We start from the raw sequence: 57,671 nt of genomic DNA on the forward strand, positions 1-57,671 counted from the left end.
GCGGCGGATGTAATCCTTGGCCCCGAGCTTGTCCGACAGCGTGACGAAGAGCGGATTGTGGTCGATCACTTTTCGCCACAGCATGCGCTCGTTGTAGCGTTCTGGCGCGGCGGGATTGGGCATATAGCCAAGCCGCTTGAAAAACCGGATGACGAGAACCGGATGGCGGATCGTGATCAGCAGCCGCGCCACCGCCAGAACGAGGCGGTGCCTTGACGAAAGCTCGGCATTCGTCCTCATCTCAAGCGTTCACGCCCCGACGAGAGTTCCGCCGCAGCCGATCCGATCGCTTCACCATGATTGTGCACCCCTGCCCTGTCCCAGCTAAACACCAACCTCGCGCGGCCGGCAAGGTCGCGAGGCGCGGACGAGCGCAGCGCGGGGCCGGCTTGCTCCCTCGGCGACGGTCGATCCAGGCCATTGTGTGACGAGTGGGCTTTCACTAGTCTTTCGGCCGGGTCGAGGATCGCACGCATGACGCCGAAACTGAACCGCTGGAAGCGCTTCGCCGACTGGGATGAGCGGCCGTTGCGGCTGGACAAGTTCGCGGCGGAAGACCCCGCCAACGGCTTCTCCGCCTTCTCCAGCCCGGCCGATCCCAAACCTGGCATCGGCATCAAGGACGGGCGCGTCGTATCCCTCGATGGCGTGCTCGAACACGACTACGACATGATCGACCGTTTCATTGCCCGCCATCATATCGATCCGGAGGTGGCGCCCGAGGCGATGGCGCTGGACTCGGCAACGGTCGCGCGCTGGCTGGTCGACATGAACGTGCCGCGCGAGACTCTGGTGCGGCTCGCGCATGGCATGACACCGGCGAAACTCGCCGAGGTGGTGTCGCAGCTCAACGCGCTGGAGATCGCCTTCGCCTACTCGAAGATGCGGGCACGCAAGACGCCGGGCAACCAGGCCCATGTCACCAACGCCAAGGACGACCCGCTGCAGCTCGCCGCCGACGCCGCGACCGCCGTCGCCTTTGGCTTCGACGAGATCGAAACGACGATGCGTGTGTCTCGCAACGCCTGGTCCAACGCGGTGGCGTGTGCGGTGGGCGGTGCGGTCGGCCGTTGGGGAACGCTGTTCCAGTGCTCCAGCGAGGAGGCCGAAGAGCTGCGCATCGCCATGGCCGGCTTTACGTCCTACGCAGAGACCGTTTCCGTGTACGGCACCGAGAAATCGTTCACCGATGGCGACGACACGCCATGGTCCAAGGCATTCCTCGCCGCCGCCTATGCCTCGCGCGGCGTCAAGATGCGCTGCACGTCGGGTGCCGGCTCCGAGTTGCTGATGGGCTTCCATGAAGCGAAATCGCTGCTCTACCTGGAGGCGCGATGCCTGTGCCTGCAGCGCGGCATGGGGGTGCAGGGCACCCAGAATGGCGGCATCGACGGGGCGCCCTTGACCGCCACTATACCCGGTGGCGTCCGCGAACTGATGGCCGAGAACCTCATCGCCGTCTGGCTCGATCTCGAATGCGCATCGGGCAATGACGCGCGCTCCACCGAATCGGAAATACGCGTCGGCGCCAAAATCCTTCCCTACCTGATTGCCGGCTCGGACCTGATCTGCTCCGGGATGGGCTCGATCCTGAAATACGACAATTCGTTCAACCCGTCGCTGATCAACGGCGAGGAGCTGGAAGACTATCTGGTGCTGCAGCGGGATTTCGAGGCTGATGGCGGGCTGACGCCGCTGCCCGAATCGCGCGCGATCGAACTGCGCGAGCGGGCGGTGGAGGCGATCGCCGCCGTGTTCGAGGAGCTCGGCCTGTCAACGCCGACCGAGGACATGAAGACCAGCGTGGTCTACGCCTCCGGCTCCGACGATACGCGCAGCCTGATGCCGCGCGACGTGTCCTTCATCAGCGAGGCCATCAAGGAGCGCGGCATCACCGTGATCGACGTGGTCAAGGCGCTGGCCAACCGCGGTTTCCGGGAAGAGGCCGAGAACCTCCTGAACGTGGTGAAGCTGCGCCTTTCCGGCGACTATCTGCAGACCTCGGCGATGATCCGCAACGGGCGGATCGTCAGCGCGGTGAACGATCCCAACGACTATCTCGGGCCCGGCTCCGGCTATCGGGTGTCCGAGGAACGGCGCCTGCAGCTCAACGACATCCGCGACGTGCTGGATCAGAAGGAGGTGCTGCGCTCGGAGGCCCTGCACGAGAAGGACGAGGCAAGGCACATCCGCTATCGCAACCTTGGGCCGGCGACCAACGGGTCGACAAACGACGACGTGGTCATCGGCATCAGCCCGGCCTTCGGGTTGAAGCTCTACCGGACGACGGCCGGGCATCGGCTGTCCGAAGTGCTGGGTGCGATGCTGGATGCGATCCGCGCGCGCGGGCTCAAGGCGCGCGTCGTTCGCTTCCGCCATACGGCCGACACCTCCTTCCTCGGCCTGTCCGCCGCGCGGCTTGCCGGCAGCGGCATCGGCATCGGAATCCAGGCCAAGGGCACGGCCGTCATCCATCAGCGTGACCGCCAGCCGCACAACAATCTGGAACTGTTTTCCAATGCGCCGATCACCAGGCTCGAGCACTATCGCGCGCTCGGCGCCAATGCGGCGGCCTATGCGCTTGGCGAAATGCCGGAGCCCATCGTCGTGCCGCAGCGAGGCGAGGCCATGGGGTCGCGCTACCATGCCCGCGTCGCTCTCATCTACGCCATCGAAACCGGACTGACCGAGGCCGGTGCGGCTCCCGAAGAGGTCGACGTCACCCTGACGGGAGCGAAATCATGACCCATACGCGCGCCGACTATCCGCTCGTCGAAACCCAGCCCGGCGCCGTGACCGGCAAGCATGGCAAGGCGCTGCCGGACATAACGCTGGATGCGGTGCTTGCCGGCGAGGTGACGATGGAAGACCTTCGCATCACGCCGCAAGCACTGCAGGCCCAGGCCGACGTGGCGCGCGATGTCGGCCGGCCGACTCTCGCCCTCAATTTCGAGCGGGGGGCGGAGCTTGTCGAGGTGCCGCAGGATTTCATCATGCAGGTCTACGAACTGCTGCGCCCCGGCCGCGCCAAGTCCAAGGAAGAATTGCTCGAGGCCGCCGCCACGATGCGCGACACCTTTCAGGCCGAACGCATCGCCCGTTTCATCGAAGAAGCCGCCGAGACCTATGCGGCGCGCGGCCTTTTCACGTTCCGCTTCTGAAAGGACCGCATGAGCTGGAAAACCGGATTCCGTTCGCTCTACTATCTCGGTGCGCCCGAGCCGGATGATCCGGTGCTGGTGCCGGCGCAAACCGCCATCCTGGTCATCGACGTCCAGAACACCTACCTGGAGCGGCCGGATCGGGCGTCGCTTTCGCCGCAGGAACAGCAACGCTACGATCTGTGGACGCCGTTCCACGAGCGCATGCACGGCACGGTCGTACCGAACACGGCAAGATTGCTGGCGTTGGCACGGCAAAATGGCATCGAATGCCTTTTCGCCCGCATCGCCTGCCACACCAAGGACGGGCGCGACCGCTCGCTCTCCCAGAAAATGCCGGGCTGGAACAATTTGCTGCTACCCAAGAACGACGCGCCGTCGCAGCTCGTTGCCGAACTTCAGCCAGTCGGCGACGAAATCGTGGTGACCAAGACCACCGATTCGGCGCTGACAGGGACAAATCTGCGCCTGATCCTTCACAATCTCGGCATCAGGAATGTCATCTGCTGCGGTATCTTCACGGACCAGTGCGTATCCTCGACGGTGCGCAGCCTGGCGGATGAGAGCTATGCTGTCATCGTGCTCGAGGATTGCTGCGCGGCGGCGACCGAGGAGCTCCATCGCAAGGAGCTCGAAATCATCAACATGATCTACTGCCACGTGATGTCGAGCGGCGAGCTATGCAAAATCATGGCCTTGGCAAAGTGACGCAGCGTCCGTAGTGTCATGGCTGCACTCGCAGGCCGGGAGACATCGGCCGCCATGTGCGGGGACCAAAATACAGCTGTCACCAATGGAGAGGGCTTCATGGCCATAGAAACTGCACGCGGGACGATCGACGTCTCGAAGAGTAACAGCATCAACCTTTTGCACTCGAAGGCCGTGGGGCTCGCGGGAGTGCTCTTTCTGGCCGTCACCGGCGCGGCGCCAATGTCGGCGATGCTGGGCAATGTCCCGTTCGCGGCAGGCTACGGCATCGGCAAATACACGCCGGCCGCCTTCCTGATGGCGACGATCGTGCTGACCATCTTCTCGGTCGGCTATGCCGCGATGGCATCGCGCGTCTCGTCCGTCGGCGGCTTCTACTCCTTCATCAGCCAGGGGCTTGGCCGTGAGATCGGCATGTCGGCGGGCATAGGCTCGCTCGCCTGCTATTCGCTGTTCGAGGCATCGCTGACCGGCTTGTTTGCATTTTTCGGCAATCTTTGGATCTCCCAGCACTTCGGCATCAACGTGCCGTGGATCGTGCTTGCGCTCGGCATGATCGTAGTCATCGCAGCGCTCGCCTACCGCGATGTGAAGGTGTCGGCACGGCTGCTCGGGATAGCCCTCATTCTCGAAGTGATCATGCTGGTGATCTTCTCGCTGGGCGTCCTTTTCGCCCATGGCGGGACGAACTTTTCCGGCGATTCGCTGAATGTGTTCAAGGTGTTCACGCCTGTCGCCGAGCAGACCGTCGGAACCGTGGCCATACCCGCGGGCGCGGCCGCCGTCGGCATCTTCATGGCGTTCTGGTCGTGGGTCGGCTTCGAGATGGCGCCGAACTATGCCGAGGAATCCCGCGATCCGAAGCGCATCATTCCGCAGTCGCTGCTGATTTCGGTGATTGGCCTCGGGCTGTTCTACACCTTCGTCAGCTGGTGCGCGGTTGCGGCCTATCCCACCGAGGCCGACATGGTGGCCAAGGCATTCTCCGACGGGGTGAATTTCTTCCTGACACCCATCCAGACTTTTGTCGGCGGCTGGGGGTACCAGCTGATGTCGCTTCTCATCCTGACCAGTTCCTTCGCCTGCGGCATGGCTTTCCACAACACCGCTTCCCGGTATCTGTACTCGCTGGCACGCGAAGGCGTCCTGCCACAGGCGATCGCGGAGACGCATGACCACCACAAGAGCCCCCACAAGGCCTCGGCGCTGCAGTCGGTGCTGGCGGCAGTCTGGGTCCTGCTCTACGGTCTGGCCTACGGCTTCGACGATCCGTCGGGACAGGCCTGGCTTGGCGTCTATACGCTGTTTGCGGTGCTTGGCACCGGACTGCTGCTGGTGCTGCAGGCCGTTGTCTCGCTGGCGATCTTCATGTGGTTCAAGAAGAATGGCGGCGGCAACATGCTGACGACGGTCATCGCGCCGTTGATCTCGCTGGTTGTCCAGTTGGTCCTCGTCTACACGCTGGTGGCCAATCTCGCGACGCTCGGCGGCACCAATGGTTTCGCCGAGGAGCATCCCCTATGTCGGGCTTGCGATCCTTATCGTCGGCCTGATCTGGGGCTTCGTGCTGAAGTCCGCCAACCCCAAGGCGTATGGGAACATCGGTCACATGGTGAACGAAGGCTAGGGCGTCCATCGCCCTGGATTTCTTGCGGCAACGGGGACGGAGGATCACTCTGTCCCCGTCTCATTTTGGAGCTTCAAGTCATGACCCAGTCTTTGAAGGGTCGGTCCGTCGTCGTTACCGGCGGATCGAAAGGCATCGGCAAGGGCATAGCGCGGGTGTTCGCGCTCTCGGGTGCCAAGGTCGCCATCATCGCGCGCCATCTCGACCAAGCTGAAGCGGCTGCCGCCGAGATCGGCCACGGCGCCTTCGGCGTGGCTGGCGACGTCACTTCACTCGCCGGCATCGAGGCCGCGTTCGCGGCGGCAGTCGCAAGAAACGGTGGCATCGACGTGTTGTGCGCCAATGCCGGTATTTTCCCGCAGGCGCGGCTGGAGGACATGACCTCAGAACAATGGGACGAGGTCGTCGACACCAACCTCAAGGGCACCTTTCACGCGGTCAAGGCGGCGGTTCCCTATCTCAAGAAGTCCGACCAGGGCCGCATCGTACTGACGTCGTCGATCACCGGCCCGATCACCGGTTTCCCCGGCTGGTCGCACTACGGCGCCACCAAGGCGGGGCAGCTCGGCTTCATGCGCACGGCCTGCATCGAACTGGCGAAATACGGTATCACCGTAAACGCCGTCATGCCGGGCAACATCATCACCGAGGGCCTTGTCGGCCTGGGCGAGGACTACCAGAAGACCATGGCCGCCTCGATCCCGCTCAAGCGACTCGGAACCGTGGAGGACATCGGCCACGCAGCGCTCTACTTTGCGTCGAAGGAAGCGGGCTACGTGACCGGGCAGACGATCATCGTCGATGGCGGCCAGATCCTGCCGGAAAGCCTGGAAGCACTGGCGTAGAGCGGTTCCCCAACCGCTCTGTCTCCTTGTCTTGACGCAATTCCCATGGGAAAGCGCTACGCGCTTTTCCCGGGAAAACCGTCTCACACCTCCTGCAATCGCTGTCAGGAAAACTTGCTCAGATAGGCCTCGCACAGCCCGACGGTTCCCTCGGTGTAGGGAAGGCCCATCGACTTGGCGAGGTCCGTCTCCGCGTGCGAGCCGATCCACGCAACCAAGAGCAGGCGGCGCAGCATCACGAAGGTCGGGATCTCGTCCTCGTCCGCTTTGGGCAGGTCAAGCACGCGGCGATAGCCGGTCGTCCACGACTGGATAAGATCGGCGGCCTGCGGCTCGTGCTCGTAGAAGGAGATGGGCGTCGCCGCGTCGTACATATACCAGCCGAAGCCGCAATCGTCGAAGTCGATGACCTTCACCGTCTTGCCGTCGATCAACAGATTGGCCAGCCGCAGGTCGCAATGAATGAGGCCGAAGCGGTCATGGCCCTTGCCGAAGACGGCCAGCCTGCGGCCGATCAGCTCCGCGGTACGGCCAAAGAGTTTGGCCTTCGCGGCGTCGACGCCCATGCCGTCACGCCAGCGTCCCCAATGAGGGTTCTCCTCGCCAAGGCTTGTCTCGAAATCCCACACGTGGCGGGTGAACCAGGACGGGCGCCGCCACTGCCGGGCGTGGATGTGCATGCGGGCCGTCACCTCGCCAAGCACCTCGAAGGGTTCGCCAAGCGCTTCGCCTATGCCCGGCTCCGAACCGGTCTCCCACTGCGAAAGCACGACATTGCGGGGTTGCGCCAGCACGGCATGGCCGACACGTTGAATCTGCTCGCCGTCCTTGCCCGCGACCGGCACGGGTGTGGAGACGATCCCGGTCTGGCGCAGGTCGGTCAGCCAGGCCAGTTCGGATTGGATGGCCGTCCTTGTATGGTAGCCGTCGCGATGGATGCGGAGTGCCCAGCGCCGGCCGTCGGGAGCCGCGATCCTGTAGGTCGCGTTTTCCGACAGGTTGATCATCTCGACGGAAACGTCCGCCGGCAGATCGTAGTTGGCGGTGGCCGCCTCCGCCGTCTCCTGCAGGATGCCGAGTTGCTGGTCGTGGGTGAGCGCGTCGAAATCCGTCACTGTCCGTCCTGCCCGATCATTGTGCCCTTGCCCCTGCCAGCGCGATCCCGGCAAGTCCAGCCGCCGGCTCGAGCTGGACGCCGGGCAGTTTCAACCAGGTTCGGGACATGTCAACTCGCCTTGCCTGCCTGATGCAGCAGTTCCCGGGCGCGCGGCATTGCCGCATCGAAACGATCCATGATGTCCCGGCAGGTTTCGTGATCCAGAAGCACGCCGGGCTTCCATTGCAGCACCCGCTTGTCGAGCGACGAGAAAATCGCCCAGACGCCCTGCTCGTAGAGTGCGCGCGACACGAAGACGGCACCCTCCGGGTGGTTGCTGAATTCCAGGCCGAGGATCACGCCTTTCTGGCGCACCCCGGTGAAGATGTCGCCGTGACGTGCCAGCATCTCGCGCATGGCCTGTGCCATGAACTCGGTCACGGTGCCGACATTGGCAACCAGGTCAGGCCGCTGCAGCATCTCGATGACCTTGTGGGCGACGACACAGCCGAGCTCGGCCCCACCCGTGGTCGAGATGTGCGCCGCCCCGTCCTCGTTGAGCCAGCCGCCGGCCTTGTCGTTCACCAGCGCCGCGCTGATCGGATAGAGCCCGCCGGACAGGCCCTTTGCCGTCACCATGATGTCCGGCTGGACGCCATAAGCCTGCCAGCCCCACATGCTGCCGGTCCTCATCAGGCCGGTCTGGACCTCGTCGGCGATATACATCGCGCCATGCTTTTCGCACAACGCCTTGCAGGCGTTGAGATAACCGTCCTTCGGCATCGGGAAACCGTAAGTGGCGGGGATCGTCTCCATGATCAGCGCCGCGACATCTTCGCCCTTGAGCGCCTGCTCCATGGCGTCGATATCGTTGAAGGGAACCTGGATGAACGTCTCCGGCTGGTCGGAGAGAAAGATCTTGGTGAAGCGATCGTCGCCGGTCGCCACCGCGAGCCCCGAATGCCCGTGATACCCCTTGATGATCGACACGATCTTGCGCCGCTTGGTGGCATAGCGGGCGCTCTTGATGGCGATGTCCACCGCCTCCGCGCCGCCCGGCGCGAAGACCGCGTATTTCATTCCCGGCGAGACATTGACGAGGGATTCGGCCAGCGCCGTGCGCGCCACGGAGGGGAACCAGTGATTGCCGATGTCGAAATAATCGAGCGCGCTCTTCAGCGTCTCGACCAGCTCCGGATTGCGGTGACCGAGATTGTAGGTGCCGCCGTTCAGGTGCAGGTCGATCAGGCGGCGTCCCGACATGTCGTAGAGGAAATAACCCTCCCGCCTGCCGATCACCAGATCGATCCCGGCCTTCTGCCAGAACCTCGTCTTGTCGGGGTTCCAGAAACGGATTGCCTTGTCGAAAAAATCCTGCTTCGACTCGAACTTGAAGGGACCGAAGTCGTACATGCCTGTCTTTTTCCTCGGAGGTTGATCGGCGCGCAACGGAGCCGGCGAGGCTCGCGCGCTGGATGATGCAGGATTACGAGGCGGGGAGAAAGGGTGGAGAGGGATGATCCTGAAGGACAGAGCCGCGATCGTGACCGGCGCGGGATCGGGCATCGGCAGGGCGGCGGCGCTGATCATCGCGCGCGAGGGCGCGGTGGTCGGGGTGGCGGACCTCAGCGCCGACGGCGCGAACGCGACCGTCGAACAGATCCTTGCTGCCGGTGGCCGGGCGAAAGCGCTCGTGTTCGACCTGACCGACGATCAGGCGCTTGAAGCCGGTTTCCGCGATTTCGTCGACACGCAAGGCCGGATCGACATCCTCCACAACCATGCCGGCGTGCAGGTCGAAGGTGACGTGCTGGGTGTGAGCGTCAAGGGCTTCGACACGTCCTGGACGCTCAACGTGCGGGCTCACTTCCTCGGCGCCCGCATCGTCATGCCGTTCATGAAGAAGGCGGGCCGCGGGGTCATTCTCAACACGTCGTCGAGCTCCGGCGTGCTCTACGACCGTGAGATGATCGCCTGTACGACGACCAAGCACGCGGTGATCGCGATGACCAGGCAGATGGCGGGCGACTATGGCCGCTTCGGCATTCGCGTCAACGCGCTGTGCCCCGGTTGGGTCGACACGCCCTTCAATGGTCCTTTCATCGCCCAGATGGGGGGCCGGGACGCCATCGAAGCCTACATCCGCGAAAAGGTGCCGCTCGGCCGCTGGGCAAGCGTCGAGGAAATCGCCGAGTCCGTGCTGTTTCTCGTATCCGACCGGTCCTCGTACATGACGGGCCAGATTCTGGTCGTCGATGGCGGAGAAACGGTGGTCTAGCGCGGATCACGGTCTCACGGAAACGCAGAACCGCTCTATCGGCATGCTTGCCGGGTCATTCGTCGATGCAAGGGGCCGACGGCCAAGTTTGCCAGGGACTGTTTGGTGGAGCCAATCGGAATCGAACCGACGACCTCTTGAATGCCATTCAAGCGCTCTCCCAACTGAGCTATGGCCCCACTTCCGGCAGTCAACCGGCGCCGTTTCCGGCGAAGAGATCCGGCGCGGGTTGGAGACCGCGCCGTTAGTGCAGGCGGCTTCTAACCCCGCCCTTCATCAATATCAAGCCTTGAATGCCGGCTTTTTGTTCACAGGCCGAGAAAGCCTGCAAACGCTTGCGTCCCAGGCCGATCAGACCTCGTCGTCGTCATCGCCAACGCCGATCATGTCGGCGACGTCGTCGTCTTCTTCCTCTTCGTCGGCCAGGAAGGTGTCATCCTCATCGTCGCCGAGGTCGACATCATCCTCGTCATCGCCGAGATCGGGCAGATCATCGGCCTTGACGTCCTCGTCGGCCTCTTCGAGCGAGACGACCTCAACGCCCTCTTCGTCCTCGGCGTCCACTTCCTTCTCGGCCACTTCCTCTTCCTCCTCGAGGGCGGCGATCTTGCCTTCCTCGAAATAGGAACGCGGATAGGTCTTGCCGGTGTAGGGCGAGACGATCGGGTCCTTGTTCAGGTCGTAGAATTTTCGGCCCGTTTCCGGGTCGATGCGTTTTGTGCCAAGTTCGGTTTTTGCCACGGCAAGCCTCGTCAATAAAAGAGTGGTCCCCTTAACCACAGTTTGCAGCGCTGTCAAAGCGAAAAGCCGGCGTCACAAAACCATGCATTGAAAGGCCTCGCGGCAAGTGGCGACCATGGGGATGACCATTTCGCCCCGCCGTGATACGAGACCGCCGCAACAAATGAAAAGCGCCGGGCCGCCGGCGTTCCGTCCAGGGAAATTCCATGTCTCACGCTGCCGCCCCAAAGCCGGCCACCGCCCGCAGATCATCAGCCCTTTCCGGCACGGCGCGTGTGCCGGGCGACAAGTCAATCTCGCACCGCTCCTTCATGTTCGGTGGCCTCGCCTCCGGCGAGACCCGCATCACCGGCCTGCTGGAGGGCGAGGACGTGATGCGCACGGGTGCGGCCATGAAGGCGATGGGCGCGCATATCGAGAAGCGCGGTGCCGAATGGGTGATCCGCGGCACCGGCAACGGCGCGCTGCTGCAGCCGGAAGGCCCGCTCGATTTCGGCAATGCCGGCACCGGCTCGCGGCTCACCATGGGCCTGGTCGGCACCTATGACATGGAAACGACCTTCATCGGCGACGCCTCGCTGTCGGGCCGACCGATGGGCCGCGTGCTGGAACCCTTGCGCCAAATGGGCGTGCAGGTGCTGAAGGCGACGCCCGGCGACCGCATGCCGATCACGCTGCATGGGCCCAAGCATGCCGCGCCGATCACCTACCGGGTGCCGATGGCCTCGGCGCAGGTGAAATCGGCGGTGCTGCTGGCCGGCCTCAACACGCCGGGCATCACCACCGTCATCGAACCGGTGATGACGCGCGACCACACCGAAAAGATGCTGAAGGGCTTTGGCGCCAATTTGTCGGTCGAGACCGACGAGCGCGGCGTGCGCCACATCTTCATCGAAGGCCAGGGCAAGCTCACCGGCCAGACCATCGCAGTGCCGGGCGACCCGTCCTCGGCCGGCTTCCCGCTGGTGGCGGCGCTGATCGTGCCGGGCTCGGACATTGTCATCGAGAACGTGCTGATGAACCCGACCCGCACCGGACTGCTTTTGACGCTGCAGGAAATGGGCGGCAAGATCGACATCCTCAACCCGCGCAATGCCGGCGGCGAGGATGTCGCCGACCTGCGCGTGCGCTACTCCGAACTGAAAGGCGTCGCCGTGCCGCCCGAGCGGGCGCCGTCGATGATCGACGAGTATCCGGTGCTCGCCGTCGCCGCCAGCTTCGCCGAGGGCGAAACGCTGATGCAGGGACTGGAAGAGTTGCGGGTCAAGGAATCCGACCGGCTGTCGGCCGTCGCCAACGGGCTGAAGCTCAACGGCGTCGACTGCACCGAGGGCGAAGCAACGCTCGCGGTGCGCGGCAGGCCGGGCGGCAAGGGGCTGGGCGGCCATCCAAACGGCCAGGACACGACTGTGCAGACCCATCTCGACCACCGCATCGCCATGAGCTTTCTGGTGATGGGACTGGCCACGGAGAAGCCGGTGACCATCGACGACCAGGCGATGATCGCGACCAGCTTTCCCGAGTTCATGGGGCTGATGAAGGGGCTCGGGGCGGAGATCGGGTGACAGTCGTGGCTATCACAGACCGTGGAGATTGGGCGCCAGCGTACCTCCCTTCGTCATCCTGGGGTCTCCGCGACGGGGCTTCGCTCCTGCTACGCCTTGGGATGACGACGGGGCGAAGGCCGGTTCCCCGCCAATGACACACGTCTTCACCATCGCCATCGACGGTCCCGCCGGCGCCGGAAAGGGCACCCTTGCCCGGCGGCTCGCCGACCATTACCGGCTGAACCTGCTCGACACCGGCCTCACCTATCGCGCGGTGGCCCATGCGCTGATCCAGCATGCGCTGCCGCTTGACAATGTCTCGGCGGCGGAAACCGCGGCTCGCCAGGTCGATCTGGCAAGGCTCGACCGGGCAGTCCTGTCGGCGCATGCCATCGGCGAGGCCGCCTCGAAGGTCGCCGTTTTCCCGACGGTGCGGCGCATCCTCGTCGAAAAGCAGCGCGAGTTCGCCAAGACACCGCCGGGCGCGGTGCTCGACGGCCGCGACATCGGCACTGTCGTCTGCCCCGACGCCGACATAAAACTCTATGTGACGGCGAGCGCCGAGGTGCGGGCAAGGCGGCGGCTGGCTGAGATCGAAAGCATCGGCGGGACCGCCAATTTTGACGAAATCCTCGCCGATATCGTGCGCCGCGACGAGCGCGACATGGGCCGTGCCGACTCGCCGTTGAAGCCCGCGGCCGACGCGCACTTGCTTGATACCAGCGAAATGGCTATAGAAGCCGCGTTTCTCGCAGCCAGAGCTGTTATCGACGACGCGCTGGCCAAGAGAGACAAGGCCTGAGTTGGGTTTTCCTGCTGTTTCCGATTGCCGGAGGCGAAGAAAATACCCATATCGGGCACGAACCAGCCTGCCAGCATTCTTCATGCGCCGGAATTGCCGCTTAAAGAGCGGCCCAGGGCTTTTGTAGCCCGGAACGCCGGCAGGCCCACGCAACGCTAACCCACGGCGCCCGTCCCGCTTGAGATGCGGGACATTCCAGGAGAAACAATGTCAGCTGCAAATCCCACTCGCGATGATTTCGCGAGCCTGCTCGAAGAATCATTTACCGCCGGCCATTCCGGCGAAGGCCAGGTCGTCAAGGGCATCATCACCGCCATTGAAAAAGACATGGCGATCATCGATGTCGGCCTCAAGGTCGAAGGCCGCGTGCCGCTGAAGGAATTCGGCGTCAAGGGCAAGGACACGACGCTGAAGGTCGGCGACACGGTCGAGGTCTATGTCGAGCGCATCGAGAACGCGCTTGGCGAAGCGATGCTTTCGCGTGAGAAGGCCCGCCGCGAAGAGAGCTGGGTCCGTCTCGAAGAGAAGTTCACCAAGGGTGAGCGCGTCGAAGGCGTCATCTTCAACCAGGTCAAGGGCGGCTTCACCGTCGACCTCGACGGCGCCGTGGCCTTCCTGCCGCGCAGCCAGGTCGATATCCGCCCGATCCGCGACGTCTCCCCGCTGATGCACAACCCGCAGCCCTTCGAGATCCTCAAGATGGATCGCCGCCGCGGCAACATCGTGGTGTCGCGCCGCACCGTGCTCGAGGAGAGCCGCGCCGAACAGCGTTCGGAAATCGTGCAGAACCTCGAAGAAGGCCAGGTTGTCGAAGGCGTCGTCAAGAACATCACCGACTACGGTGCGTTCGTCGACCTCGGCGGCATCGACGGTCTGCTGCACGTCACCGACATGGCATGGCGCCGCGTCAACCATCCGACCGAAATCCTCAACATCGGTCAGACGGTCAAGGTGCAGATCATCCGCATCAACCAGGAAACCCACCGCATCTCGCTCGGCATGAAGCAGCTCGAGAGCGATCCGTGGTCCGAGATCGGCACCAAGTTCCCGATCGGCAAGAAGATCAAGGGCACCGTCACCAACATCACCGACTACGGCGCGTTCGTCGAGCTGGAGCCGGGCATTGAAGGCCTTATCCACGTTTCGGAAATGTCGTGGACGAAGAAGAACGTGCATCCCGGCAAGATCCTGTCGACGACGCAGGAAGTCGACGTGGTGGTGCTCGAGGTCGATCCGGCCAAGCGCCGCATCTCGCTCGGCCTCAAGCAGACGCTGGAAAACCCATGGGAAGCCTTCGCGCGTACCCATCCGGTCGGCAGCCAGGTCGAGGGCGAGGTCAAGAACAAGACCGAGTTCGGCCTGTTCATTGGCCTCGAAGGCGACGTGGACGGCATGGTGCACCTCTCCGACCTCGACTGGACCCGTCCGGGCGAGCAGGTCATCGAAGAGTACAATCGCGGCGACATGGTCAAGGCGCAGGTGCTCGACGTCGACATCGAGAAGGAGCGCATCTCGCTCGGCATCAAGCAGTTGGCCAAGGATACGGTCGGCGAAGCAGCAACTTCGGGCGAACTGCGCAAGAACGCGGTCGTCACCTGCGAAGTCATCGGCGTCAAGGATGGTGGTCTGGAAGTGCGGCTGGTCGACAGCGGCATCGAGACCTTCATCAAGCGCTCCGATCTGAGCCGCGACCGCGACGAGCAGCGCCCCGAGCGCTTCACCGTCGGCCAGAAGGTCGATGCCCGCGTCATCGCCTTCGACAAGAAGACCCGCAAGCTGCAGGTCTCGATCAAGGCGCTGGAAATCGCCGAAGAGAAGGAAGCGGTCGCCCAGTACGGCTCGACCGACTCCGGCGCTTCGCTGGGCGATATCCTGGGCGCCGCGCTGAAGAAGCAGGGCAGCTAAGCATCGGCTGCCGCCGCGCACGCGCGGCCATCAACAAAAACCCCGCCGGATCGCTCCGGCGGGGTTTTTCTTTACGGTAAGATAAACTTCCTCGCGTATTTGCCTGTGGTCCGCGAGGGAGGCTTTTCATGCGCAATGGTGACGATCGCTCCACCAAGGGATCGTCGTGGTTGATGCGTCTTTACACCAGCTCGCCGGCCTTTTTCTGCTATTGCGCAATGGCGATCTTGATGATCGTTCTGTGGTCCCTGGACTTCCGGCTCAATGGCGACGCGGACGACCTCCTGAAACTGCATGAAGTCCGCACCTTGCTTGAAACGGGCAACATCTTCGACCGGACGCTGCCCGGCATTGTCCAGCCAGAGCCCTATATCTCGCATTGGCCATGGATCGTGGACCTGCCCTATGCCGCCTTCGCGCGCCTGCTCGCGCCGTTTGCCGGCGTCGAGCCGGCGCTGATGCTGGCGAGCTTCGCGGTTCCGCTGTTGCTGCTCGCGCCGGCGCTGTATTTCTACAATCGACTGGTGATCGCCACCGGCTTTGCCTATCCGGCCGTTGCATTGCCGCTGGCCTTGATCTTTGCCGTGCGCACCTTTTTCGAATACGCCCCGGGACGGATCGACTATCACAATCTGCAGATATTGCTGCTGCTTGCGGCCCTGGTGTTGATGATGTCGCCGAACCGCTTTTCAGCCTTCGTCAACGGGCTGCTGGCGGCCCTGGCAATTGCCGTCAGCGCCGAGTTCGCGCCGTTCTATGCTCTTGTGATGGGAGTCTACGCCGTTGACTGGATCTTTGGCCGCGAAGGCGGTGAAGACAGGATCGTCGGTTTCGGGCTGGCCTTGGCCATGGGCGCGATCGGTCTGTTCGCCGCGATCGTGCCGCCTTCAGCCTATGCCGCGGTCAGATGCGACACCTATTCGGCGCCCCATGTGACAGCACTCGCCGCGGCCGGGCTTTCATTTGCCATCGTGCCTTTGCTTGTCGACCGGCGCGGCGGATGGGCAACGCGCGCGGCAATTCTGCTGGTGTTCGCGGCCGCCAGCCTGGCGGCGCTGGTGATGTTGTTCCCGCAATGCCTGGCCGGCCCTTATGGCTCGCTCGACGCCTATGTTCGCGACAACATGCTCAACAGAATTCTCCAGGAATTGAGCCTGTTTCGGCGCCCTGATTTCGTTCTGTCGGCAAGCTTTCCGAGCATGGCGCTGCTCTTTGTCGGCGCACTTGCCCCGGCTGTCATCTGCCTCGATCCGCATGGCCGAAGCCGGCCCAACGTCATACTGGCGCTGTTCTCGCTGCTCGCGCTGGTGCTGGCGATCGACTATCTCCGCTACTTCCGCTATCTGCCGGTTTTTTCCGGCATCGGCCTGGTCTTCGTGCTGGCGAGTTTCCTGCCACGCGACGGCAGACTGGCCCGCTACCTGGAATCTCCCGCGCCGGTGGCATCGCGCAGATACGCGTTGATCATCCCCGGTCTCGTCTTGTCTGGAGCAATGGTTCTATACCACCTGTCGGTGAGACCATCCCAGGCAGCGGTTCCCGCCGCAGAGTTCGCCGACAGTTGCTATTTCAGTCATTTCGACCCGCAACGGGGTTGGCCGGCAGGCGCCGTCGTTCTTGCGCCACCATTGATCGGATCACATTTCGTCGCTCTTGCCGAAGGTCCCAAGGTCGTGACGATCCCCAACCACCCTTCGGCTAAGGGCATCGAACGGAGCTATCGTTTCCTCGACCCTTCGACCGCCGACCCGCGCGCGATCCTCGATGCCTCCAAGGCGACGCATGTTGCGATTTGCGCGTGGCGAGGCCCGCCATCCCCAGATCTCGAAACCGCCTACCCATTCGCGGCGGCGCTGATGGAGGGCCACCCGCCGGCATGGCTGAGGGAATGCCCTACGGATGCTTCATCGTCACTGCGAATCTACAGTTACCGCAATCCCGATGGATCGGCCGCCGGCTGCCCCGCTTCGACGCTCTCTGCTCAGGCCCTGCCGTAAAGCGGTACCAGCGTGCCGCTCATCGCCTGATTGGCCGGCGAGGCGAGATAGGCGATGGCTTCGGCCGCCGCCTCGAGGCTGACCCATTTGGTGACATCGGCGTCCGGCATGTCGGCGCGGTTCGCCGGCGTGTCGAGCGTCGACGGCGCCACGGCATTGACCAGGATGCCCTTGCCCTTGAGTTCCTCGGCCATTGCCACGGTCATTGCAGCCACCGCCGCCTTGCTGGCGGCGTAGGCAACCATGCCGCCACCGCGCCGTGGGTCGAGCCCGGCGCGCGCCGTGACGTTGACGATACGGCCCGCGGTGCCCGACACCAGCATCGAGCGCACCGCCGCGCGGCAGCACAGGAACGCGGTGCGCGCATTGGTGTCCATCATCTCGGCGAAGGATGCCGACTCGATCTTTTCCACCGGCGCCGCGGCAAAGCCGCCGGCCAGGTGGATCGAGCCCCACAGGCCTGGAACCTGGCTGTAGAACGCCTCGACCTTGGCGGAGTCCGAGAGATCGACATTGTGCACCAGCCTGACACGATCATGCGCGGTAAAGGGAAAATGCGCGGGCGCGGCGGCATGGGCATTGGGTACATGGCAGATCGCGCCCTCACCCAGCAATTTGCCGACAACCGCACCGCCGAGCGCGCCGGTGCCGCCGGTCACGACGATATGCCTGCCTTCAAGTGTTTCCGTCATCCTGGACCGCTCCTGTCATTTTCTTCTTATGTTTACGCCGCGCCGGCGCAGAAAATCGCGCCTTTCGAGCAATCACTCAACTGAAATCTCGTCATGGCAGTCGTCGCGTCTTTGCATGCATCCACCCGCCGGCCGGCAGGGTCCATGCAAGGCCGAGGCATGAGGTAAGTTGCGCCGCCAATGCTCAATCGACTGTGATTTCGATGACGCGCGGCAGTCCGGTTGCCCGCGCGCGTTTTAGCGCGCCCGCCAGGGCGTCGATGTCGGCAATGCGTTCGGCGCTGATGCCATAGGCTTCCGCCAGCTTGCAGAAATCCGGCGGCGCCGGCGACACACCGACGGGCTCGACACCGACGTCGAGCATCGAGGTTTCGATCTCGCGGTAGCCGCGATTGTTCCAGACGACGAAGATGACCGGCGCCCGGGCATCGAGTGCCGCGCCCAGTTCCGGCAAGGTGAACTGGAAACCACCGTCGCCGGTCAGGCAGACCACCGGCGCATCAGGCACGGCAAGGACGGCACCGATCGCCGCCGGCGGGCCATAGCCAAGTGCGCCGAAGCCGGTGGCGGCATTGAACCAGCCACCCGGCCGGTCATGATCATAGTAAAGGTTGGCGGCATAGATCGGTTGCGTGGAATCGCCGACGATGATCGCGCCCGGCAGCGCGTCGCGGATCGTCTCGACGGCGCGCACCTGTGCCTGCAACGTCGGATTGATCTCGGCAAAGGCCGCTTCCCGCGCAGCGGCGGCGCGCGCCGGGCCGGCTTCGTTTGCACGGACATGGCTGGTTTCCAGGAGCAGCGCTTCGAGCGCCTCGGCGCAATCGGCCTGGATTGCAACCGTCACCGGGCGGCGGGCAAGCTGGTCGGCGCCAATATCGATGCGGATCAGGTTGGCGGGCAGGATAAAACCGCCATCGCTGTAGCCGTCATAGTCGGTCGGGCCGAATTCGGTGCCGGCGGCGATGACGAGGTCGGCTTCGGCCATCAGCGCGCGCACCGCCTTCAGGCTGGGACTGGCCGGCACGCAAAGCGGATGGCCGTGCAAGAGGCCGCGCGCATTGGCGGTCTGCACGACCGGCGCTCCGAGCCGCTCGGCAAGGTGCCGCATTGGCGCTTCGGCGCGCTTGGCGCCGCCGCCGGCGAGGATCAGCGGACGGCGCGCGGCGGTGATGAGTTTGGCCGCGCTGGCAATTGCAGCGCGCTCCGGCACGGGCGGCGCGGCATTGCTCAGGACGGCAGCGATGCCGTCCGCCGGCTTGACCATGACGTCGGTCGGGATCTCGATATGCACCGGGCCTGGCCGCGACGATGAAAACAGCGCGAAGGCACGGGCAAGCGCGCCGGGCAGTTCGCCGGCTTCAGTAACGCGCTCAGAAAACAGCGCCACCTTTTCCATCATGCCGCGCTGGTCGGGCAGTTCATGCAGATAGCCCAGCCCCTTGCCGAGCGTCGGCGTGGCGTTGACGCCGGAGATCACCAGCATCGGCACCGAGTCGGCGCGCGCCTGACCCATGGCGGTGATGGTGTTGGTCAGCCCAGGTCCGGTGATGACGAAGGCGACGCCCGGCCTGCCGCTGGCGCGTGCATAGCCGTCGGCCATGAAGCCGGCACCCTGTTCGTGGCGCGGCGTGACATGGCGAATCTTCGAGCGGGCAAGTCCCCGATAAAGCTCGACCGTGTGCACGCCGGGAATGCCGAAGACCGTATCGACGCCATGGGCTTCGAGCAGCGAAATGAGCGCCTCGCCGACAGTCGTCCCAATGGCCGTCATTGGCGCAGCACCGGCCGTGTCAGGCAGGTCGGGCCGCCCTCGCACGCTATGCAGAGCGCATCCGCCTCGAAGGTGGAAACCGCGCAGCCGGCCGCCTGCATGGCAGCCGCAGTCCTTGGAAAGCCGGCGACAGCGATCACCTGGCGCGGCGCCGTCGGCAGCACGTTGAGGCTGAGCCCGTTGGACGCGGAGAATTCATCGGCATCGCCCTCGACCAGCTTGATGCCGCGCGCGCGCAGCAACTGGTAGAAGGCGGCCGGCAGCAAAGGGGCGTAGACCAGCGCCAGGTCGTCGGCAAGCGGACTTATCACCGACATCAGGTGCAGGCAGGCTTCCTCGCCGTGCCAGAGCGGCAGGTCGAAGCCAAAAACCGAAATGCCCTTGGGCGAGAGCATGTTTGACAGCTGCTGGATACCGTCCTGGTTGGTGCGCACGCCACGGCCGACGGCCAGCGTGTTTGCATCCACCCAGACGCAGTCGCCACCTTCCACCTGGCCCGGACCATCGATGCGGCCGAGAAGGGGAATGCCCATGCGCCTGTAGGCTGTCTCATGCAGACCGGGCTCGGGCTGGCGCAGCGCCTTGCCCATCGAGAGAATGATCGCGCCATGATCGGTCATCAGCGACGGATCATGGGTGAAGACGGAATCGGCCAGCCCGTCATCGGCGTCCGTCAGCCATTCGATTTCGGCGCCGGAGGCGGCGACCAGGCTGGTCAGTTGCTCATGCTGGGCAGCGGCTTTTTGCGCATCGAAGCCGGGGCCGTAGTGCCATTCCTGCGCCCTGGCGTGGCGCATGGCGCTCTTGGCGGAGCGCATAAGCACGCGCTTCAGCGGCCCGGCCATCGACTGCGACCCGTATGTTTTGCCCACTCAATTCTCCCGAAGCGTCCGTTGCCGCCACTAACCACTACAGCAAGCCGTGATCAATAGTCCAAAAACCATGGTTGACGGAGGCAAGCGGAACGGTCCATCTTGAGAATGGGAACTCTGTCAGTGACGGGTAATGGGTAAAAGAATCCAGCAGCGACGAGCTCGACCGCTCCGCGGAGCGTCGAAGGGATGATGGCTCAAGGCGCCGCACCCGTACTGAAATACACGGCGCAGGACGGCGCCGCCGAAGCCATCCATGTCGAGAACCTGCACAAGAAGTTTGGTGAGCTGCATGTGCTGAAGGGCGTCTCACTGTCGGCGCGCGACGGCGAGGTCATCGCCATCATCGGCGGCAGCGGCTCGGGCAAATCGACGCTGCTGCGCTGCATCAACTGCCTGGAAAACCCGACCAGCGGCATCATCCGCGTCAATGGCGAGGAGATCAAGCTGAAGGCCGACAGCCACGGCCATACGGTTCCGGCCGACCGCAGGCAGATCGAGCGCATCCGCTCCAAGCTCGGCATGGTGTTCCAGAACTTCAACCTGTGGAGCCACATGACGCTGATCGAAAACGTCATCGAGGTTCCGGTGCATGTGCTTGGCGTCAAGCGCGAGGTGGCCATCGCCGAGGCCGAAAAGCTGCTTGCCCGCGTCGGCCTGGCCGAAAAGCGCGACGTCTATCCGGCCTATCTGTCGGGCGGCCAGCAGCAGCGCGCCGCGATCGCTCGCGCCTTGGCCATCAATCCGCGCGTCATGCTGTTCGACGAGCCGACCTCGGCGCTCGACCCCGAACTGGTCGGCGAGGTGCTGAGGGTCATCGGCGACCTGGCGCGCGAAGGCCGGACCATGGTGCTGGTCACACACGAGATGAAGTTCGCCCGCGAGGTCGCGACACACGTCGTCTATCTCTACAACGGGCTGGTCGAGGAAGAAGGACCGCCGGAGCAGATCTTCGGCGCGCCCAGATCCGAGAGGCTCAAGCAGTTCATCCGCAACATCGGCTAGGAACAGGCCGCGACGGAAGAAAACCGGGAACCAACAACAAACTGGGAGTCGTTAAAATGAAGACTATTCTGAAGACATTCGCCGCAGCGCTGCTGCTGGGCGTCGCGGCCATGGGCGTGGCCAAGGCCGATCCGATCAAGATCGGCGTCGCCGCCGAACCCTATCCGCCCTTCACTTCGCCGGACGCGTCCGGCAAATGGGTCGGCTGGGAGATAGATTTCATCGACGCCGTCTGCGCCGAAGAAAAGCTCGACTGCGTTATCACCCCCGTCGCCTGGGACGGCATCATTCCGGCGCTGACGACCAAGAAGATCGACGTCATCGCCAGTTCGATGTCGATCACCGAGGAGCGCAAGAAGACGATCGACTTCTCCGACAAGTACTACAACACCCCGACGGCGATCATCGGACCAAAGGACCAGAAGTTCGGCTCCGCTCCGGACGACCTCAAGGGCAAGGTCATCGGGGTCCAGGTGTCGACGGTGCATGCCGTGTACGCCAAGAAGCACTTCACCGGGGCGCAGGAAATCAAGGAATACCAGACCCAGGACGAGGCCAACCAGGATCTCGCCGCCGGCCGTCTCGACGCGGTGCAGGCTGATTCCATCGCGCTTGGCGAGTTCCTCAAGTCGGACCAGGGCAAGGCCTGCTGCGACCTGAAGGGCATGGTGGCTCCTGACGATGAAGTACTTGGACCGGGCGTCGGCGCGGGCGTGCGCAAGGAAGACACCGACCTGAAGGAAAAGATCAACGCCGGCATCAAGGCCATTCGCGCCAACGGCAAATATGACGAGATCTCGAAGAAGTACTTCGATTTCGACATCTACGGCGGCGGCGGCGCGCAGTCGAACTGATCGGCAAGCCCGGGCTTGTGACCGCGCGGCGCGTTGAGCGCCGTGCGGTTTCGCCTGAACCTCTCCACGCACGCTTTCGCTGACGAAAATGGCCAGCGGCTGACGCCAGCAATCCGGGGGCGAAGCTGATCGACGCATTTCTTTCGGCCTCGGCGGCCGGCATCATCGAACTTCTCTCGCCCTACCCACCGGGCTGGGGCGGAACTCTTTGGTCGGACTGCTCCATTCGATCGAAATCGCGGTCGGCGCCACATGCCTCGGCCTGCTGATCGGCACCGGCGGGGCCTATGGCAAGCTCTATGGCGGTCCGGTGGTGCGCGACCTGCTGGGTGTCTACACGACCATCGTGCGCGCGGTGCCCGAACTGGTGCTGATCCTGCTGCTCTATTACGCCGGCACCGACCTGATCAACCAGGCGCTGACGGCAATGGGCTATCAGCGCATCGACATCAGCGGCCTAGCCGCCGGTATCGCCGTGCTCGGCTTTGTCCAGGGCGCCTATTCGACCGAGGTGATCCGCGGCGCGATCCTGGCCATTCCGCAAGGCCAGATCGAAGCCGCCCGCGCCTATGGAATGTCTCCCGGCCTTCTGCTGCGGCGCATCACCTTGCCGGCAATGCTGCCCTTCGCCATACCGGGCCTTGCCAATCTGTGGCTCATCGCCACCAAGGATACCGCCCTGCTGGCGGTCGTCGGTTTCTACGAACTGGCGCTGGCAACGCGGCAGGCCGCCGGCGTGACCAAGGCCTATTTCACCTTCTTTTTTGCCGCGGCCGTGCTCTACCTGCTGCTCTCGCTGATTTCCAATTTCCTTATCGGCCGCGTCGAGGCGTGGTCCCGGCGCGGCATGCCTTCGGTGAAGGAAGCACGCTGATGGCGAACGAAGCGGCCATCATCAACGTTGTCGCGCGGGCCTCGCTGTGGCTGCAGCCGCATCGCATCGTGCTGATCCTGATCGCGCTGGGGCTGGTTCTGGCGGCTGCCTTTTTCATGCGCTGGGACTGGCTGCCGCAATACTGGGAAATGGGGCTGGCCGGCATCTGGCGGGCACTGTGGATCCTGGCCGTCACCTGCATATTGGGCTTCCTGTTCGCCGTGCCGCTCGGGCTGGCGCAGGCCGCCGGTCCGTTCTGGTTCTCGGCACCCGCCAAGGCCTTCTGCACGGTCATCCGGGGGACACCTCTGCTGATCCAGCTGTGGCTGCTCTATTACGGCCTGGGTTCGCTGTTTCCGCAGTACCCGTGGGTCCGCGAATCCTGGATGTGGCCGTATCTGCGGCAGGCATGGCCTTACGGCGTGCTGGCGCTGACCTTGTCCTTCGCCGGCTATGAAGGCGAGGTGATGCGCGGTGCGTTTGCCGGCGTTCCCAAGGGGCAATTGGAAGCCGCGCGCGCCTTCGGCATGAGCCGCTGGAAGATCTTCCGTCGCATCTGGCTGCCGCAGGCGTTCTACCGGGCGCTGCCGACGCTGACCGGCGAGACCGTGCTGCAGTTGAAATCGACGCCGCTGGTGGCGACGATCAGCGTCATCGACATCTTCGCCGTTTCGTCGAAGGTGCGGCAGGACACCTACCTCACCTACGAACCCTTGCTGCTGCTGGCGCTGATCTACATGACGATCACCGGCATTCTGGTCTTCGCCTTCGGCAGGATCGAGGCGCGGATTCCCAACAAAATTGGGTAGAAGCGAATAGCCAATAGCGAGTAGTAATCGGGGACCGGGAACGCGCGATAGCCGACAGCTTGCCATTCCCCTATTCGCCATTCCCTATTCGCTACTCAGTCAGGAATTCATCGTGATGCAACTCAGTCTCGACCAGGCCAAAGGACTGTGCCGGATGGCGGCGCTTGGCGCCGGTGCCAACGAAGAAGCGGCGCAATCGCTCACCGCCTCGATCATATCAGCCGAGGCGGAAGGGCTTTCGACCGTCGGACTGTCGCATTTCATCGATTACCTCGAGGCGCTGGAAGCCGGACGCATCGACGGCAATGCCGATCCGGTGATCACCCGGCCGGCACTGGCGATCTATCTCTCCGACGCGCGCGGCGGTCTGGCGCATACCGGTTTCGACCGCACCATCGACGACCTCGCCAAGGCCGCGCGGTTGTTCGGCGTCGCCATCTTCTCGCAGAAGAACGCCTATACATGCGGCGCGCTCGGCTATTTCACCGGAAGGCTGGCAGCACAGGGGCTGGTGTCGTTCGCCGCCACCAACGGCCCGGCGGTTCTCGCCGGCTCGGGCTCGGTCAAGCCGGTCTACTGCACCAACCCGATGTCGTTTGCCGCCCCTGCCGCCGACGGCGCGCCTCTGGTCATCGACCAATCGTCGAGCGCCACCGCTTTCGTCAACATCCGCAAGGCGGCGGAAGACGGCAAGAAGATCCCCGAAGGCTGGGCGCTCGACGCCAGCGGCAACCCGACCACCGATCCGGCCGCCGCCATGAAAGGCGCCATGCTCGCCTTCGGCGGCCAGCGCGGCGCCAACATCGCCCTGATGGTCGAAGTGCTGGCGGCCGGCCTGTCAGGCGCCAACTGGTCGCTCGACGCGCCATGGTTCACCGGCGGAGCGGAGAGCCCCGGCACCGGACTGTTCGTGCTTGCGGTGGAGCCCAAGCTGCTCGATCCGGACTTCGAGCAGCGGATGAAGGACCAACTCGACCGGCTGCGCCGGCGCTATGGCGTACATGTGCCCGGCCGCGCCCGCGCCGAGGCCGCCGAGAGAGCGCAGGCGCGCGGCATCACCGCGTCCAAGGCGGTGGTGCAGCGCATCTCCGAGTTCGCCGCCCGCTATTCTTCCTGAATGAAGTCAACGGATTTTTCCGCGCCTCGCTGAACCTTCTGGTGCGTTGCGACGACCAATAGCTGTCCGGGTTGGGTTTGCCCGGTCGGTGCCATCCGGTCGAATGTGTCCAGGGCTGGGGCGGGCGTGCTTGCTTCGCGCCCACTTGATACCGTCTCAGGTCAGGCAGCCTCGTTGGACCCTGGTTTCGTCGTGTGAGTCACCCGGAAAACCCCGCTTCGGCGGGGTTTTCTGCGTTTGAATTTGCCTGTGGGTGCGTCAATAAAACATGCATCCTTTCGGCGCCGAGAAATCGCTTCCGTGGGCCGCGATCCTGCTCTTCCTCGTCATTCGCGGCGGCAACCCGCCACTCGGTCGACGCCCGCACCGGCAAGGCATTCTGACACGGTCGAAACAAGGGCGGCAGCGACGACGCGTCGCCCTTTGCCTTTGACGCAAAACCGACTATGAAACGGCTTCAGCCAAGCCATCTGGAACGTGCGCCGGAGCCAGCCATGACAGAAATCCTGCAGACCCCAAAGCTCGTCGTCGTCTTTGGCGGGTCAGGCTTTGTCGGCCGCCATGTCGTGCGCGCGCTGGCCAAGCGCGGCTATCGCATCCGGGTCGCCTGCCGGCGGCCCGATCTTGCCGGCCATTTGCAGCCGCTCGGTAATGTCGGCCAGATCCAGCCGGTGCAGGCCAATGTGCGCATGCGCTGGTCGGTCGACCGCGCCGTGCAGGGCGCCGACCATGTCGTCAATCTGGTCGCCATCCTGCATGAGACCGGCCGCCAGAAATTCGCCTCGGTGCACGAGTTCGGTTCCCGCGCCGTGGCCGAAGCGGCGCGCGCCGTCGGCGCCGGCCTGACCCATGTTTCCGCGCTTGGCGCCGATCTGGAGTCCAGGTCGGACTACGCGCGCACCAAGGCACTTGGCGAAAAGGCGGTCCTCGAGACGATCAAGGACGCCGTGATCTTCCGGCCATCGATCAATTTCGGGCCCGAGGACGAATTCTTCAACCGCTTCGCCAACATGGCGCGCTATTCGCCGGTGCTGCCGCTGATCGGCGGCGGCCAGACCAAGTTCCAACCGGTCTATGTCGGCGACGTTGCCGAAGCGGTGGCGCGCTCGGTCGACGGCAAGGTCGGCGGCGGCCAGATCTACGAACTTGGCGGGCCGAAGGTGCTGACCTTCAAGGAGTGCATGGAAGAGCTCCTCGAAGTGATCGAGCGCAAGCGCCTGCTGGTGCCGGTGCCGTGGTGGGTGGCCAACATCCAGGCCTCGATCCTCGGCCTGTTGCCCAACCCGCTGCTGACCAAGGACCAGGTGATGCAGCTGCGCGAGCACAACATCGTTTCCGACGCGGCGACCAAGGCCAACCGGACATTGACTGGGCTCGGCATCCAGCCGCAATCGATCGGCTCGATCCTGCCGAGCTACCTCTGGCGGTTCCGCGCCGCCGGCCAGTTCCAGCAGCGCAAGCCCGCGGCATAATTTCCAGAAGGGTCTTGCCCCTCAACGATGGCGAGGCGTGACCTGCATGGGCAGGCCGCCTTGCGGCTGCGTGGTCAATTTCTGCACCGGCCAGGGCTTGGTCTCGGCCGTCGTGTCGAAGCGGAAGCGCGACAGCATGATGGCGAGCGCGATGATCGCTTCCTGCATGGCGAAGCTGGCGCCGATGCAGACGCGCGGGCCCGCGCCGAACGGCAGATACTGGAAGCGGTCGATCTTTTCACGGTTTCCCGGGTGGAAGCGTTCCGGCAGGAAGGCGTCGGGCCTGTCCCAAAGCTTCCGGTGGCGGTGGACGACCCACGGCATCACCAGGACGGCCGCGTGCTTCGGGATATAAAGATCCTTCCACATCTCCGGCACGATCGGCTCGCGGTTGATCGATGGCGCCGGCGGATAGAGCCTGAGCGCCTCGTCGAAAGCGGCGCGGGTCAACGGCATGGCGTCCAGCCACTTCGTCGGATCGGGCTCGCGCGCCAGCACCTGGTCGATCTCACGTTCGATCCTGTCGCGCTCCCACGGTGATTCCGCGAGACAATAGAGCGTCCAGCCGAGTGCGCGCGCCGTCGTCTCATGGCCGGCACCGATGAAGGTGATGATGTTGTCCTCGACCTCGGCCCGCGTCAGTCCCTCCGGCCCCTCCGCCTTGAGCAGCAGCGTCAGGAAATCCTGCGGCACGCCATCGGGATCGCGCTTCAATCTGTCTTCGCGCATCTTGACCGTGTCCGTCACGATCTTGCGGAAATAGGCCATGGTCTTGCGGCCGCGGATGCGGGTCAGCCGCGGCAGCCAGTCAGGGGCACGCAACAGGTCGAGCGGATCGACGCGGCCCATGGTCTCGAACAGGCGGTCGATTTCTTTGGCAAAACTGCCCGGCTCGCCAGCGATCTCGCCGGAGAACAGCGTCTCGGCCAGGATGTCGTAGGTGAGCAGGGTCATGTCATGGGCGATGTCGGACGTGTCGCCATCTTCGTAGCGGGTGACGAACTCCTGCGTGCGCTTGAGCATCGGCTGGGCAAAGCTGAAAATATGGCGCGGCGTGAACACCGGCGCCATCGCCTTGCGCGACCGTCTCCAGACCTCGCCCTCGGCGGTCAGCAGGCCGTCGCGCAGGATCGGCCGCAGGATTTTCTGGCGCACCGTCGCCATCTTGTAGTTCTTGGCGTTGTCGACCAGCACATGACGGATGAGGCCGGGATCATTGGCGACGATCAGATGTCCGCCAACGCCATTCGCCGAAATCCAGGGCTCGTTGTAGGTGTGCTCGCCCCACAGTTCGAGCGGGTTGCGGTAGACGATGCGGATCATCTCCAGCGTCGAAGGCGGCGACGTGCGCGGCTTCGGTGCCGGGGGAACAAAGGGGGCGGGCTGGATGTCCATCATGTGCTCCGCTGATACATCAATGTAGTGGCTGGCAATCCAGGCGTCCATGTGGCCGAACAGCAAGGCGCAATCCACGCGACCGGCACGTCGCGGCAGACAGCCTGTTCATCCGATCGTGACCGCCGCGCGCAAGGTCCCGCCTTGTCCACCAGGACGCTCTGCCGTAGTGACAGTTACCAACAGATACCGCTAAACGAAGGAGCCGTCCGTGAAGCACCAGTTGAACATCATCCTCGGCAGCACGCGGCCCGGCCGCGCCGGACCGGTATTCGCGCATTGGCTGGAGACATTCGCGCGCGAGCACGGGAAATTCGAACCGGTGCTGACCGACATCGCCGCGTTCAACCTGCCGGTGCTGGACGAACCGCATCACCCGAAGCTCGGCAACTACCAGAACGATCATACCAAGGCCTGGTCGAAGGCGATCGATGCCGCCGACGCCTTTGTGTTCGTGGCGCCGGAATACAATTATTTCGTGGCGCCGGCGATCGTCAACGCGATCGACTACCTGGCGCGCGAGTGGAAATACAAACCCGCCGCCATTCTCAGCTATGGCGGCGTCTCCGGTGGCCTGCGCGCGGCGCAGGCCCTCAAGCCGCTGCTGACTTCGGTCGGCATCATGCCTATCCCCGAGGGCGTTTCGTTGCCGCTCTATCAGAAACTGCTCGAGAACGACGGCTCCTTCCGGCCGAGCGAACATGTGCAGAGCGGAGCCAAAGCCATGCTGGACGAGCTGTTGCGCTGGAGCGAGGCGTTGAAGCCGATGCGCGCCTCCTGAACGAGCCGGTTTCGGCCAAAAGCCCGGCTTGCTCATGGCATAAAGAGGTGGAATGTTCGCGCAAATGAAGGAGCCGGGGGCGGTTCGACTTGCGTTTGCTGTTTGCCTTGCTGCTGATCTTGTCGGCGACCGCCACCGCGATGGCGGAGCGGCGCGTGGCGCTGGTGATTGCTGCTGACGACTACCGCCTGGTTCGGCCGCTCGCCAATCCCGTCCATGACGGCGAGGCCATGGACGCGGCGCTGAAGAAGCTCGGTTTCGAGGTCGTTCTCGAAACCAACCGCGATCTCAGGCGCATGCGTCGGGCGCTCGATGATTTTCGCCAGGACGCCAAGGGCGCCGACGTGGCGCTGATCTACTTCTCCGGCCACGGCGTCGAAATCTCTGGCGACAATCGTCTGCTGCCGATCGATGCCGATGCCTCTTCGCTCGATGCGCTGGAAAAGAGCAGCCTGCCGCTGGAGGAGGTGCGCGACGCGGTCGCCGCCACCGCCAAGGTCGGGCTGATCGTGCTCGATGCCTGCCGCAGCGATCCGTTCTCTGGCACGGCGGGCGAAGGGCGTGCCGCGACATCGCTGGCCAAGGATGTCGCCGACAAGGTCAAGCCGGGCCTCGGCCGCGTAGGCCGCGCCGAAAACATCCTGTTCGCTTTTTCAGCGGCACCCGGCGAGACGGCCGCCGACGGAACTGGCCAGAACTCGCCATTCACGACAGCGCTGGCCAAATATCTCGGCACCGATGGCCTCGAGATCCGTTCGGTGCTGACCTTGGTCCAGCAGGAGGTCTATGACCTCTCGCGTGGAAAGCAGCTGCCCTATGTCGAGAGCGGCCTGCCGAAACTGTTCTTTGCCGCCTCGGCCAGGGAGCAGTTGCCGGAGCGCGAACGCCTGCTGCTCGCCATGGCCGATGTCACACCGGAAATGCGCGGCGAAGTCGAACAGATCGCCAGCGATGCCGACATGCCGCTGGCGCCACTCTATGGCGCGTTGATCAGTTCAGATGCCAGCCATTTGTCGGCCGACAGCCTGAATGCCAGGCTGCGCGAGGCTGCCGACGCCTTCGTCAAGGTGCGCAGCGAAATGAAGACGCTCGCCTCCGACGATCCGCAGGTGACGGAACTGCGCCGGCAGGCCGAGGAACAGCTTTCGCTCGGCGCCTTCGATGGCGCGCGCGCGATCCTCGCCAGGGCGGCCGACATCGACAATGTTTCGCGCAATGCCTTGAAGGCCAATTTCGTCAGTCGCACGCTGTCCGAAGCCGCGACGCGTTTTCTTTCCGGTGGTGCGGCGCGCGCAGACCTCGACTACGCCACCGCCATCAAGGACTATGAATCAGTGCTGGCCCTCTACGGCGAAGCCGGGCAAACCTCGCTGGCGCTGGACGACGCCGACCGTCAGATCCGCACGCTGGATGAGCTCGGCAAGCTCTATACCCTTGTCGGCAACACCGATGCGGCAGGCCGCGCCTTTGCGGCGCTGGTCTCCAATCTCGAGCTGCGTTCCGGCCGCGAAACCGATCCGAGCGTCAAGCGCGATTTCGCCGTCAGCCATATCAAGCTCGGCAACATCAGGCTTGCGCAAGGCGATCTGTCGGCCGCGCTGCAAGGCTACCAGGCGGCGAAGGCGATCTTGCGGGACCTGACCGCGGCCCGGCCGGACAAGCTGCCATGGTTCGGCGATCTGGCCATGGCAGACGACAAGATCGGCAATGTGCTGGTGACGCAAGGCGATCTGGCTGGTGCCGCGCAGGTCTACCAGGAAAGCCTGTCCATCAAGAAGCAGCTCGCCGACAACGAGCCGGACCGCGCCGAACTGCAGCGCGATCTGACCATCAGCTATGACGAGATCGGCGACCTTGCCCACGTCATGGGCCAGCTGGACAATGCGCAGGTGGCTTATGAGGAGAGCCTGAAGATCCGCTTGGCACTGGCCGGCAAGAAACCGCAGGATGCCGAGCGGCAGCGCGATGTCTCGGTCAGCCATGAGACGATCGGCGATCTCAAGCGCGAGCGCGGCGATCCCGCAGGGGCGCTCGCGGCCTACCATGCAAGCCAGGCGATCGTCGAACGGCTGGCGAGCCGCGACCCGGACAATACCGAGCTGAAGCGCGACCTGTCGGTCGGCAACGCCAAGATCGGAAATGCGCTGAGCGATCAGGAGGACTGGCCGGCGGCGCTCGCCGCCTATCAGGATGCCCTCTCGATAGCCCGCGTGCTGGCGGCCAGTGACCCGAACAACACCGACTGGCAACGCGACCTTTCCGTGAGCCTTGAAAAGGTCGCCGGGGTTCTGGCCACACAGGACGACCAAAAAGGCGCGCTGAAAGCCTATATGGACAGTTTCGTCATCGCCGACCGGCTGGCCAAGCTCGATCCTGGAAATGCCGACTGGCAACGCGACCTGTCGATCACGCTGTCCGAAATCGGCATGCTCAAAGTCAAGCAGCGCGATATCAAGGGGGCGCGGCAGGCATTCCAGGATAGTCTCGACATCCGCCAGCAGCTTGCCCAGTCCGACCCGGACAATGCCACCTGGCAGCGCGACCTGGTGGTTGCCATGGTCGATTACGCTCAAGTCGCCAAGAACCCCAAGGCGGTGCTTTCCCAGGCGCTCGACATGACGCAGGAGCTCGACCGCAGCGGGCGGCTGGCGCCACGATACAAGTTCATGATCAAGTTTCTCAGGGACCGGTTGGCCAAGGTGAAATAAGGCCTGGCGGGAGCCCGGCATGGACAGCCGGCTCATTCCCCTGGAAATGGCCGCAAACCTTGGAAAAACCGCCTTTAGCGCCTATATCTAGGCAATAGCAGAGGCGCGATTCGGGGCCGATTTTTCGCGCTGTACAAGCGGCATCTAGACAACAGGTTTTCATGAGCGACCAGACCGAGAACGCCAACGGCGCCGAAGCCGAATACGGCGCCGATTCCATCAAGGTTTTGAAGGGGTTGGACGCTGTCCGCAAACGCCCCGGAATGTATATCGGCGACACCGACGACGGGTCGGGCCTGCATCACATGGTCTATGAGGTGGTCGACAACGCCATCGACGAGGCGCTGGCCGGCCACGCCGACCTCGTCACGGTGACGCTCAACCCCGACGGTTCGGTGACGGTTATCGACAATGGCCGTGGCATTCCGACCGATATCCACACCGGCGAAGGCATTTCCGCCGCCGAAGTGATCATGACGCAGCTGCATGCTGGCGGCAAGTTCGACCAGAACTCCTACAAAGTGTCCGGCGGTCTGCATGGCGTCGGCGTCTCGGTGGTCAACGCCCTTTCGGCATGGCTGAAGCTCAAGATCCGCCGCAACGGCCAGATCTTCGAGATGAGCTTCACGCATGGCAATGCCGATGCGCCGCTGAAGGCGACGGGCAGCTATGAGCAGAACAAGCAGCCGGGCACCTATGAAGGACGCAGCGGCAGCCAGATCACCTTCTTTCCGTCGGCCGAGACCTTCACCATGGTCGAATTCGACTTCGCCACACTGGAACACCGGCTGCGCGAACTCGCCTTCCTGAATTCCGGCGTGCGCATCGTTTTGACCGATGCCCGCCATGCCGACATCGTGCGCCATGAGCTGCACTATGATGGAGGCCTCGAAGAGTTCGTCAAATATCTCGACCGGGTCAAGAAACCGCTGATCGACAAGCCGATCGCCATCAAGGCCGAGCGCGACGGCATCACCGTCGAAGTGGCGATGTGGTGGAACGACAGCTACCACGAGAACGTGCTGGCCTTCACCAACAACATCCCGCAGCGCGACGGCGGCACCCATCTGGCCGGTTTCCGCGGCGCGCTGACCCGCCAGGTCACCGGCTATGGCGAATCTTCTGGCCTGACCAAGAAGGAAAAGGTCTCGCTGATCGGCGACGACTGCCGCGAGGGCCTGACGGCTGTGCTGTCGGTCAAGGTTCCCGATCCGAAATTCTCCTCGCAGACCAAGGACAAGCTGGTCTCGTCGGAAGTGCGCCCGGTCGTCGAAGGGTTGGTCAACGAAGCGCTCGGCACCTGGCTGGAAGAACACCCGAGCGAGGGCAAGGTGGTCATCGAGAAGGTGATCCAGGCCGCGGCGGCGCGCGAGGCCGCGCGCAAGGCGCGTGACATCACCCGCAAGAGCTCGCTCGGCGTCACCTCGCTGCCCGGCAAGCTGGCCGACTGCCGAGAACGCGACCCGGCGAAATCCGAAATCTTCATCGTCGAGGGTGACTCGGCCGGCGGCTCGGCCAAGGGCGGCCGTTCGCGCCAGAACCAGGCGATCCTGCCTTTGCGCGGCAAGATCCTCAATGTCGAGCGGGCACGCTTCGACCGCATGCTCGGCTCCGACATGATCGGCACGCTGATCACCGCGCTCGGCACCTCGATCGGCAAGGACGAGTTCAACGCCGACAAGCTGCGCTATCACAAGATCATCCTGATGACCGACGCCGACGTCGACGGCGCCCATATCAGAACCTTGCTGCTCACCTTCTTCTTCCGGCAGATGCCGGAACTGATCGAGCGCGGCCATCTCTACATCGCCCAGCCGCCGCTCTACAAAGTGACGCGCGGCAAGAGCTCGCAATACATCAAGGACGAGAGCGCCTTCGAGGAATTCCTGATCGGTTCGGGGCTGGAAGAGGCGTCGCTTGCGCTCGGCTCGGGCGAAGTTCGCGCCGGGCAGGACCTGCGCAGCGCCATCGACGATGCGCTGGCCGTGCGCCAGCTCATCAACGGCCTGCACACGCGCTACAACAGAGGCGTGGTCGAGCAGGCGGCGATCGCCGGCGGCCTTAACCCGGACGTGTTTACCGACCTCGGCCGCGCCAATGCCATGGCCGAACGCGTCGCCAAGCGCCTCGACATCATTGCCGAGGACACCGAGCGCGGCTGGACCGGCCGCATGTCGACCTCGAATGAAGGTACTGGCGGCTATGTGTTCGAGCGCACGGTGCGCAGCGTCAAGGAATACGCGCATCTCGATCTCGCGCTGATCAATTCGGCCGATGCGCGCCAGCTCGACCGCTACGCACAGCGCCTCAGCGACGTCTACGGAACGCCACCGGTGCTGCGCCGCAAGGAAGTCTCCGAAACCATCTCGGGACCGCTGGCGCTGCTCAACGCGGTCTTTGCGACCGGTCGCAAGGGCCTGACCATGCAACGCTACAAGGGTCTCGGCGAGATGAATGCCGAGCAGCTCTGGGAAACCACGCTCGACCCGAATGTGCGCTCGCTGCTGCAGGTCAAGGTCAACGACGCGACCGACGCGGACAGCCTGTTCTCGCGGCTGATGGGCGACGAGGTCGAGCCGAGGCGTGAATTCATCCAGGACAACGCGCTTTCGGTCGCCAATCTGGATATCTGATCTCTGGTGTTGGCGCGCCACGGCGCGCCAATTGTTCCGCCCGTGGCAAGCAAAATCATTTTATAACCCGCCGGAACAGAAGCCCCCTCGGGACATTGTGACAACATCGATCACAATTTCTCACAGGAGGCCTTCATGGGACGTGGCATTTTGCTCTGGTTGCTCGGAATTCCGATTCCAATCATTATTCTGATCATGCTGTTCGTACGGTAGGGGGCATTGATGCAGTCCACCCTATCGGCCGTCGACGTATCCTCATCCACCGAATCCTCCGCCACGGCCGTCAGCTGGGGACCGATCATCGCCGGTGCCTTCGCGGCCTCGACCTTGACCTTCATCCTCATGCTGCTCGGCTCCGGGCTTGGGCTGAGCATGGTTTCACCATGGTCGGGCTCGGGCGCTTCGGTCACCACCTTCGCGGTGTCCACCGCCATCTGGCTCGTCATCGTGCAATGGCTGTCCTCCGGTGTCGGCGGCTACCTTGCAGGACGCCTGCGCACCAAATGGGTCGGCGTCCATACCGACGAGGTCTATTTCCGTGACACCGCCCACGGCTTCCTCGCCTGGGCATTGGCCACCTTGCTCGTCGTCGGCGTGCTCGGCTCGGCCCTGTCCGCAGCGCTGGGTTCAGGCGTGCAGGCTGTGTCCACCGTCGCGTCGGGTGCGGCCATGGGTGCATCGGCCGGGGCCTCCGCCAATGCCGGCAACGCATCGATCGACAATGCGACCTCCTACCTGGTGGATTCGCTGTTTCGTCCGGCCGATCCGAGCAAGCTCGCGGCCGCCGGTCCGGACGGCGATGCCGCCGCGGTAGGGCAGGCCTCGCGCATCCTGATCGCCAGTGCAGCCGCAGGCGAAATCTCGGCCGACGACAAGACCTACCTGTCGCAATTGGTCGCCGCCCGCACCGGTCTTTCCGAAGCCGATGCCAAGGCACGGGTCGATGCGCTGGTTGCCAAGGTGCAGGATGCCAAAGTCAAGGCGCAGCAGGCGGCCGATACCGCCAGGAAGGCAAGTGCGACCTTCGCGCTGCTCGGGGCATTGTCGCTTGTCATCGGCGCCTTCATCGCCTCCGCCGCTGCTGCCCTCGGCGGCAGGCAGCGCGATGACGAGGAAGCGCTTTTCATCACCAGCCGCTGAACCGGCCACACCGTTGAAACGCAAAAGCCCGGCCGCGAGGCCGGGCTTTTGTTTGGCTCAATCTCGCTGTCGCCGGCTCAGTGATCCATGGCCTTGACGATCTCCTCGGTCATCTTCTTGGCGTCGCCGAGCAGCATCATGGTGCCATCCTTGTAGAACAGCGTGTTGTCGATGCCGGCATAGCCGGAGCCGAGCGAGCGCTTGACGAACAGGCAGGTGCGGGCCTTGTCGACATCGAGGATCGGCATGCCGTAGATCGGTGACGACTTGTCGTCACGGGCCGAAGGGTTGGTGACATCGTTGGCGCCGATGACATAGGCGACGTCGGCCTGCGCGAACTCGGAGTTGATGTCCTCGAGCTCGAACACCTCGTCATAGGGCACGTTGGCTTCAGCGAGCAGCACGTTCATGTGGCCGGGCATGCGGCCGGCGACCGGATGGATGGCGTATTTGACGTCGACGCCGTTGGCCTTGAGCTTGTCGGCCATCTCACGCAGCGCATGCTGCGCCTGGGCGACCGCCATGCCGTAGCCGGGCACGATGATGACCTTCTGCGCGTTCATCATCAGGTAGGCGGCATCGTCGGCCGAACCCTGCTTGACCGTGCGCTCGATGCCATCATCGGCGGCGGCCGCCGTCTCGCCGCCGAAACCGCCGAGAATGACCGAGATGAAGCTGCGGTTCATGCCCTTGCACATGATGTAGGACAGGATCGCGCCGGACGAGCCGACCAGCGCACCGGTGATGATCAGCGCCAGATTGCCGAGCGTGAAGCCCAGTGCCGCCGCCGCCCAGCCTGAATAGGAATTCAGCATCGAGACGACGACCGGCATGTCGGCGCCGCCGATCGGGATGATCAAGAGGATGCCGAGCACCAGCGACGCCGCGACGATCAGCCAGAACACCAGCTTCGATTCGGTGCCGACCAGCAGCACGATCAACACGATCAGCGCGATGCCGAGCGCGGCGTTGATGAAGTGGCGGCCGCCGATCATGATCGGCTTGCCCGACATGCGGCCATCGAGCTTGAGGAAGGCGATGACCGAGCCGGTGAAGGTGATGGCGCCGATAGCGACGCCCAGGCTCATCTCGATCAGCGCCTGGGCATGGATGTCGCCCGCCGTGCCGATGCCAAAGCTTTCCGGCGCGTAGATGGCCGCGGCCGCGACCATGACAGCGGCGAGGCCGACCAGCGAGTGGAAGGCGGCGACCAGTTGCGGCATCGAGGTCATGGCAATGCGGCGCGCGGTGATGGCGCCGACGCCACCGCCAATGGCAAGACCGAGCACGATCAGGCCGAAGCGGCCGGCCGACGGGGTTGCCAGCGCCAGCGTGGTGGCGATGGCGATGGCCATGCCGATCATGCCGTAGAGGTTGCCCTGGCGGCTGGTCGTCGGGTGCGACAGGCCGCGCAGCGCCATGATGAACAGGACGCCGGAAACCAGATAGAGGAAGGACGCGAAGTTGGCGTTCATGGCGCTCTACTTGTCCTTCTTCTTGTACATGGCCAGCATGCGCTGGGTGACGAGGAAGCCGCCGAAGATGTTGACCGACACCAGCATCAGCGCGACGAAGCCGAAGCCGGCGGCGATGCCGGAGGCCGCGATGCCGACGGCAAGCAGCGCGCCGACGACGATGACGGACGAGATGGCGTTGGTGACAGCCATCAACGGCGTGTGCAGCGCCGGAGTCACCGACCAGACGACATAATAGCCGACGAAGATCGCCAGCACGAAGATGGCAAAGCGGAACACGAAGGGATCGATGGAGCCGCCGGAAAGCGCGTGCGCGGCATCGCCGGCCGCCTCGGCGCCGCCGGGTGCGGTCGCCATGTTTTGTACCGCCAGCCGAACGGCGGCGGAGGCCTGGTCGAGCTGGTCGAGGGCTTTCTGCAGGGTCTGATCCATCACGCAATGCCTTTCGACTTCGACGAGGGCGACTTGGATGCGGCCGGTTTCCTGGGCGCGGCTTTCTTCGCGGCAGCAGGTTTGCCCGAAGCATCGGCGACCATGGTCTTGGCCGGGATCGCGGCCGGCTCGACATGAGGCTGCTGGTCGGCCTTTACGAAGGCCGGATGCACGATCTTGCCGCCGTCGGTCAGCATCGTCGCCTTGACCAGATCGTCATCGCGGTTGATGGCAAGCGTCTTCGTCGTCTTGTCGACCAGCGTCTCGACGAAAGCAAACAGGTTCCTGGCATAGAGCAGCGAAGCCGATGCGGCGATGCGGCCGGGCACATTGAGATGGCCGACGATCTTGACGTTGTTGGCCGTGGTGACGACCTGACCGGCTACGGCACCCTCGACATTGCCGCCGCGTTCGACCGCAAGGTCGACGAGCACCGAGCCCGGCTTCATCGAAGCCACCATCGCCGCCGAAACCAGCTTCGGCGCGGGCCGGCCGGGGATCAGCGCCGTGGTGATGACGATGTCCTGCTTGGCGATATGCTCGGCGGTAAGCGCCGCCTGCTTGGCCTGGTATTCCTTCGACATTTCCTTGGCGTAGCCGCCCGCCGTTTCGGCCGCCTTGAACTCGTCGTCCTCGACCGCGAGGAACTTCGCGCCCAGCGAGGCAACCTGTTCCTTGGCCGCCGGGCGCACGTCCGTGGCGGTGACGACCGCGCCAAGCCGCCTTGCCGTGGCGATCGCCTGCAGGCCGGCGACGCCCACGCCCATGATGAAGACCTTTGCCGCCGGCACCGTGCCGGCCGCCGTCATCATCATCGGCAACGCCCGGTCATATTCCGAAGCGCCGTCGATCACGGCCTGGTAGCCGGCAAGATTGGCTTGCGAGGACAGAACGTCCATCGATTGCGCCCGGGTGATGCGCGGCATGAACTCCATCGAGAAGGCGGTGACGCCGGCTTTGGCCAGAGCCGCGACGGCGGCATCATTGCCATAGGGATCCATGATGGCGATGACCGCCGCACCAGGCTTGTAGCTCTTCAGCTCGGCATCACCAGGCCGGCGCACTTTCAGCACCACATCGGCCCTGGCGACATCGGAAGCCTTGCCGATCGTGGCTCCGGCCTTGGAAAACTCCTCGTCGGGGATGCGCGACCTTGTGCCGGCGCCGGTCTCGACGACAACGTCGAACCCCAATCCCGCCAGCCGTTTCACAGTGTCGGGCGAGGCCGCGACACGTGGCTCGTTGGCATCGAGCTCACGAGGGATGAAAACCGTCTGTCCCACCGCATGATCCTTTCGGCTGGAACCTGTTTCCGCAAGACGTCGGCCGGACTTCCGGCGGCGCCCCCGGGCAAAGGGTCTGAAAAGTCTATCGGAGAATAAAGCCGCCGACGGCCAGGATCAGGACGAACAGGATGGTCGCCGAGAAGAAGCCGCCTGCAAAGAAGCCAAAAGCCATCGCCAACAAAAGGGCGCCGCAAAACAGCGAGCCGTATTTGGCGAGCATGAGGAAGCCCGCATAGGTGCGGTCATGCTCGGCGTAGTCCATCTTCGCGCCCAGTTCGACAGGACCGGTCGGCGTGTGCTCAGCCATAGGAATTTCCCTTCGAAGACATCTTTGAGGCACATAGCGAAAAGCCGGGCCGAGGGCAATGGTGCTATTGCCGCATCGCCGGCGACAACTGCCTCAAGGGAAAGTTGAAGCCGGCTGCCGACGCGGCGCTGGATCTCGGCGACAAACGGCATCAGCGGCTTTGAACATGCGGTGACAATTTCGCGATTCCTTGGCGACGTAAGGAGAGGCTATTGTCGCCGACAACATCGGCCGAACGGTGAAGCGCCATGATCTCGCCGACACAGAAATTTGACTGGAACGGCACCAGCATCGCATGGGGCACGGCCGGCTCCGGTCCACCGATTGTGCTCGTCCACGGAACCCCGTTCTCCTCGCATGTCTGGCATCGGGTCGCTCCTGAACTGGCGCGCGACCATACGCTGTATTTCTACGATCTTCCCGGATATGGGCGATCTGACAAACGGGAAGGCCAGGATGTTTCGCTGGGCATCCAGAATGGGGCGCTGGCGGCAATACTGGGTTTCTGGAAGCTCGAGCGGCCTAAAGTTATCGCCCATGATTTCGGTGGCGCCACTGCCTTGCGCGCGCATTTGATCGACGGTTGCAACTATGAAAGGCTGCTGCTGATCGATCCGGTGGCGGTGCGCCCCTGGGGCTCGCCCTTTGTCCAGCATGTCCGGCAGCATGAAGCCGCCTTCGCTGGCGTGCCGGACTACATCCAGGCGGCAATCCTGAAAGCGTATGTTGCGGGCGCCGCAGCCAGGCCCCTGCCGGACAGCGAGCTCGAGCCCTATATCGCGCCGTGGACAGGGCCGATTGGCCAGCCGGCTTTCTATCGCCAGATCGCTCAGATGGATCAGCGTTTCACCGACGAGGTCGAGCCGCTCTATGCCGAATTCCGCTGTCCGGTGGCTTTGCTATGGGGAGAAGAAGATAGCTGGATTCCTCCCGAGCGAGGCAAGAAGCTCGCGGCCCTGCTGCCGGATTGCGCCCTGACCCTCATTACCGGGTCCGGCCATCTCATGCAGGAAGATGCCCCTGAAGCGATCGTAGCAGCAGCCCTGCGCTTTTTCGCGGGTTGACGGACCTTCAGCCGGCAAGATGCGGGAAAAGCCCGAGCAATCCGACGACGATCAGATAAAGCGCGACGATGTAGTTCAACAGCCGTGGCATCACCAGGATCAGCACGCCGGCGATCAGCGAGATGAGTGGGGTAAGCGCGAGCTGTGAAATGTGCATGTCGGGTTCCTTCGGACAGGGTTCGTTGGCATGATGACAAAGACGGCGCGAAGCACGCCGCCGTCATCAGAACGCGGATATGGCCGGAAAGCTCCAGACGCCTGGCGAAAATCGCGTAGCCTCAAGCGGCTTCGCGAAAGTACTTTGCCGTCGGCAGAATGGTCAGCGGCGCCAGTTCGCCCGCACCAGGCGTCTCGAACAGCATGCGTTGCTCCATCGGAGTCGACCGGAAGAACGGGAACCGGGAGAAGGAGCGCTCGCGGATCGCGTTGACGTTGGCCCGGTAGAGCACGACCTTGTAGTTCAGGCCTGGATAATCGCGCAGCTCGCCGATCTGCTCGGAACAGTAGATGCGACGGTAAAAACCCGCATGTTCCGGCCGAATGGTCGACAGGCAGTAAGGTGCATCGAAATAGAAGCAAGCCATACCGGCGAGGCGCAACGTCAGATAGGGAATCTGTGGATAGATCCTTGACCAGTCGGGGTCGGCGGCAAAGCGGCTGGGGTCGGCGAAATGCGCGCCAGCGGCAAGCATTGGCCGCAAGATGTCACCGTAGACCGTGGTGGAGGGCGATTGCGGGGTCGCGCTGCAGGCATGATGGATGCGCAGCGTGCTGACCAGTTCCCCGTCAATGTAAATGCCGAACTTCGAGCAATTCTCGGTTTCGTCGAGCTCATCGTGCACAATATGTTCGGGGTTTTCCGGCACCATATCGCTCAACCGATAGGACTTGTAGCGCAACCTATAGATGTCTTCGAGATCTTCGCCCTTGTCGCAGCGGCGATACTCTGTGCGCTCCAGCATTGCCGAAATGTTCCGAGCAAAGCTCGACATGTTGTCGGACGAATTTTCTCCGTCCGTGCCCGCCGCATGGCGAAGCACCGCCAACTGCCCGTCCATCATGCGTCCCCGTAAGTTGCCGCCGCAGTTCAACCCTACGACAGGCCCCCGGGATGTAAAGATGAAAATGGGATAGACGTCGTTTACTCATCGTTAACGTTAACAATTCGTAAAATTTTATGAAAATGCATCGCTTCCCTGGCAAGGAGTCAGAGGCGTGCGATCCTCTTGGCTGTCTTGATGTCCTTGGCGAAGGGCCAGACCGTGCTCGACATCGTGTCGATACCGGACGCGCTGAGCGCCGAGCCGAACAGGAAACCCTGCACAAGGTCGGGTTTGACCTGCAGCGCCAGGATCTTGAGCTGCTCGAACGTCTCGACGCCTTCGACCGTCACCGAAAGCCCCAACGGCCGTGACAGATTGACAATGCCCTTGAGCAGTTCAAGCGAGCGGGCGTTCTGGGTGACATCGATCAGGAACGAGCGGTCGATCTTGATCTTGTCGAGCGGCAGCTTGTGCAGGTAGCTCAGGCTCGAATAGCCGGTGCCGAAATCGTCGAGCGCGATGCGCACGCCAAGCTGCTTCAGTTCCTCGATGTACTGGCGCGTCAGCGACTTGTCGTCGAGCAGCGCCGTTTCGGTGACCTCGATCTCCAGCCGGCCGGCGGCGAGGCCGGAGCTGGCCAAGGCATCGCGAACCTTCTGGATGACGTCACGGTTGCGGAAATCCTTGGCGGAAAGGTTGACCGAGACGCTGGTCTGGTTCGGCCATTTGGCGCATTCGGCGCAGGCTGCCTGCAGCACGAAGGTGCTGATCTCGGAAATGATGCCCATTTCCTCTGCCAATGGAATGAAGATGCTCGGCGAAACCGGCCCAAGATCCGGATGATCCCAACGGCACAACGCCTCGCAACTGGCGATGCGCATGGTGCTCATCGCCACGATCGGCTGATAGACCACCCGCAAACTCTTGGCCTCCACGGCGCTGCGCAGATCCGCCTTCATCAACTGACGATTGCGGAAGGCGGCATCCATCGAGGCCTCGAACAGCCGCCAGCTGTTCTTGCCGAGTTCCTTGGCCTTGTAGAGCGCCAGGTCCGCCTTGACGATCATGGCGTCGACATCGGTGTCCTTGACCCGCGACAGCACCGCGCCGCCGCTGGCCTGGATGCGCAGCCCGTGACCGGCGACGTCGACTTCCCCCTGCAGGCCGGCGAAAATCTCGTCGAGCTGACTGGTCAGATCGCTCTCATCCTCGACGCGGTCGAAAAAGATCATGAATTCGTCGCCGCCGAAACGGCTAACCGTGATGCCTTGCCCGGCAATGGCGGCGAGCCGCTCGGCAACGGCGTAGATCAAACCGTCGCCGATTGGATGTCCAAGCGTGTCGTTGACACTCTTGAAATCGTCAAGGTCGAGCACCGCCAGCCCGCAGAGACGGTCGCGGTCGCCGGACGCCATGGCCTCGCCGACCAGTTCGTGGAAATAGGCGCGGTTGGGCAGGCCGGTAAGGTTGTCGTAGCGCGCCATGAAGCGGATCTTTTCTTCCGCCTCGACACGGGCGGTCACGTCCTCGAACGTGATGACGCCCAGTTCCTGGCTGCCTTCGCGCGCGGAGAACTCATAGTGCTGGCCATTGGCGAGCGAAACGAGCACCTTGCGGTCACGGCCCTCGCGTAGGGCGCGTGTCAGCTGGGCCTCGATATAACGGCAGTCCTTGGGCGCCAGCATGCCGCCGGCGACGCCACGCATCAGAAGGCCATGGATCGACCGCCCGAGCAGCGCATCCGGCGATTTGAGCGACATCAGATGCGCGGCTTCGGCATTGGCCACCGCCACCCGGCCGTCCGGGCCCAGCATGACAAGGCCATGCGACATGGTGTTGAGCGCCCGGTTGAAGCGCTGGGCAATGCGGTTCGCCTTCTTTTCTTCCGACAAGGCAGCAAAAAGCACCTCGCGGACCAGGTCGGCGAAGCGCTTGATGGCAAACAGGAAAGGCGCCGAGAGCAGACCCAGGATAAAATGATAGGGATCACCGCGCAGGATGAAGCCCAGCGAGATCGGCCAGGTCATGGTCATGATGAAGATCATGACCATCCTGGGCGAGCCATAGTTGCGGCCGGCGATCGCAGTAGCGGAGGCGAGCGTCACGCAGACGGCCGCGATCTCGGCGAAACTGTCATAGGCTAGATAGATGCCGACGAAACAGAAGGTGCCCAGCATGAAACCATGCATGGAGCCATAGAAAATGTAATCGTTCTCGCGTTGACGCGCTTCTTCCCGGCTCTTCGGCACCGGCGCATTCCGATACTTTCGGATGTTGCGCAGACGCAGGAATGCAACCGTCAGAAAACCAAACGTCACGGCAAGATAGGCTGGATCCCTGGTTTTCCAGTAGACAAGCACCACCAGCAGGGTCTGGGCAAAGAATCCAATCGAAAGCGTCAAACCGTCGCGAAACAGGGTTTCCACGAACGGAATGTAGACGTCGACCGGGATCTCGTTCTTTTTTCTCAGATTCAACGCCTGAATCCCAACCCTTGGGACACAAGCAGTGCCACATCCGCCTTAAGAAACATTTAGAGAGACCGTCACGCCCTTGCCGTCAAGCCTGGTGACGCTGCGGAAAGCGAGGAAAGTGTTCTTCCGGTAAACAAGGCGTATCGATCACTCCGCGGCCTGAAGTTCGGGCCGCGCCGGCGTGTTCGACAAGCGTTCGAGCAGCCTTTGGCGTTCGCCCGCGGCCTTTTCGGCGCTGGCTTGCCGGACGTGGCCGTAGCCGCGGATCAGTGCCGGCACCGAGACCAGCGCAACCGCCGCATCGACCCTGGCCGGCGTCAGCGATCTGGCGACCAGTTCCAGATCCGCCTCATACTGCCCAAGCAGCTGCCGCTCCATGCGCCGCTCGGCGGAGTAACCGAAGAGGTCGAAGGCGGTGCCGCGCAGGCCCTTCATCGCCGCCAGCACGCGAAAACCCTTCATCATCCAGGGACCGAAGCTCGATTTCCTCGGCTTGCCGTCATTGCCGCGGCGCCCCATGATCGGCGGCGCGAGATGGAATTCGAGCTTCTCGTAGCTCTGGAACTGCTTTGCCAAGCCGGCGGCGAAGGAACCGTCGGTATAGAGCCGCGCCACCTCGTACTCGTCCTTGATCGCCATCAGCTTGAACAGGTTCCTGGCCGCCGCCTCGGTCACGGCGGTCGAGCCGGGCACGGCCTTGGCCTCGGCGGCGCGCACAATGGCCAACCTCTCGGCGTAGCGCCTGCCGTAGGCGGCGTTCTGATAGGCGGTCAGGAAAGCGACTCGGCGGGCAATGATGTCGTCCAGCGTCTCGGCGATATCGGCAATCTGCCCGGCCTTGCCCGGCTGAACGACGAGGGCGCGCACGAAATCCGGCTGGTGGGCGGCGCGACGGCCCCAGCGGAACGCCGCGATGTTCATCGCCACGGCTTCGCCATTGAGTTCGATCGCCTTCTCGACCGCCTCGGAGGACAGCGGCAAGCCGCCGTGCTGGAAGGCAAAGCCGAGCATGAACATGTTGGCGCCGAGCGAATTGCCAAACAGCGCGGTGGCGGTTCGCGTGGCGTCGAAGAAATGCGCCTTGTCGTCACCCGCGGCAGTGCGGATCGCCTTCTTCAGGCGCTCTATCGGCAACGAGAAGTCGGCCGACCGGGCGAACTCGCCGGGCATGATCTCCGCCGTGTTGGCGAGGAAGATGGTATGGCCCTCGCGCACCGCGGTCAGCACCTTCTTGGCGCCCGACACCACCAGATCGCAGCCGAGCACGAGATCGGCCTTGCCGGCCGAAACGCGGATGGCATGGATGTCGTCCGGGGTGCGCGCGATGCGGACATGGGTGAACACCGAGCCGCCCTTCTGGGCGAGGCCGGCCATGTCGATCATACCGCAGCCCTTGTCCTCGAGATGGGCGGCCATGCCGAGCACCGCACCGACGGTGACGACACCGGTGCCGCCGACGCCATCGATGATCGCCGCCCAGCCTTGCTCACCCAGCGGGAATTCGGCCGGCGTGGGCACGCCGTCGAGCGGATCGGCCTTGCCGGCCAGGCCCTCGGCCTTGCGGATCTTGGCGCCGTGCACGGTGACAAAGGACGGGCAGAAGCCGTTGACGCAGGAGAAATCCTTGTTGCAGCTCGACTGGTCGATCCTGCGCTTGCGGCCGAATTCGGTTTCGACCGGCTGGATCGAGACGCAGTTCGACTGCACGCCGCAGTCGCCACAGCCTTCACAGACCAGTTCGTTGATGAAGACGCGCTTGTCGGGATCGGGAAAGGTGCCGCGCTTGCGGCGGCGGCGCTTTTCGGCGGCACAGGTCTGGTCGTAGAGCAGGATCGAGACGCCCTTGACGTCGCGCAGCTCACGCTGGACGAGATCAAGATCGTCGCGGTGATGGATGGTGGCGCCAGCCGGGAATTCGGCCTTGCCAGCATATTTGTCGGGTTCGTCGGTGACGATGGCGATGCGGTCGACGCCCTCGGCGCGGACCTGCCCGGCGATCATGTCGACGGTCAGGCCGCCTTCATGCGGCTGGCCGCCGGTCATGGCGACGGCGTCGTTGTAAAGGATCTTGTAGGTGATGTTGGCTTCGGTCGACAGCGCGAAGCGGATCGCCAGCGTGCCGGAATGGTTGTAGGTGCCGTCGCCGAGATTCTGGAAGATGTGGCCGCGCTTGGAGAACGGCGCCTGGCCAACCCATTGTGCGCCCTCGCCGCCCATCGCCGTGAAGCCGACGGTGTTGCGGTCCATCCACAACGCCATGAAATGGCAACCGATTCCGGCCGCGGCGATCGAGCCGTCCGGCACCTTGGTCGAGGAATTGTGCGGGCAGCCGGAACAGAAGAAGGGCGTGCGCGAACCGATGTCGGTGGCGTCGGCCAGCATTGCCTGGAACTGGCGCAGCTTGGCCACCCGCGCCGAAATCTCTTCCGACGGGCCGATGGTTCTGACGATCCTCTCGCCAAGCGCAATGGCGATCTCATTGGGGTCGAGCGCGCCCTTGGCCGGGAACAGCCAGTCGCCGCGCTCGTCCTTCTTGCCGACAATGACTGGCTGGGTGGCGGTGCCGTAAAGGCTCTCGCGCAGTTGCACCTCGATCAGCGAGCGTTTCTCCTCGACGACGACGATGGTGTCGAGGCCGCGGGCAAAGTCGGCGATATGATGCAGGTCGAGCGGCCAGGGGCAGCCGACCTTGAACAACCGCACGCCGATGCGGTTGGCGGCCGCCTCGTCGATGCCGATGTCTTCGAGCGCTTGGCGGACATCGAGATAGCTCTTGCCCAGCGTGATGATGCCGATCTTCGGGTTGCGGCCGCCCGAATAGACGATGCGGTTCAGCCCGTTGGCATGGATGAAAGCGGAGGCGGCGGCGCGTTTGTGTTCATGCAGCCGCTCCTCCTGACCGAGCATGTCGATCTCGTGGCGGATGTTGAGACCGCCGGGCGGCATGTCGAAATCCGGCACGACGATGTTCAGTCGCTCAAGCGAGGCATCGACCGAGGCCGTCGATTCGATGTTGTCCTTGACGCATTTGATCGCCGCCCAGGTGCCGGCGAAGCGCGACATGGCAAAGCCATAGAGCCCGTAGTCGATGATCTCCTGGACACCGGCCGGGTTGAGGATCGGCACCATCGTGTCGACAAACAGGAATTCGGTGGCGTGAGCATTGGTGGAGGATTCGGCCATGTGGTCGTCGCCCATCAGGGCGAGTACACCGCCATGTCTGGACGAGCCGGCGAGATTGGCGTGGCGGAACACGTCGCCAGAGCGGTCGACGCCCGGTCCCTTGCCGTACCAGACCGAAAAGACGCCGTCATGGGTGCCCTCGCCCAGGAGTTCCGTCTGCTGCGATCCCCAACAAGCGGTGGCTGCCAGTTCCTCGTTGAGGCCGGGCTGGAAAACGATGTCGGCCTGGGCGAGCTGCTTCTTCGCCTTCCACAGCTGCATATCGAGGCCGCCGAGCGGTGAGCCGCGATAGCCGGAGACGAAGCCGGCCGTGTTCAGGCCAGCGCGGCGGTCGCGCTCGCGCTGCATCAGAAGCATGCGGATGACCGCCTGCGCGCCGGAAAGGAAGATGCGCTCCTTTCCGAGGTCGAACTTGTCGTCGAGCGCGACGTCGTGCAGCGTCATCAGGCATTTCCTCTGCGAAGGCCGCGCGGGGGCAGGCAGCCAACGTCGGGGTCGGATGACGCATCCTTTCTCCCCTTGCAAGGCAGGTCAAACAAAATCGAAGGGTCCAGCAGAGCGCGGAGAGCAACAGCTGCACACCCGTCAGGCGGATGAGAACGGCACTGGCGGCAGCCTTCGCGGCCGGGGTGCCACCGTCGGCGCTCGCAAGCGGGAGATATCAGGCGGCCTTCGAACAGTCGGGCTTCGGCTCGCCCGGCAGCTTGCCGTCGACGTGGCCGATCATGTCCTTGTTGAGTTCGTAGACCGGCCCGACCACCAGCGGCCGGTCGGGTAGGACCGACTGATCGAGCGACGATGTCAGCGTCGTCTCGAAGCTTTGCAGCAGCGTGCCGTTGGCATCCTCGATGCGGATCGACACGGCATAGGGCTTGTCCTTGACCACGCAGGTGAGTGGCGGGCTGGTGAGCGTGATGTGCGGCAGCTTCGGCCAGATCTTCTGGTTGACGATGATCGGATCGCCGCCGGCCGGATTCTGGAAATTGACCACGGCAACCTGCCCCTCGCCCATCGGGCGCAGCGGATTGAGGGTGATGACATAGGTGGCGATGCCCAGTCGGTAGTTGAACTCGAAAAGCTTGCCCGAAATGGCGAACAGCTGATCCTTGCCAGAGTCCCGGCAGGCGCCAAGGGCGACGGCGGCGAACAAGCACGTACCCAGAACGATCGAACGCGAAAACTTTCTAGACATCGGAGACCTCCCTGGCCGCTGTGCGGCGGCGATAGTGTCGACTGGCCTTCTGACGGTTGCCGCACACCGCCATGTCACACCAAAGGCGGCTGGAATTGCGGCTTCGGTCAACAAACAGCCAACTGCAGTTGGGGCAGATTCTGAGCCTCGCGACGGTGTCGTCGCGCAGCAGCGACAGGGCCGAGACGGCCAGCGCCGCCTCGAAGGCGATTGGCGTCGCCGGATCGCCGAACGGCCGTCCCGCCGCACCGATTTCGGTGTGGCTGGACGTCAGACCGTCGGCGCAGGCCCGCAAGAAGCCCGCCAGCTCGCCGGTGGGGATCGCGCCTTTCGACACAGCGCCGCGAAACAATCGGTCGGTGCTCTCGCGGATCGACAGCACCACCGGCGCTATCGCCTCCGGCGACGGAGCCTGCAACCGCCTGCCACCGAGCTCGGCCGCGCGAAAGCCGCTTGCGGCTTCGGCGAAGCGCGCGATCTCCACCGGATCGTCGAAACGATCGAAGGTCTTCTGGGGGTCGTCGCGCAACACGACGGTGTTGGCCGTGTCGAGCGCCAGAATGCCGCCGGTGAAGCGATGCGGGGTCCAGGATACCGTCATGCGCTAAATCTAACCGATAAATCCTGTTTGACAAGTTAGATTCCACGATGCACCTTTGCTTCGGGCGCGGCCTCGGCGGCGACCTTTCGTTGAGCATGTCGTCGTTCCAAAGCCGCCTTGCACTTTTGGGCGACATGCTCTGAGGACCGTGCATGCTCTATTTCTTCCAGCAGGTTCTGAACGGGCTGCATTCGGGCGCGCTCTATGCCCTGCTCGCCTTCGGCTATGTGCTGACCAACGGCATCCTGCACCGCACCAATCTTGCCTATGGCGCGGTGTTCGCCTTTTGCGGCCACACGATGATCCTTACCGCCGCCTTCGGTTACCAGGCCCTGTGGATGACGCTGTTTACGGCGGTGGCGCTCGGCATCGTCGCGGCTTTCCTTTACGCGGCGCTGATCAGCCATGTCCTGTCCCGCAACGTGTTCGAGCCACTGGCCGACCGCTCGCCCAACGCCATCGTGGTGACGACGCTGGGCATATTGCTGGTGTTGTCGGAGGCCAGCCGCATCGCCGCCGACACGCACGATCTATGGCTGCCGCCGATGCTGGCAGTGCCGGTGATCTTCGCTCAGGATGACCGCTTCAAGGCGACGCTGACACTGATCCAGCTGCTCGACTGCGCCGCCGTGCTGGCGGCCATCGCGCTGGCCGCATGGGCATTCGCGCGCTCGAACTACGGCAGGTCATGGCGCGCGGTTTCCGACGACCCCAAGGCGGCGGCGATGTGTGGCATCGACGTGCGTGCCGTGTTCCGCCACGCGGTGCTGTTCGGCGGCTTCTGCGCCGCGCTCGCCGGCGTGCTTGCCGGCATCTACTATGGCAACATCAGCTTCGGCACCGGCCTGACCTATGGTCTGAAGATCCTGTTCGTGACGGCGGTCGGCGGTTATCTCTCGCCGCCGCGCGCGGCGCTCGGTGCGGCTGCCTTCGGCATGGCCGAATCGCTGTGGGCCGGCTATTTCCCGCTCGAATGGCGCGACGCGTGGATGTACGTGTTCCTCGTCGCCATGCTGGTGCTGATCGGCGCCGGCCGCGACCAGCAGAAGATCGTCTGAACCGCATCAGACTTTGGTTGCATGCCGCGAGGTAGACGGCCGGTATCCGGCCCTGCCGTTCGTTCGATGATGTTTTGACGCCTCTATGCTTGTTGACCCGTCAGTCCACGCGCGGCATACCGTTGGACCACACGGCGTGACGGAAACAAGGGGGGAAGCCGACACGCCTCCAATACCAGGGAGGAATGCATGGCAGGGCTTCTCGCTCTATCCAGGACCATTGATCGCGCGAACGAATTCATCGGCAAATGGGTATCGTGGCTGATCCTGCTGGCGATCCTGGTCAGCGCCGCCAACGCCATCATCCGCAAGGTGTTCGACATATCCTCGAACGCGTGGCTCGAGTTGCAGTGGTATCTGTTCGGAGCCGCCTTCATGCTGGCAGCCGCCTACACATTGAAGCAGAACGAACATATCCGCATCGATGTCGTCTACGGCCTGTTCTCGCGCCGCGTGCAGCACTGGATCGACCTGCTCGGCCACATCCTCTTCCTGATGCCGTTCGTGACGCTGATGGTGATCTATTTCGTTCCCTATGTGTCGCTGTCGTTTCGCAGCGGCGAGATGTCCAACAACTCCGGCGGGCTGATCATCTGGCCGGCCAAGGCCATCCTGCTCGTCGGCTTTTTCCTGCTCGCGCTGCAGGGCATTTCCGAGATCATCAAGAAGATCGCCATCATGCGCGGCGACATGGACGACCCCAATCCGTTCATATCGGCCCATGAGCAGGCCGAACTCGAAGCCAAGGCCTTGGCCGACGAGGTGCGCTCATGATGGAGTTCATCGCCCAGAACATGGCGCCGATCATGTTCGCCTCGCTGATCATCTTCCTGCTGATCGGCTACCCCGTCGCCTTTTCGCTGGCCGCCAACGGGCTGATGTTCTTCTTCATCGGCGTGCTGCTCTCGCCCTATTCCGGTGGATCGATCAACCTCGCCTGGCCGCTTCTGCACGCGCTGCCGGATAATTTCTATGGCAGCCGGGTGATGTCGAACGACACGCTGCTGGCCATTCCGTTCTTTACCTTCATGGGCATCGTGCTGGAACGATCGGGCATGGCCGAAGACCTGCTCGACACGATCGGCCAGTTGTTCGGGCCGGTCCGCGGCGGCCTTGCCTATGCGGTGATCTTCGTCGGCGCGCTGCTGGCCGCAACCACCGGCGTGGTGGCCGCTTCCGTCATCGCCATGGGCCTGATCTCGCTGCCGATCATGCTGCGCTACGGCTACGACCGCCGGGTGGCGTCCGGCGTCATCGCGGCGTCGGGTACGCTGGCACAGATCATCCCGCCATCGCTGGTGCTGATCGTGCTCGCCGACCAGCTCGGCCGTTCGGTCGGCGACATGTATGCGGGCGCGCTGATCCCGGGCCTCGTGCTCACCGGCCTCTACATGCTCTACATCCTGATCATGTCGGTCATCCGGCCACATTCGATGCCGGCGCTGCCGCTCGAAGCACGCACGCTCGGCCACGGCGTCCTGTCGCTGCTGGCGGCGCTGCTGGCGACGGTGGTGGTGTCCTACGTGGCGTACCGCTATCTCGTGCCGGCGCATGGCGACAACGCCGACATCCTCGGCGCCAGCGCCGGCGTGCTCTTCATCTATGTCGTGGCAATTGCCGACAAGCGCCTGAACATCAACATGATGTCACGGCTGGCACAGCAGGTGGTCATCGTGCTGATCCCGCCGCTGGCGCTGATCTTCCTGGTGCTTGGCACCATCTTCCTCGGCATCGCCACGCCGACCGAAGGCGGCGCCATGGGCAGTGTCGGCGCATTGGCCATGGCGGCGGCAAAGGGGCGGCTGTCGCTGGACGTGATCAAGCAGGCATTGACCTCGACAACGCGGCTGTCGTCCTTCGTGCTGTTCATCCTGATCGGCGCGCGGGTGTTCTCGCTCACCTTCTACGGCGTCAACGGCCACATCTGGGTCGAGCATCTCCTGACGTCCTTGCCGGGCGGCGAGGTCGGCTTCCTGATCGGAGTCAACCTGCTGGTCTTCTTCCTCGCCTTCTTCCTCGATTTCTTCGAACTCGCCTTCATCATCGTGCCGCTGCTGGCGCCGGCCGCCGACAAGCTCGGCATCGACCTGATCTGGTTCGGCGTGCTTCTGGGCGTCAACATGCAGACCAGCTTCATGCACCCGCCCTTCGGCTTCGCGCTGTTCTACCTGCGCTCGGTGGCTGCCCGCGTGCCCTATCTCGACCGCCTCACCGGCAAGCAGATCGCGCCGGTCACCACCGGCCAGATCTATTGGGGCGCGGTTCCCTTCGTCTGCATCCAGGTCATCATGATCGGGCTGACCATCGCATTCCCGCAGATGGTGATGCACTACAAGGGCACAACCGTCGATCCGGGCACCATCGACTACAAGGTGCCGGAGGTGCCCGGCCTGTCGCCACTCGGCACACCACCCGCCGGCGGCGGCACGGCGCCGGCCGCTCCCGCCGCTCCCGCCGCCCCCGACCTGTCGCAGCCGCCGAGCTTTGGCGACACGCCGCCTGCCCAGCCGGCGGCACCGCAGCCGGACCTGTCGCAACCACCAAGCTTCAACTGAAACCGGCATGGCGGCGATCATGAAAGCGGTGCGGCTTGAAGCGGTGGGCAGCATCGCGCTGCGCGAGGTCGACAAGCCTGACATCGGGCCGGATGAACTTCTGGTACGCGTCGAGGCCTGCGGCGTCTGCGGCACCGACCGGCATCTGTTCCACGGCGAATTTCCGTGCACGCCGCCGGTGACGCCCGGGCATGAGTTCGCCGGCATCGTCGAAGCGATCGGAACGTCCGTCTCGGGCTTTGCCGTCGGCGACCGCGTCACCAGCGACCCCAACATCGCCTGCGGGCGTTGTGCGCATTGTCATGCCGGGCGGGTCAATCTGTGCAGCAATCTGCGCGCCATCGGCATCCATCGCGATGGCGGCTTTGCCGAATATCTCGCCTTGCCGCAGAAACAGGCTTTCGTCCTGCCTGCCAGCCTGAAGCCTACCCATGGCGCCTTCTGCGAGCCGCTCGGCTGCTGCCTGCATGGTGTCGACCTTGCCGAAATCGGGCCGGGCAGCTCGGTGGTTGTGCTTGGCGGCGGCGTGATTGGCCTGCTCACGGTGCAACTGGCGCGACTGGCCGGGGCCAAGACCATCATCCTGTCGACAAGACAAGCCTCGCGGCGCGCGCTCGCCGGGGACCTCGGTGCCACGGCGACGGTCGTGCCATCGCCGGGCCAGCGGGGCTGGCGCCCGGTGGCGTCGACGTCGTCTTCGAATGCGCCGGCGTGCGGGAAACCGTCGAGCAGTCGATGCGGCTGGCCCGGGCCGGCGGCACGATCGTCATCGTCGGCGTGACGCCGCAAGGCATGAAAGCGGAATTTGAACCCTTCGACCTGCTGTTCCGGGAACTCAGGGTGCTGGGCTCCTTCCTCAATCCCTACACTCATCGCCGCGCGGCCGAGCTTATCGCGTCGGGTGCGATCGAAATCGACCGGCTGATTTCCAGGCAGGTGCCGCTCGAGGACGCGCCAGGGGTGATCGCCAATCCACCGGCTCCGGGCGAGGTCAAGGTGCTGGTGGTGCCCAGCCTGAAGTGAAAGACCCCGGGCGAACCGGCCCGGGGTCTTTTTACCGAATGCAACGGACGGTCTACAGTTTGCCGTTGCGCTGCTGGACCATCATGAAGGTGTCATAGTTGTACTCGGCCACCTGCGCCCAGAGATAATGCTCCTTGCGGAAGCCCTTGATCGATTCCCAGATCTTCTTGAACGGCGCGTTGGAGGCTTCCATTTCTGCGTAGACCTCGTTGGCCTTTTCGAAGCAGGCGGCCATGATGTCCTGGCTGAACGGGCGCAGCTTGGCGCCGCCGGCCACCAGCCGCTTCACCGCTGCCGGGTTCAAATAATCGTATTTCTGCAGCATGTTGGCGTCGGCCGCCTGGGCGGCGGTGCGCAGCAGCGACTTGTAGGCCGGCGAAAGCTCTTCGTATTTCGCCTTGTTGAACATAAGGTGGACGGTCGGGCCGCCTTCCCACCAGCCGGGATAATAGTAGTAGGGCGCGACCTTGTAGAAGCCGAGCTTCTCGTCGTCATAGGGGCCGACCCATTCGGCGGCGTCGATGGTGCCTTTTTCCAGCGCCGGATAGATGTCGCCGCCGGCGATCTGCTGCGGCACGACACCGAGCTTCTGCACCACCTTGCCAGCAAAGCCGCCGATTCGCATCTTGAGGCCGGAAAGGTCGGCGACGGTGTTGATCTCCTTGCGGAACCAGCCGCCCATCTGCACGCCGGTGTTGCCGCCCGGCAGGCCGAAAAGGCCCTGCGTGGCGAGAAACTCGTTGAACAGGTCGATGCCGCCGCCATGGTAGTGCCAGGCATTCATGCCGCGCGCGTTGAGCGAGAAGGGAACCGCCGCGCCGAGCGCCCATGTCGGGTCCTTGCCCCAGTAATAATATGCCACCGTGTGGCAGGCCTCGACAGTGCCGGCCGTGGTGGCGTCGGCGGCCTGCAGGCCCGGCACGAGTTCACCAGCGGCGAAGACCTGGATCTGGAAGTTGCCGTCGGTGGCTTCCGACAGCATCTTGGAGAACACCTCGGCGCCGCCATAGATGGTGTCTAGCGACTTCGGAAAGGACGACGCCAGCCGCCATGTCACCTTGGGATTGGACTGGGCTATTGCCGGCGCGGCAAGCGTTGCGGCCGCGGCGCCGACGCCGGTGACACCGGCCTTGCGAATGAATGAACGACGATCCATGAAGTTCCTCCCTTTTGGACCAACAGACCGACGTTCGGGAATCCTCGGCTCCCCGTATCGGTTCGCTCGAACAATACACAGGCGAAAAGTCGAGTCCAGCGCGGTGGCCGGATTTGATGGCGAAGCCACGTGGCCCTGCAACTATAGTCTAACAGACCGGTTCGTGGTCCATGCGACACGCAGAAACTTGCCATGGAAAAATATCCAGGGATGGCCTATTTTGGAGGCAGGACATTCCTTGCCCAGATGGAAAACAGAGCCAAAATGCACCAGCCGCTCGTCGCCATATCGACCGACGTCCGTCAGTTCGACAACTACACTTGGCATGCCGCCCCGCAGCAATATCTGGAGGCGGCGATAGCAGGCGCCGGCGTATTCCCGGTGCTGGTGCCATCATTCGGCGACAGGCTCGACTTCGACGAACTTTTGTCGTCGGTCGATGGCGTCATGGTCACCGGCTCGAAATCCAATGTGCACCCCTCGCTCTATGGCGGCGATGCCAGCGAGGCCAACGGCCCCTATGACCCGGCGCGCGATGCCACCACGCTGCCGCTGATCCGCAAGGCGGTTGAGCGCGGCGTGCCGCTGCTCGCCATCTGCCGCGGCATCCAGGAGATGAACGTGGCGCTGGGTGGAACGCTGGCCACCGAAATCCATGAGCGTGATGGCTCGCTCGACCATCGCGCGCCGGCAAGCGACAATCAGGACGAACGTTTCGGCATCCGCCAGAAGGTGACGATCGCACCTGGAAGCTGTCTGGCGGGTGTGTTCGGTGCCGGTGACATTTTGGTCAACTCGGTGCATCGCCAGGCCGTCGACCGGCTCGGCCCCAACCTGCAGATCGAGGCCGTCGCCACCGACGGCACGGTGGAAGCGGTGTCGGTGAAGGACGCTCGCGCCTTCGCCGTCGGCGTCCAGTGGCATCCGGAATACTGGGTCAAGTCGGACGGCAACTCGGCCAAGATCTTCCGCGCCTTCGGCGATGCGGTGCGCCTGCACGCGGCGGCGAGATCCGGCGCGCGCGCCGCGGCGGAATAATCAGTCGCCAGGCCTCAAATCACCGGTGGCCGCAAGCGACAGCAACGGCGTGGCCGGCGCATAGGATTCATAACCGTCACCATCCGCAACCGAGAAGGTGACGATCGGATCGATGCCGTTGGCGCTGAAGGCGACCGTGCCGTCCTGTTTCTCCTGCCAGAACTTTGCCCGCTCGATGCCCGGCAAGAGCCGACGGCAGGTCGAGGCGACGGTGAGCAGGGACAGGCCATCCGAAATTGCGGCGCCGCGACTGATCGCGCAGACCGCCTCGTCACCATTGGCGACCAGCCTGTAGTTGCTGGGCGGCGCGACCTCGTCGGCGGCACTTTCACCACTGCCGTCGTGAAACAGCTGAACGCCGCCGAACAGCGTGGTGGCGGCAATCAATGCTGAAAGCGCTTTCATCATGTTCATCCAGGCACACTGACAGGATGAAGAATGATTTCAAAGGGTTAAACTGACGTTAATAAATGTGGCAGCCCGCCACTCAGCTTCGTGCCCTGACATACACTGTCTCGGGCACCGGCGTCAGCGGCCGGCGCTCGGTGAACCAGGAGACCAGATTGTCGACGCACAGATCGGCCATGGCACGGCGGGTGTGGTCGGAAGCTGAGCCAACATGCGGCAACAGCGAGGCGTTCGGCGCGTCGAGCAGCGCCTTGGGCACGTTCGGCTCGTCGGCAAAGACATCGAGGCCGGCGGCGGCGATGGTGCCGTTGGCAAGTGCTGCCGCAAGTGCTGCCTCATCGACCGTGCTGCCGCGGCCGATGTTGACGAAGACGCCGTTCGGGCCAAGCGCCGACAGGATTTCGGCATTGACCGCCTTCTCCGTCGAGGCGCCGCCGGGCGCTACCGAAATCAGCGTATCGACCGCTTCGGCGAGAGCCTTCAGCGTCGGGTGGTACTGGTAGGAAAGACCGTCGACCTTACGCCGGTTGTGGTAGGAGACCGGCAGTCCGAACGCTTCCAGCCGGCGGGCTATGGCTTGCCCGATGCGGCCCATGCCGAAAATACCGGCCTTGCGGCCACGCAAGGTCAGCCGGCTCAGCGGATAGTTGCCCTTGCGCAGCCAACTGCCGTCACGCAGCCAGGTCTCGGCACGCGGCAGGTCACGGACGGTGTTGATCAGCAGCCCGATCGCGGTGTCGGCGACCTCCTCGGTCAGCACGTCAGGCGTGTTGGTGACCATGATGTTTTTCGCGGCCGCATGGCCGACATCGACCGAATCGTAGCCGACCCCGAAGGAGGCGATGAGTTCGAGATTGGGCAGCGCATCCATCATCGCCGCGCTGATACCGGCGAACGAGGCAATGCCACGCACGCCACGACGCATCTCGTCGGTGACCAGCGCCGGATCGGCGCGCTCGATCCTGATGCATTTGAACGTTCGGTCGATGCGCTCGACCGCGTGGTCGCTGAAGTCGCGCGGCACCAATATGGTGATCGCTTGCAGCTGTTCGGCCTTGGTCATGCGCGCTCCACCGGCTTGCCGGTCGACTGGCGCACATGCAGTTCCGGCTTGATCAATTCCTGCGAGGGCCGCACCGTCTGCCCGTTGAGCTTGTCGAGCAGCGCGCTGGCGGCGCGGCGACCAACCTCGCGCTGGCCGTTCCAGACGGTGGTCAGCGCCGGCGTCGCGATGGCCGCCTCTTCGAGATCGTCATAGCCGGTGACGGAGATATCTATGCCCGGCACCAGCCCGGCGCGCGCGATGCCGTTCATCAGGCCAATGGCGACGAGGTCGTTCCAGCAGCAGGCCGCCGTCGGCTTGTCCTTCAGCGCCAGGAACTGCCCGGCTGCCTCGAAGCCCGCCTGCTTGGTGCGCGGGCCAGCAATGCGCCAGGACGGCCTGACTTCAAGCCCGGCCGCCTCCATGGCGTTGAGGTAGCCCTGGTAGCGGTCGCGGCCGGTCGACGTCTGGTCGGTGCCGCCGATCATGGCGATGCGCTTGTGACCGAGCGAGATCAGGTGGTTGGTGGCGAGCGCGGTGCCGTAGGCATCATCGCCGCGGAAGACCGGCACGTCGGCGCCCTCGACGGTGCGCGCGATCAGCACCGCCGGCAGGCCGTTCTCCTCGGCCATCAGAATGTCGGAAGCCGGCGTGCCGATGGCCGGCGACATGATGACGCCGTCGGCGCCAAGTTGCAGCAGCGTATCGATGAAGGTGCGCTGCTTCTCGAGCTGATCGTAGTGATTGGACAGGATGAAGGTCTGCCGGCTGCGGTCGAGCTCGCTCTCGATCGAGCGCAGGATCTCGGCGAAGAACGGGTTCATGATGTCGTGGACGACGACACCGACGATGCCCGAACGCGATGTGCGCAGACTGGCGGCGCGACGGTTGTAGATATAGCCGATGGCGCGGGCATGTTCCTTGATGCGGTCGCGGGTGCTGCCCGCGACCAGCGGGCTGTCGCGCAGCGCCAGCGAAACCGTGGCCGTGGACACGCCAAGCGCATCCGCGATCGTCGAGAGCTTGATCTTCTGTGCCAGCGCCTGGTGCTCCCCAATCGATTTAAACTGTTTAAAGGCGGCCTTATGCCATCGATCGGGAGCAAATCAAAGTTTTTTTGCCAGCGCTTCCGCCTCGACATCCGAGGCAGCGCGGCTGCGTAGCCGAAGCCGATGCTCGCGATGGACGATGTAAAGGCCGCTGGCGACGATGATGACGGCGCCGACCAATGTCCAGCGGTCGGGAAACTGCTTGAAGACGATCCAGCCCGAAATGATCATCCACACCATCTGCGAATATGGATAGGGCGCCAACGCCGTGGTCGTCGCCAGCCGATAAGCCTGGACCAGCAGCCAGTGGCCGACGGCGCCGAATACGCCGAGCATGAGCAGCACGAACCAATGCCAGCCATCATGCGGCAGGGCGAATGAAAATGGCAGGAGGGGCAAAAGCAGCAGCGCCGGGGCGAGCGCCGAGAACAGGATGAGGCTTTCCGAGGTCT

46 protein-coding genes, 1 tRNA gene and 4 pseudogenes (2 of these 51 cut by a window edge) are annotated in these 57,671 nt (G+C 63.9%); 27 read left to right on the forward strand and 24 right to left on the reverse strand.

Features of this window, described 5'->3' with window-relative positions; all coding sequences use genetic code 11:
• Window positions 1-240: the start of an ATP-grasp domain-containing protein gene (locus tag AC56QQ_RS00265; protein ID WP_497125091.1), read on the reverse strand. Its footprint begins 354 nt before the window's first position; only the first 240 of its 594 coding nucleotides appear in the window; its start codon is at window positions 238-240; its stop codon lies off the left edge, out of view.
• 234 nt (window positions 241-474) lie between these two features.
• Between AC56QQ_RS00265 and AC56QQ_RS00270 the strand changes: the two genes are divergently transcribed.
• From AC56QQ_RS00270 to fabG, 5 genes and pseudogenes are all read left to right on the forward strand, one after another.
• A complete protein-coding gene (locus AC56QQ_RS00270) occupies window positions 475-2,745 on the forward strand; it encodes a propanediol/glycerol family dehydratase large subunit (protein ID WP_497125092.1) in 2,271 nt (756 codons plus the stop codon).
• Complete coding sequence (locus AC56QQ_RS00275; RefSeq protein ID WP_497125093.1) at window positions 2,742-3,161, forward strand: diol dehydratase small subunit; 420 nt, start codon at window positions 2,742-2,744, stop codon at window positions 3,159-3,161. The genes AC56QQ_RS00270 and AC56QQ_RS00275 overlap by 4 nt, the downstream gene beginning before the upstream one ends.
• A 9-nt stretch (window positions 3,162-3,170) precedes the next feature.
• Window positions 3,171-3,869, forward strand: coding sequence for a cysteine hydrolase family protein (locus tag AC56QQ_RS00280; protein WP_489859066.1), 699 nt, complete (start codon window positions 3,171-3,173; stop codon window positions 3,867-3,869).
• A 231-nt stretch (window positions 3,870-4,100) separates the two neighbouring features.
• Window positions 4,101-5,276, forward strand: a pseudogene (locus tag AC56QQ_RS00285) (APC family permease); the annotation flags it as partial.
• 300 nt (window positions 5,277-5,576) lie between these two features.
• Complete coding sequence (fabG, locus tag AC56QQ_RS00290; protein ID WP_497129242.1) at window positions 5,577-6,341, forward strand: 3-oxoacyl-ACP reductase FabG; 765 nt, start codon at window positions 5,577-5,579, stop codon at window positions 6,339-6,341.
• A 104-nt stretch (window positions 6,342-6,445) separates the two neighbouring features.
• Here fabG and AC56QQ_RS00295 read toward each other — a convergent pair whose 3' ends face one another.
• Window positions 6,446-7,456, reverse strand: a complete 1,011-nt coding sequence (locus AC56QQ_RS00295) for a phosphotransferase enzyme family protein (RefSeq protein ID WP_497125095.1) — start codon at window positions 7,454-7,456, stop codon at window positions 6,446-6,448.
• Window positions 7,457-7,566: 110 nt separating this feature from the next.
• A complete protein-coding gene (locus tag AC56QQ_RS00300) occupies window positions 7,567-8,850 on the reverse strand; it encodes a class-III pyridoxal-phosphate-dependent aminotransferase (protein ID WP_497125097.1) in 1,284 nt (427 codons plus the stop codon).
• A 103-nt stretch (window positions 8,851-8,953) separates the two neighbouring features.
• Here AC56QQ_RS00300 and AC56QQ_RS00305 point away from each other — a divergent pair, with 103 nt between their 5' ends.
• On the forward strand, window positions 8,954-9,715 hold the full coding sequence (locus tag AC56QQ_RS00305) for an SDR family NAD(P)-dependent oxidoreductase (protein ID WP_497125099.1): 762 nt from the start codon (window positions 8,954-8,956) through the stop codon (window positions 9,713-9,715).
• Window positions 9,716-9,818: 103 nt separating this feature from the next.
• Here AC56QQ_RS00305 and AC56QQ_RS00310 read toward each other — a convergent pair.
• Both AC56QQ_RS00310 and AC56QQ_RS00315 read right to left on the reverse strand, forming a co-directional pair.
• Window positions 9,819-9,894 (reverse strand) — tRNA-Ala (locus tag AC56QQ_RS00310).
• A 172-nt stretch (window positions 9,895-10,066) separates the two neighbouring features.
• Window positions 10,067-10,456, reverse strand: coding sequence for a TIGR02300 family protein (locus tag AC56QQ_RS00315; protein ID WP_091581070.1), 390 nt, complete (start codon window positions 10,454-10,456; stop codon window positions 10,067-10,069).
• Window positions 10,457-10,662: 206 nt separating this feature from the next.
• On the opposite strand from AC56QQ_RS00315, the gene aroA reads away from it, so the two are divergent.
• The 4 genes from aroA to AC56QQ_RS00335 all read left to right on the forward strand — a co-directional run bounded on the left by aroA (window position 10,663) and on the right by AC56QQ_RS00335 (window position 16,707).
• Window positions 10,663-12,021, forward strand: a complete 1,359-nt coding sequence (gene aroA / locus AC56QQ_RS00320; RefSeq protein WP_497125101.1) for a 3-phosphoshikimate 1-carboxyvinyltransferase — start codon at window positions 10,663-10,665, stop codon at window positions 12,019-12,021.
• A 133-nt stretch (window positions 12,022-12,154) separates the two neighbouring features.
• Window positions 12,155-12,805, forward strand: coding sequence for a (d)CMP kinase (gene cmk, locus AC56QQ_RS00325; RefSeq protein WP_497125103.1), 651 nt, complete (start codon window positions 12,155-12,157; stop codon window positions 12,803-12,805).
• Between the two features lie 207 nt (window positions 12,806-13,012).
• Window positions 13,013-14,710, forward strand: a complete 1,698-nt coding sequence (gene rpsA / locus AC56QQ_RS00330; RefSeq protein ID WP_091580884.1) for a 30S ribosomal protein S1 — start codon at window positions 13,013-13,015, stop codon at window positions 14,708-14,710.
• A gap of 128 nt (window positions 14,711-14,838) precedes the next feature.
• A complete protein-coding gene (locus tag AC56QQ_RS00335) occupies window positions 14,839-16,707 on the forward strand; it encodes a hypothetical protein (protein WP_497125105.1) in 1,869 nt (622 codons plus the stop codon).
• Here AC56QQ_RS00335 and AC56QQ_RS00340 read toward each other — a convergent pair.
• The 3 genes from AC56QQ_RS00340 to AC56QQ_RS00350 form a co-directional block, all read right to left on the reverse strand.
• Window positions 16,692-17,399 carry an SDR family NAD(P)-dependent oxidoreductase gene (locus tag AC56QQ_RS00340; RefSeq protein WP_497125106.1) on the reverse strand — a complete coding sequence of 236 codons (708 nt, stop codon included), beginning with the start codon at window positions 17,397-17,399 and terminating at the stop codon, window positions 16,692-16,694. The genes AC56QQ_RS00335 and AC56QQ_RS00340 overlap by 16 nt on opposite strands.
• A gap of 184 nt (window positions 17,400-17,583) precedes the next feature.
• Window positions 17,584-19,173: a 5-guanidino-2-oxopentanoate decarboxylase gene (locus tag AC56QQ_RS00345; protein ID WP_497125107.1), complete on the reverse strand. Its 1,590-nt coding sequence runs from the start codon at window positions 19,171-19,173 to the stop codon at window positions 17,584-17,586.
• Window positions 19,170-20,018: a dimethylarginine dimethylaminohydrolase family protein gene (locus tag AC56QQ_RS00350; protein ID WP_497129244.1), complete on the reverse strand. Its 849-nt coding sequence runs from the start codon at window positions 20,016-20,018 to the stop codon at window positions 19,170-19,172. The genes AC56QQ_RS00345 and AC56QQ_RS00350 overlap by 4 nt, the downstream gene beginning before the upstream one ends.
• A gap of 219 nt (window positions 20,019-20,237) precedes the next feature.
• Here AC56QQ_RS00350 and AC56QQ_RS00355 point away from each other — a divergent pair, with 219 nt between their 5' ends.
• The 7 genes and pseudogenes from AC56QQ_RS00355 (at window position 20,238) to AC56QQ_RS00385 (ending at window position 26,176) form a co-directional block, all read left to right on the forward strand.
• Window positions 20,238-21,050, forward strand: coding sequence for an ABC transporter ATP-binding protein (locus AC56QQ_RS00355; RefSeq protein ID WP_497129246.1), 813 nt, complete (start codon window positions 20,238-20,240; stop codon window positions 21,048-21,050).
• A 56-nt stretch (window positions 21,051-21,106) separates the two neighbouring features.
• Window positions 21,107-21,904 carry a transporter substrate-binding domain-containing protein gene (locus AC56QQ_RS00360; protein ID WP_497125108.1) on the forward strand — a complete coding sequence of 266 codons (798 nt, stop codon included), beginning with the start codon at window positions 21,107-21,109 and terminating at the stop codon, window positions 21,902-21,904.
• A gap of 128 nt (window positions 21,905-22,032) precedes the next feature.
• Window positions 22,033-22,778, forward strand: a pseudogene (locus tag AC56QQ_RS00365) (ABC transporter permease).
• On the forward strand, window positions 22,778-23,587 hold the full coding sequence (locus tag AC56QQ_RS00370) for an ABC transporter permease (protein ID WP_497125109.1): 810 nt from the start codon (window positions 22,778-22,780) through the stop codon (window positions 23,585-23,587). The pseudogene AC56QQ_RS00365 and the gene AC56QQ_RS00370 overlap by 1 nt, the downstream one beginning before the upstream one ends.
• Window positions 23,588-23,702: 115 nt before the next feature.
• Window positions 23,703-24,704, forward strand: coding sequence for an Ldh family oxidoreductase (locus tag AC56QQ_RS00375; protein WP_497129248.1), 1,002 nt, complete (start codon window positions 23,703-23,705; stop codon window positions 24,702-24,704).
• A 280-nt stretch (window positions 24,705-24,984) separates the two neighbouring features.
• A pseudogene (locus AC56QQ_RS00380) lies at window positions 24,985-25,087 on the forward strand (DoxX family protein); the annotation flags it as partial.
• Between the two features lie 111 nt (window positions 25,088-25,198).
• Window positions 25,199-26,176 (forward strand): complex I NDUFA9 subunit family protein, encoded by a 978-nt coding sequence (locus tag AC56QQ_RS00385; RefSeq protein ID WP_497125110.1) that lies wholly within the window; start codon window positions 25,199-25,201, stop codon window positions 26,174-26,176.
• Window positions 26,177-26,197: 21 nt separating this feature from the next.
• Here AC56QQ_RS00385 and AC56QQ_RS00390 read toward each other — a convergent pair whose 3' ends face one another.
• Window positions 26,198-27,571, reverse strand: coding sequence for a cytochrome P450 (locus AC56QQ_RS00390; RefSeq protein ID WP_497125111.1), 1,374 nt, complete (start codon window positions 27,569-27,571; stop codon window positions 26,198-26,200).
• A gap of 211 nt (window positions 27,572-27,782) precedes the next feature.
• Here AC56QQ_RS00390 and AC56QQ_RS00395 point away from each other — a divergent pair, with 211 nt between their 5' ends.
• From AC56QQ_RS00395 to AC56QQ_RS00410, 4 genes are all read left to right on the forward strand, one after another.
• Window positions 27,783-28,352 carry an NADPH-dependent FMN reductase gene (locus AC56QQ_RS00395; RefSeq protein ID WP_497125113.1) on the forward strand — a complete coding sequence of 190 codons (570 nt, stop codon included), beginning with the start codon at window positions 27,783-27,785 and terminating at the stop codon, window positions 28,350-28,352.
• Window positions 28,353-28,441: 89 nt separating this feature from the next.
• Entirely contained in the window at window positions 28,442-31,060 is a 2,619-nt protein-coding gene (locus AC56QQ_RS00400; RefSeq protein ID WP_497125114.1) for a caspase family protein, read from the forward strand.
• A gap of 161 nt (window positions 31,061-31,221) precedes the next feature.
• Complete coding sequence (gyrB, locus tag AC56QQ_RS00405) at window positions 31,222-33,693, forward strand: DNA topoisomerase (ATP-hydrolyzing) subunit B (protein WP_497125115.1); 2,472 nt, start codon at window positions 31,222-31,224, stop codon at window positions 33,691-33,693.
• A 222-nt stretch (window positions 33,694-33,915) separates the two neighbouring features.
• Window positions 33,916-34,833, forward strand: coding sequence for a hypothetical protein (locus tag AC56QQ_RS00410; protein ID WP_497125116.1), 918 nt, complete (start codon window positions 33,916-33,918; stop codon window positions 34,831-34,833).
• A gap of 77 nt (window positions 34,834-34,910) precedes the next feature.
• Here AC56QQ_RS00410 and AC56QQ_RS00415 read toward each other — a convergent pair whose 3' ends face one another.
• From AC56QQ_RS00415 to AC56QQ_RS00430, 4 genes are all read right to left on the reverse strand, one after another.
• Window positions 34,911-36,308 (reverse strand): NAD(P)(+) transhydrogenase (Re/Si-specific) subunit beta, encoded by a 1,398-nt coding sequence (locus tag AC56QQ_RS00415; protein WP_091580920.1) that lies wholly within the window; start codon window positions 36,306-36,308, stop codon window positions 34,911-34,913.
• Between the two features lie 6 nt (window positions 36,309-36,314).
• Window positions 36,315-36,740 (reverse strand): proton-translocating transhydrogenase family protein, encoded by a 426-nt coding sequence (locus AC56QQ_RS00420; protein ID WP_497125117.1) that lies wholly within the window; start codon window positions 36,738-36,740, stop codon window positions 36,315-36,317.
• Window positions 36,740-38,023: a Re/Si-specific NAD(P)(+) transhydrogenase subunit alpha gene (locus AC56QQ_RS00425; RefSeq protein ID WP_497125118.1), complete on the reverse strand. Its 1,284-nt coding sequence runs from the start codon at window positions 38,021-38,023 to the stop codon at window positions 36,740-36,742. The genes AC56QQ_RS00420 and AC56QQ_RS00425 overlap by 1 nt, the downstream gene beginning before the upstream one ends.
• 85 nt (window positions 38,024-38,108) lie before the next feature.
• Window positions 38,109-38,333: an aa3-type cytochrome c oxidase subunit IV gene (locus AC56QQ_RS00430; RefSeq protein ID WP_091580925.1), complete on the reverse strand. Its 225-nt coding sequence runs from the start codon at window positions 38,331-38,333 to the stop codon at window positions 38,109-38,111.
• Window positions 38,334-38,581: 248 nt separating this feature from the next.
• Between AC56QQ_RS00430 and AC56QQ_RS00435 the strand changes: the two genes are divergently transcribed.
• Entirely contained in the window at window positions 38,582-39,397 is an 816-nt protein-coding gene (locus AC56QQ_RS00435) for an alpha/beta fold hydrolase (RefSeq protein ID WP_497125119.1), read from the forward strand.
• Window positions 39,398-39,404: 7 nt separating this feature from the next.
• Here AC56QQ_RS00435 and AC56QQ_RS00440 read toward each other — a convergent pair whose 3' ends face one another.
• The 6 genes from AC56QQ_RS00440 to AC56QQ_RS00465 all read right to left on the reverse strand — a co-directional run bounded on the left by AC56QQ_RS00440 (window position 39,405) and on the right by AC56QQ_RS00465 (window position 47,890).
• Window positions 39,405-39,554, reverse strand: coding sequence for a DUF3096 domain-containing protein (locus AC56QQ_RS00440; protein ID WP_080680904.1), 150 nt, complete (start codon window positions 39,552-39,554; stop codon window positions 39,405-39,407).
• 121 nt (window positions 39,555-39,675) lie between these two features.
• Window positions 39,676-40,455, reverse strand: coding sequence for an N-acyl amino acid synthase FeeM domain-containing protein (locus tag AC56QQ_RS00445; protein WP_489863586.1), 780 nt, complete (start codon window positions 40,453-40,455; stop codon window positions 39,676-39,678).
• Window positions 40,456-40,604: 149 nt separating this feature from the next.
• Entirely contained in the window at window positions 40,605-42,917 is a 2,313-nt protein-coding gene (locus AC56QQ_RS00450; RefSeq protein ID WP_489859044.1) for a putative bifunctional diguanylate cyclase/phosphodiesterase, read from the reverse strand.
• A gap of 144 nt (window positions 42,918-43,061) precedes the next feature.
• Complete coding sequence (locus AC56QQ_RS00455; RefSeq protein ID WP_497125120.1) at window positions 43,062-46,541, reverse strand: indolepyruvate ferredoxin oxidoreductase family protein; 3,480 nt, start codon at window positions 46,539-46,541, stop codon at window positions 43,062-43,064.
• 217 nt (window positions 46,542-46,758) lie between these two features.
• A complete protein-coding gene (locus AC56QQ_RS00460; RefSeq protein ID WP_497125121.1) occupies window positions 46,759-47,289 on the reverse strand; it encodes a hypothetical protein in 531 nt (176 codons plus the stop codon).
• The gene (locus AC56QQ_RS00465; protein WP_497125122.1) at window positions 47,282-47,890 is read right to left on the reverse strand and encodes a CGNR zinc finger domain-containing protein; all 609 of its coding nucleotides are present in this window, start codon (window positions 47,888-47,890) and stop codon (window positions 47,282-47,284) included. The genes AC56QQ_RS00460 and AC56QQ_RS00465 overlap by 8 nt, the downstream gene beginning before the upstream one ends.
• Before the next feature lie 152 nt (window positions 47,891-48,042).
• Here AC56QQ_RS00465 and AC56QQ_RS00470 point away from each other — a divergent pair, with 152 nt between their 5' ends.
• The 4 genes and pseudogenes from AC56QQ_RS00470 (at window position 48,043) to AC56QQ_RS00485 (ending at window position 52,526) form a co-directional block, all read left to right on the forward strand.
• Window positions 48,043-48,948, forward strand: coding sequence for a branched-chain amino acid ABC transporter permease (locus AC56QQ_RS00470; RefSeq protein ID WP_497125123.1), 906 nt, complete (start codon window positions 48,043-48,045; stop codon window positions 48,946-48,948).
• A 189-nt stretch (window positions 48,949-49,137) separates the two neighbouring features.
• On the forward strand, window positions 49,138-49,722 hold the full coding sequence (locus AC56QQ_RS00475) for a TRAP transporter small permease subunit (RefSeq protein WP_256749208.1): 585 nt from the start codon (window positions 49,138-49,140) through the stop codon (window positions 49,720-49,722).
• On the forward strand, window positions 49,722-51,503 hold the full coding sequence (locus AC56QQ_RS00480; RefSeq protein WP_497129251.1) for a TRAP transporter large permease: 1,782 nt from the start codon (window positions 49,722-49,724) through the stop codon (window positions 51,501-51,503). The genes AC56QQ_RS00475 and AC56QQ_RS00480 overlap by 1 nt, the downstream gene beginning before the upstream one ends.
• Before the next feature lie 19 nt (window positions 51,504-51,522).
• Window positions 51,523-52,526: pseudogene (locus tag AC56QQ_RS00485) on the forward strand (zinc-dependent alcohol dehydrogenase family protein).
• 52 nt (window positions 52,527-52,578) lie between these two features.
• Here the strand turns inward: AC56QQ_RS00485 and AC56QQ_RS00490 are convergent.
• Window positions 52,579-53,682: a TRAP transporter substrate-binding protein gene (locus AC56QQ_RS00490; protein WP_497125124.1), complete on the reverse strand. Its 1,104-nt coding sequence runs from the start codon at window positions 53,680-53,682 to the stop codon at window positions 52,579-52,581.
• A gap of 264 nt (window positions 53,683-53,946) precedes the next feature.
• Between AC56QQ_RS00490 and AC56QQ_RS00495 the strand changes: the two genes are divergently transcribed.
• Window positions 53,947-54,720, forward strand: coding sequence for a gamma-glutamyl-gamma-aminobutyrate hydrolase family protein (locus AC56QQ_RS00495; protein WP_497125125.1), 774 nt, complete (start codon window positions 53,947-53,949; stop codon window positions 54,718-54,720).
• Here AC56QQ_RS00495 and AC56QQ_RS00500 read toward each other — a convergent pair whose 3' ends face one another.
• The 4 genes from AC56QQ_RS00500 to AC56QQ_RS00515 all read right to left on the reverse strand — a co-directional run.
• Entirely contained in the window at window positions 54,721-55,125 is a 405-nt protein-coding gene (locus tag AC56QQ_RS00500) for a hypothetical protein (protein ID WP_497125126.1), read from the reverse strand.
• An 82-nt stretch (window positions 55,126-55,207) separates the two neighbouring features.
• Window positions 55,208-56,191: a 2-hydroxyacid dehydrogenase gene (locus AC56QQ_RS00505; RefSeq protein WP_497125128.1), complete on the reverse strand. Its 984-nt coding sequence runs from the start codon at window positions 56,189-56,191 to the stop codon at window positions 55,208-55,210.
• Complete coding sequence (locus AC56QQ_RS00510) at window positions 56,188-57,210, reverse strand: LacI family DNA-binding transcriptional regulator (protein ID WP_091580953.1); 1,023 nt, start codon at window positions 57,208-57,210, stop codon at window positions 56,188-56,190. Before AC56QQ_RS00510 ends, AC56QQ_RS00505 begins: the two co-directional genes overlap by 4 nt.
• Window positions 57,211-57,276: 66 nt before the next feature.
• On the reverse strand, window positions 57,277-57,671 hold the 3' portion of the coding sequence (locus tag AC56QQ_RS00515; protein WP_497129253.1) for a DMT family transporter. The gene runs 490 nt beyond the window's last position; 395 of the gene's 885 nt are visible here — the last part of the coding sequence; the start codon falls outside the window, past its right edge; it ends in the stop codon at window positions 57,277-57,279.

Source organism: Mesorhizobium sp. RCAM 05099 (assembly GCF_059683685.1).

Coding starts and splice junctions, on each gene's coding strand:
- AC56QQ_RS00270 (WP_497125092.1), top strand. CDS start 475: ATGACGCCGAAACTGAACCGCTGGAAGCGCTTCGCCGACTGGGATGAG.
- AC56QQ_RS00275 (WP_497125093.1), top strand. CDS start 2,742: ATGACCCATACGCGCGCCGACTATCCGCTCGTCGAAACCCAGCCCGGC.
- AC56QQ_RS00280 (WP_489859066.1), top strand. CDS start 3,171: ATGAGCTGGAAAACCGGATTCCGTTCGCTCTACTATCTCGGTGCGCCC.
- fabG (WP_497129242.1), top strand. CDS start 5,577: ATGACCCAGTCTTTGAAGGGTCGGTCCGTCGTCGTTACCGGCGGATCG.
- AC56QQ_RS00300 (WP_497125097.1), bottom strand. CDS start 8,850: ATGTACGACTTCGGTCCCTTCAAGTTCGAGTCGAAGCAGGATTTTTTC.
- AC56QQ_RS00305 (WP_497125099.1), top strand. CDS start 8,954: ATGATCCTGAAGGACAGAGCCGCGATCGTGACCGGCGCGGGATCGGGC.
- aroA (WP_497125101.1), top strand. CDS start 10,663: ATGTCTCACGCTGCCGCCCCAAAGCCGGCCACCGCCCGCAGATCATCA.
- cmk (WP_497125103.1), top strand. CDS start 12,155: ATGACACACGTCTTCACCATCGCCATCGACGGTCCCGCCGGCGCCGGA.
- rpsA (WP_091580884.1), top strand. CDS start 13,013: ATGTCAGCTGCAAATCCCACTCGCGATGATTTCGCGAGCCTGCTCGAA.
- AC56QQ_RS00335 (WP_497125105.1), top strand. CDS start 14,839: ATGCGCAATGGTGACGATCGCTCCACCAAGGGATCGTCGTGGTTGATG.
- AC56QQ_RS00340 (WP_497125106.1), bottom strand. CDS start 17,399: ATGACGGAAACACTTGAAGGCAGGCATATCGTCGTGACCGGCGGCACC.
- AC56QQ_RS00345 (WP_497125107.1), bottom strand. CDS start 19,173: ATGACGGCCATTGGGACGACTGTCGGCGAGGCGCTCATTTCGCTGCTC.
- AC56QQ_RS00350 (WP_497129244.1), bottom strand. CDS start 20,018: ATGGCCGGGCCGCTGAAGCGCGTGCTTATGCGCTCCGCCAAGAGCGCC.
- AC56QQ_RS00355 (WP_497129246.1), top strand. CDS start 20,238: ATGGCTCAAGGCGCCGCACCCGTACTGAAATACACGGCGCAGGACGGC.
- AC56QQ_RS00360 (WP_497125108.1), top strand. CDS start 21,107: ATGAAGACTATTCTGAAGACATTCGCCGCAGCGCTGCTGCTGGGCGTC.
- AC56QQ_RS00370 (WP_497125109.1), top strand. CDS start 22,778: ATGGCGAACGAAGCGGCCATCATCAACGTTGTCGCGCGGGCCTCGCTG.
- AC56QQ_RS00375 (WP_497129248.1), top strand. CDS start 23,703: ATGCAACTCAGTCTCGACCAGGCCAAAGGACTGTGCCGGATGGCGGCG.
- AC56QQ_RS00385 (WP_497125110.1), top strand. CDS start 25,199: ATGACAGAAATCCTGCAGACCCCAAAGCTCGTCGTCGTCTTTGGCGGG.
- AC56QQ_RS00390 (WP_497125111.1), bottom strand. CDS start 27,571: ATGGACATCCAGCCCGCCCCCTTTGTTCCCCCGGCACCGAAGCCGCGC.
- gyrB (WP_497125115.1), top strand. CDS start 31,222: ATGAGCGACCAGACCGAGAACGCCAACGGCGCCGAAGCCGAATACGGC.
- AC56QQ_RS00410 (WP_497125116.1), top strand. CDS start 33,916: ATGCAGTCCACCCTATCGGCCGTCGACGTATCCTCATCCACCGAATCC.
- AC56QQ_RS00415 (WP_091580920.1), bottom strand. CDS start 36,308: ATGAACGCCAACTTCGCGTCCTTCCTCTATCTGGTTTCCGGCGTCCTG.
- AC56QQ_RS00420 (WP_497125117.1), bottom strand. CDS start 36,740: ATGGATCAGACCCTGCAGAAAGCCCTCGACCAGCTCGACCAGGCCTCC.
- AC56QQ_RS00430 (WP_091580925.1), bottom strand. CDS start 38,333: ATGGCTGAGCACACGCCGACCGGTCCTGTCGAACTGGGCGCGAAGATG.
- AC56QQ_RS00435 (WP_497125119.1), top strand. CDS start 38,582: ATGATCTCGCCGACACAGAAATTTGACTGGAACGGCACCAGCATCGCA.
- AC56QQ_RS00440 (WP_080680904.1), bottom strand. CDS start 39,554: ATGCACATTTCACAGCTCGCGCTTACCCCACTCATCTCGCTGATCGCC.
- AC56QQ_RS00445 (WP_489863586.1), bottom strand. CDS start 40,455: ATGGACGGGCAGTTGGCGGTGCTTCGCCATGCGGCGGGCACGGACGGA.
- AC56QQ_RS00455 (WP_497125120.1), bottom strand. CDS start 46,541: ATGACGCTGCACGACGTCGCGCTCGACGACAAGTTCGACCTCGGAAAG.
- AC56QQ_RS00460 (WP_497125121.1), bottom strand. CDS start 47,289: ATGTCTAGAAAGTTTTCGCGTTCGATCGTTCTGGGTACGTGCTTGTTC.
- AC56QQ_RS00465 (WP_497125122.1), bottom strand. CDS start 47,890: ATGACGGTATCCTGGACCCCGCATCGCTTCACCGGCGGCATTCTGGCG.
- AC56QQ_RS00470 (WP_497125123.1), top strand. CDS start 48,043: ATGCTCTATTTCTTCCAGCAGGTTCTGAACGGGCTGCATTCGGGCGCG.
- AC56QQ_RS00475 (WP_256749208.1), top strand. CDS start 49,138: ATGGCAGGGCTTCTCGCTCTATCCAGGACCATTGATCGCGCGAACGAA.
- AC56QQ_RS00480 (WP_497129251.1), top strand. CDS start 49,722: ATGGAGTTCATCGCCCAGAACATGGCGCCGATCATGTTCGCCTCGCTG.
- AC56QQ_RS00490 (WP_497125124.1), bottom strand. CDS start 53,682: ATGGATCGTCGTTCATTCATTCGCAAGGCCGGTGTCACCGGCGTCGGC.
- AC56QQ_RS00495 (WP_497125125.1), top strand. CDS start 53,947: ATGCACCAGCCGCTCGTCGCCATATCGACCGACGTCCGTCAGTTCGAC.
- AC56QQ_RS00500 (WP_497125126.1), bottom strand. CDS start 55,125: ATGAAAGCGCTTTCAGCATTGATTGCCGCCACCACGCTGTTCGGCGGC.
- AC56QQ_RS00505 (WP_497125128.1), bottom strand. CDS start 56,191: ATGACCAAGGCCGAACAGCTGCAAGCGATCACCATATTGGTGCCGCGC.